The organism is Glutamicibacter nicotianae, from assembly GCF_006539525.1.
Classification (GTDB): domain Bacteria; phylum Actinomycetota; class Actinomycetes; order Actinomycetales; family Micrococcaceae; genus Glutamicibacter; species Glutamicibacter nicotianae.
The window spans coordinates 1-57671 of sequence record NZ_BJNE01000011.1; the positions used below are offsets into that span (position 1 = coordinate 1).

The 57671-nt window shown below is 62.0% G+C and carries 50 protein-coding genes and 1 tRNA gene (1 of these 51 running past the window's edge); 25 read left to right on the plus strand and 26 right to left on the minus strand.

The window, feature by feature from the left end; all coding sequences use genetic code 11:
* Positions 1–17: 17 nt before the first annotated feature.
* From ANI01nite_RS12235 to ANI01nite_RS12245, 3 genes are all read left to right on the plus strand, one after another.
* Positions 18–90 (plus strand) — tRNA-Gly (locus ANI01nite_RS12235).
* A gap of 241 nt (positions 91–331) precedes the next feature.
* On the plus strand, positions 332–541 hold the full coding sequence (locus ANI01nite_RS12240) for an antitoxin (RefSeq protein ID WP_038991825.1): 210 nt from the start codon (positions 332–334) through the stop codon (positions 539–541).
* A 157-nt stretch (positions 542–698) separates the two neighbouring features.
* On the plus strand, positions 699–1886 hold the full coding sequence (locus tag ANI01nite_RS12245; protein ID WP_038991826.1) for a benzoate/H(+) symporter BenE family transporter: 1188 nt from the start codon (positions 699–701) through the stop codon (positions 1884–1886).
* A gap of 24 nt (positions 1887–1910) precedes the next feature.
* Here the strand turns inward: ANI01nite_RS12245 and zapE are convergent, their stop codons facing one another.
* A complete protein-coding gene (zapE, locus tag ANI01nite_RS12250; RefSeq protein ID WP_141358309.1) occupies positions 1911–2951 on the minus strand; it encodes a cell division protein ZapE in 1041 nt (346 codons plus the stop codon).
* 215 nt (positions 2952–3166) lie between these two features.
* Here zapE and ANI01nite_RS12255 point away from each other — a divergent pair, with 215 nt between their 5' ends.
* From ANI01nite_RS12255 to ybaK, 3 genes are read left to right on the plus strand one after another with little or no spacing between them, the layout of a single operon-like run.
* Positions 3167–4081 (plus strand): sulfurtransferase, encoded by a 915-nt coding sequence (locus ANI01nite_RS12255; protein ID WP_141358311.1) that lies wholly within the window; start codon positions 3167–3169, stop codon positions 4079–4081.
* Entirely contained in the window at positions 4078–4518 is a 441-nt protein-coding gene (locus ANI01nite_RS12260) for a SufE family protein (RefSeq protein WP_121866983.1), read from the plus strand. Before ANI01nite_RS12255 ends, ANI01nite_RS12260 begins: the two co-directional genes overlap by 4 nt.
* Before the next feature lie 58 nt (positions 4519–4576).
* Positions 4577–5080, plus strand: a complete 504-nt coding sequence (gene ybaK / locus ANI01nite_RS12265; RefSeq protein WP_141358313.1) for a Cys-tRNA(Pro) deacylase — start codon at positions 4577–4579, stop codon at positions 5078–5080.
* A gap of 91 nt (positions 5081–5171) precedes the next feature.
* On the opposite strand, the gene ANI01nite_RS12270 is transcribed toward ybaK, so the two are convergent.
* A complete protein-coding gene (locus ANI01nite_RS12270) occupies positions 5172–6395 on the minus strand; it encodes an alpha/beta hydrolase (RefSeq protein WP_141358315.1) in 1224 nt (407 codons plus the stop codon).
* A 62-nt stretch (positions 6396–6457) separates the two neighbouring features.
* Between ANI01nite_RS12270 and msrB the strand changes: the two genes are divergently transcribed.
* The 8 genes from msrB to ANI01nite_RS12310 all read left to right on the plus strand — a co-directional run bounded on the left by msrB (position 6458) and on the right by ANI01nite_RS12310 (position 15848).
* Positions 6458–6901 carry a peptide-methionine (R)-S-oxide reductase MsrB gene (gene msrB / locus ANI01nite_RS12275; protein ID WP_038991834.1) on the plus strand — a complete coding sequence of 148 codons (444 nt, stop codon included), beginning with the start codon at positions 6458–6460 and terminating at the stop codon, positions 6899–6901.
* Positions 6902–7051: 150 nt separating this feature from the next.
* Positions 7052–8437 (plus strand): DUF6421 family protein, encoded by a 1386-nt coding sequence (locus ANI01nite_RS12280; protein ID WP_038991835.1) that lies wholly within the window; start codon positions 7052–7054, stop codon positions 8435–8437.
* A 22-nt stretch (positions 8438–8459) separates the two neighbouring features.
* Positions 8460–9164, plus strand: coding sequence for an SDR family NAD(P)-dependent oxidoreductase (locus ANI01nite_RS12285; protein ID WP_233125264.1), 705 nt, complete (start codon positions 8460–8462; stop codon positions 9162–9164).
* A gap of 81 nt (positions 9165–9245) precedes the next feature.
* Positions 9246–10307, plus strand: a complete 1062-nt coding sequence (locus tag ANI01nite_RS12290; RefSeq protein WP_141358317.1) for a threonine aldolase family protein — start codon at positions 9246–9248, stop codon at positions 10305–10307.
* A 61-nt stretch (positions 10308–10368) separates the two neighbouring features.
* Positions 10369–11007, plus strand: a complete 639-nt coding sequence (locus ANI01nite_RS12295) for a DUF3000 domain-containing protein (protein ID WP_038991840.1) — start codon at positions 10369–10371, stop codon at positions 11005–11007.
* Between the two features lie 46 nt (positions 11008–11053).
* Positions 11054–12304 (plus strand): ribonuclease D, encoded by a 1251-nt coding sequence (locus tag ANI01nite_RS12300; protein ID WP_038991842.1) that lies wholly within the window; start codon positions 11054–11056, stop codon positions 12302–12304.
* A 159-nt stretch (positions 12305–12463) separates the two neighbouring features.
* Positions 12464–13714 (plus strand): thiolase family protein, encoded by a 1251-nt coding sequence (locus ANI01nite_RS12305; protein WP_174787687.1) that lies wholly within the window; start codon positions 12464–12466, stop codon positions 13712–13714.
* A gap of 10 nt (positions 13715–13724) precedes the next feature.
* Positions 13725–15848 (plus strand): 3-hydroxyacyl-CoA dehydrogenase NAD-binding domain-containing protein, encoded by a 2124-nt coding sequence (locus tag ANI01nite_RS12310; RefSeq protein WP_141358319.1) that lies wholly within the window; start codon positions 13725–13727, stop codon positions 15846–15848.
* A 185-nt stretch (positions 15849–16033) separates the two neighbouring features.
* Here the strand turns inward: ANI01nite_RS12310 and ANI01nite_RS16900 are convergent, their stop codons facing one another.
* Positions 16034–16165, minus strand: a complete 132-nt coding sequence (locus ANI01nite_RS16900; protein WP_038991847.1) for a putative transporter small subunit — start codon at positions 16163–16165, stop codon at positions 16034–16036.
* Complete coding sequence (locus ANI01nite_RS12315) at positions 16165–17856, minus strand: sodium:solute symporter family protein (RefSeq protein ID WP_141358321.1); 1692 nt, start codon at positions 17854–17856, stop codon at positions 16165–16167. The genes ANI01nite_RS16900 and ANI01nite_RS12315 overlap by 1 nt, the downstream gene beginning before the upstream one ends.
* A gap of 997 nt (positions 17857–18853) precedes the next feature.
* Here ANI01nite_RS12315 and ANI01nite_RS12320 point away from each other — a divergent pair.
* Positions 18854–19327, plus strand: coding sequence for a Rieske (2Fe-2S) protein (locus tag ANI01nite_RS12320; RefSeq protein ID WP_141358323.1), 474 nt, complete (start codon positions 18854–18856; stop codon positions 19325–19327).
* Between the two features lie 73 nt (positions 19328–19400).
* Here ANI01nite_RS12320 and ANI01nite_RS12325 read toward each other — a convergent pair whose 3' ends face one another.
* Positions 19401–20375, minus strand: a complete 975-nt coding sequence (locus ANI01nite_RS12325; RefSeq protein WP_121866988.1) for an aldo/keto reductase — start codon at positions 20373–20375, stop codon at positions 19401–19403.
* Positions 20376–20510: 135 nt separating this feature from the next.
* Between ANI01nite_RS12325 and argG the strand changes: the two genes are divergently transcribed.
* Positions 20511–21938, plus strand: a complete 1428-nt coding sequence (gene argG, locus ANI01nite_RS12330; RefSeq protein WP_121866989.1) for an argininosuccinate synthase — start codon at positions 20511–20513, stop codon at positions 21936–21938.
* Positions 21939–22111: 173 nt separating this feature from the next.
* Positions 22112–22381 (plus strand): hypothetical protein, encoded by a 270-nt coding sequence (locus ANI01nite_RS16750; protein WP_170214643.1) that lies wholly within the window; start codon positions 22112–22114, stop codon positions 22379–22381.
* Here ANI01nite_RS16750 and ANI01nite_RS12340 read toward each other — a convergent pair.
* The 6 genes from ANI01nite_RS12340 to ANI01nite_RS12365 form a co-directional block, all read right to left on the minus strand.
* A complete protein-coding gene (locus ANI01nite_RS12340; RefSeq protein WP_141358327.1) occupies positions 22378–22713 on the minus strand; it encodes a hypothetical protein in 336 nt (111 codons plus the stop codon). The two genes, ANI01nite_RS16750 and ANI01nite_RS12340, sit on opposite strands and share 4 nt — an antisense overlap.
* Before the next feature lie 21 nt (positions 22714–22734).
* Complete coding sequence (locus ANI01nite_RS12345) at positions 22735–23226, minus strand: GNAT family N-acetyltransferase (protein WP_141358329.1); 492 nt, start codon at positions 23224–23226, stop codon at positions 22735–22737.
* Between the two features lie 6 nt (positions 23227–23232).
* Positions 23233–23802, minus strand: a complete 570-nt coding sequence (locus tag ANI01nite_RS12350; protein ID WP_038991854.1) for a hypothetical protein — start codon at positions 23800–23802, stop codon at positions 23233–23235.
* A 55-nt stretch (positions 23803–23857) separates the two neighbouring features.
* Positions 23858–24448, minus strand: coding sequence for a DUF402 domain-containing protein (locus ANI01nite_RS12355; RefSeq protein ID WP_141358331.1), 591 nt, complete (start codon positions 24446–24448; stop codon positions 23858–23860).
* Positions 24445–26412 (minus strand): 1-deoxy-D-xylulose-5-phosphate synthase, encoded by a 1968-nt coding sequence (gene dxs, locus ANI01nite_RS12360; RefSeq protein WP_066144520.1) that lies wholly within the window; start codon positions 26410–26412, stop codon positions 24445–24447. The genes ANI01nite_RS12355 and dxs overlap by 4 nt, the downstream gene beginning before the upstream one ends.
* A gap of 169 nt (positions 26413–26581) precedes the next feature.
* The gene (locus ANI01nite_RS12365) at positions 26582–27436 is read right to left on the minus strand and encodes a phosphotransferase family protein (RefSeq protein ID WP_141358333.1); all 855 of its coding nucleotides are present in this window, start codon (positions 27434–27436) and stop codon (positions 26582–26584) included.
* A gap of 153 nt (positions 27437–27589) precedes the next feature.
* On the opposite strand from ANI01nite_RS12365, the gene ANI01nite_RS12370 reads away from it, so the two are divergent.
* Positions 27590–28204: a class I SAM-dependent methyltransferase gene (locus ANI01nite_RS12370; protein ID WP_141358335.1), complete on the plus strand. Its 615-nt coding sequence runs from the start codon at positions 27590–27592 to the stop codon at positions 28202–28204.
* 97 nt (positions 28205–28301) lie between these two features.
* Here ANI01nite_RS12370 and acnA read toward each other — a convergent pair whose 3' ends face one another.
* From acnA to ANI01nite_RS12385, 3 genes are all read right to left on the minus strand, one after another.
* Positions 28302–31010: an aconitate hydratase AcnA gene (gene acnA / locus ANI01nite_RS12375; RefSeq protein WP_073706050.1), complete on the minus strand. Its 2709-nt coding sequence runs from the start codon at positions 31008–31010 to the stop codon at positions 28302–28304.
* Between the two features lie 191 nt (positions 31011–31201).
* Positions 31202–32524: a class I SAM-dependent RNA methyltransferase gene (locus ANI01nite_RS12380; protein ID WP_141358337.1), complete on the minus strand. Its 1323-nt coding sequence runs from the start codon at positions 32522–32524 to the stop codon at positions 31202–31204.
* Between the two features lie 30 nt (positions 32525–32554).
* Positions 32555–34549, minus strand: coding sequence for an APC family permease (locus ANI01nite_RS12385; protein ID WP_174787689.1), 1995 nt, complete (start codon positions 34547–34549; stop codon positions 32555–32557).
* A gap of 145 nt (positions 34550–34694) precedes the next feature.
* Here ANI01nite_RS12385 and ANI01nite_RS12390 point away from each other — a divergent pair, with 145 nt between their 5' ends.
* Positions 34695–35372, plus strand: coding sequence for a potassium channel family protein (locus tag ANI01nite_RS12390; protein ID WP_038991859.1), 678 nt, complete (start codon positions 34695–34697; stop codon positions 35370–35372).
* A 15-nt stretch (positions 35373–35387) separates the two neighbouring features.
* The gene (locus ANI01nite_RS12395) at positions 35388–36053 is read left to right on the plus strand and encodes a potassium channel family protein (RefSeq protein ID WP_066144433.1); all 666 of its coding nucleotides are present in this window, start codon (positions 35388–35390) and stop codon (positions 36051–36053) included.
* Here ANI01nite_RS12395 and ANI01nite_RS12400 read toward each other — a convergent pair.
* The 4 genes from ANI01nite_RS12400 to dut form a co-directional block, all read right to left on the minus strand.
* Positions 36050–36781 (minus strand): DUF3159 domain-containing protein, encoded by a 732-nt coding sequence (locus ANI01nite_RS12400; RefSeq protein WP_255314531.1) that lies wholly within the window; start codon positions 36779–36781, stop codon positions 36050–36052. The two genes, ANI01nite_RS12395 and ANI01nite_RS12400, sit on opposite strands and share 4 nt — an antisense overlap.
* A 62-nt stretch (positions 36782–36843) precedes the next feature.
* Positions 36844–37218: a hypothetical protein gene (locus ANI01nite_RS12405; protein WP_066144427.1), complete on the minus strand. Its 375-nt coding sequence runs from the start codon at positions 37216–37218 to the stop codon at positions 36844–36846.
* A 3-nt stretch (positions 37219–37221) separates the two neighbouring features.
* A complete protein-coding gene (locus tag ANI01nite_RS12410) occupies positions 37222–37911 on the minus strand; it encodes a DUF3710 domain-containing protein (protein WP_121867000.1) in 690 nt (229 codons plus the stop codon).
* 38 nt (positions 37912–37949) lie between these two features.
* On the minus strand, positions 37950–38408 hold the full coding sequence (dut, locus tag ANI01nite_RS12415) for a dUTP diphosphatase (RefSeq protein WP_141358339.1): 459 nt from the start codon (positions 38406–38408) through the stop codon (positions 37950–37952).
* A gap of 141 nt (positions 38409–38549) precedes the next feature.
* Between dut and ANI01nite_RS12420 the strand changes: the two genes are divergently transcribed.
* Complete coding sequence (locus ANI01nite_RS12420; RefSeq protein WP_141358341.1) at positions 38550–39083, plus strand: DUF3093 domain-containing protein; 534 nt, start codon at positions 38550–38552, stop codon at positions 39081–39083.
* 87 nt (positions 39084–39170) lie between these two features.
* Here ANI01nite_RS12420 and ANI01nite_RS12425 read toward each other — a convergent pair whose 3' ends face one another.
* Complete coding sequence (locus tag ANI01nite_RS12425; RefSeq protein ID WP_128470077.1) at positions 39171–39470, minus strand: DUF4193 family protein; 300 nt, start codon at positions 39468–39470, stop codon at positions 39171–39173.
* 259 nt (positions 39471–39729) lie between these two features.
* Between ANI01nite_RS12425 and sepH the strand changes: the two genes are divergently transcribed.
* On the plus strand, positions 39730–40794 hold the full coding sequence (gene sepH / locus ANI01nite_RS12430; protein ID WP_141358343.1) for a septation protein SepH: 1065 nt from the start codon (positions 39730–39732) through the stop codon (positions 40792–40794).
* A gap of 80 nt (positions 40795–40874) precedes the next feature.
* On the opposite strand, the gene ANI01nite_RS12435 is transcribed toward sepH, so the two are convergent.
* Genes ANI01nite_RS12435 through ANI01nite_RS12445 form a run of 3 tightly spaced genes read right to left on the minus strand, consistent with a single transcriptional unit; the run spans position 40875 to position 45361 of the window.
* A complete protein-coding gene (locus tag ANI01nite_RS12435) occupies positions 40875–42059 on the minus strand; it encodes an alkaline phosphatase family protein (RefSeq protein WP_141358345.1) in 1185 nt (394 codons plus the stop codon).
* 2 nt (positions 42060–42061) lie between these two features.
* Positions 42062–42649, minus strand: coding sequence for a DUF5998 family protein (locus ANI01nite_RS12440; RefSeq protein ID WP_038991869.1), 588 nt, complete (start codon positions 42647–42649; stop codon positions 42062–42064).
* Positions 42650–42700: 51 nt separating this feature from the next.
* On the minus strand, positions 42701–45361 hold the full coding sequence (locus tag ANI01nite_RS12445) for a bifunctional acetate--CoA ligase family protein/GNAT family N-acetyltransferase (protein ID WP_141358347.1): 2661 nt from the start codon (positions 45359–45361) through the stop codon (positions 42701–42703).
* A 98-nt stretch (positions 45362–45459) separates the two neighbouring features.
* On the opposite strand from ANI01nite_RS12445, the gene ANI01nite_RS12450 reads away from it, so the two are divergent.
* Positions 45460–48093 carry a DNA gyrase/topoisomerase IV subunit A gene (locus ANI01nite_RS12450; RefSeq protein ID WP_141358349.1) on the plus strand — a complete coding sequence of 878 codons (2634 nt, stop codon included), beginning with the start codon at positions 45460–45462 and terminating at the stop codon, positions 48091–48093.
* An 86-nt stretch (positions 48094–48179) separates the two neighbouring features.
* Here ANI01nite_RS12450 and cydC read toward each other — a convergent pair whose 3' ends face one another.
* Genes cydC through ANI01nite_RS12465 form a run of 3 tightly spaced genes read right to left on the minus strand, consistent with a single transcriptional unit; the run spans position 48180 to position 54184 of the window.
* Positions 48180–51509, minus strand: a complete 3330-nt coding sequence (gene cydC / locus ANI01nite_RS12455) for a thiol reductant ABC exporter subunit CydC (protein WP_141358351.1) — start codon at positions 51507–51509, stop codon at positions 48180–48182.
* 26 nt (positions 51510–51535) lie between these two features.
* Positions 51536–52561 (minus strand): cytochrome d ubiquinol oxidase subunit II, encoded by a 1026-nt coding sequence (gene cydB / locus ANI01nite_RS12460; RefSeq protein WP_038991874.1) that lies wholly within the window; start codon positions 52559–52561, stop codon positions 51536–51538.
* 24 nt (positions 52562–52585) lie between these two features.
* Entirely contained in the window at positions 52586–54184 is a 1599-nt protein-coding gene (locus tag ANI01nite_RS12465) for a cytochrome ubiquinol oxidase subunit I (RefSeq protein ID WP_141358353.1), read from the minus strand.
* Between the two features lie 399 nt (positions 54185–54583).
* Here ANI01nite_RS12465 and ANI01nite_RS12470 point away from each other — a divergent pair, with 399 nt between their 5' ends.
* Both ANI01nite_RS12470 and ANI01nite_RS12475 read left to right on the plus strand, forming a co-directional pair.
* Entirely contained in the window at positions 54584–54955 is a 372-nt protein-coding gene (locus tag ANI01nite_RS12470) for a BlaI/MecI/CopY family transcriptional regulator (protein WP_066144398.1), read from the plus strand.
* 23 nt (positions 54956–54978) lie between these two features.
* Entirely contained in the window at positions 54979–55941 is a 963-nt protein-coding gene (locus ANI01nite_RS12475; RefSeq protein ID WP_141358355.1) for a M56 family metallopeptidase, read from the plus strand.
* A gap of 72 nt (positions 55942–56013) precedes the next feature.
* On the opposite strand, the gene ANI01nite_RS12480 is transcribed toward ANI01nite_RS12475, so the two are convergent.
* A protein-coding gene (locus tag ANI01nite_RS12480) for a DNA gyrase/topoisomerase IV subunit B (protein ID WP_066144392.1) crosses the window boundary here: on the minus strand, positions 56014–57671 show its 3' portion. It continues 451 nt past the right edge of the window; 1658 of the gene's 2109 nt are visible here — the last part of the coding sequence; its start codon lies beyond the right edge, outside the window; its stop codon occupies positions 56014–56016.

Consider the following 57671-nt stretch of genomic DNA (forward strand, 5'->3'; position numbering starts at 1 on the left):
CCAATAATTGAATACATGCGGTCATAGCTCAGCTGGTAGAGCGCAACCTTGCCAAGGTTGAGGTCGCGAGTTCGAACCTCGTTGACCGCTCAAGATAAAGATGGGAATCACTTTTCGTGATTCCCATCTTTGCTTTACCCATCCTTTCCAGCCACCACCATCAGCATGCCGCGTGAGCGGCAAACCTGTGCACTGCCTGACAGACACCAGCAAAACATCTAGATAGCTGGGGGAAATTTTCGTTTTATGCTTCCACGCGTTGGCAGGAGCATCTAGGGTGGTTAGTAGTTGTGGAGCTGAAGGGGTTCCCACAGACGAATGGAGGTGCAGCATGGCAGGATTTGATGATCTGCGTGGCAAGGCAGAGGAATTCGCTAAAGAGAACCCAGAGCAGGTATCCCAGGGTATCGAGCAGGCTGGCGATTTTATCGATGATAAGACCGGCGGCAAGTTCGCAGAGCAGGTAGACGGCGTCCAGGACGGCGCTAACGACTACCTGAACGGCCTTGGTGGAGGCGAAGGCGAGAACAACGAAGGCTAATCCCCTCGCAGTACTCCCCTCGGCTTGCCCGAGCATCCATGGAAGGTACCGACTGAGGTCGGTACCTTCTTTGCTTTAACCTTCGCTTTAGTGTCATATCGTGGAATTAATGCACTCTGGTTTTCGACCGGCCGGTGCCACCCTGTAGAAAAAGAGTATGGCTCGTCAAACTCCCACGACTGGAAATGCCCTTTCCCAATCGGTCCTTGCAGGATTGATTACCACGATGGTGGGGTTCGTCGCATCCTTCGCAGTCGTTCTGGCCGGTTTGTTCCAGGTAGGCGCCTCGCGCGAACAAGCTGCCTCGGGCTTGCTCGTCCTATCCCTCACCGTAGGATTGAGCACCATTGCTCTGTCCTGGCGCCATCGCCTGCCGATCAGCATTGCCTGGTCCACTCCCGGGGCGGCCATGCTCGCCGCGCTGGCGCCCGGGGAGTTCGGGTTCAACCAGGCGGTGGGGGCATTCATCGTTGGCGGAATACTCATCATGTCGGCCGGGTTGGTGCCGTCTTTGCACCGGCTGCTCACCCGGATTCCGGTGCCGATTGCCCAAGGCATGCTTGCAGGAGTCCTGATCCCGCTATGCCTGAAGCCCTTTACTGCAGTGGCCAGCATCCCGTTTCCCGCGCTGGGAATTTTGCTGGTGTTCTTCATCGGGCTTCGGATTCTTCCAAAATTTGCCGTCGCGCTGAGCATGCTGGCCGCAGTGGGTTTCGGCCTTTGGCACATTGGCCGCACCGAGGCGTGGGATTCGATCGAGGTGTTGCCGCAGCTGCAGTGGGTCAGCCCCGAATTCTCCTGGCAGGCGATTGCCAGCATCAGCGTTCCGCTGTTCGTGGTGACCATGGCGTCGCAGAACATCCCGGGAGTGGCTGTGCTCAGCTCCTTCGGGTATACGGCCCCTTGGCGATCCACCATGCTGGTGACCGGCGTGGGCTCGGCAGGCGGGGCGCTCTTCGGCGGACATGCAATTAACCTGGCGGCCATCACCGCGGCTCTGGCTGCCGGGGAGCAAGCCGGGGCAGATCCCCGGCTGCGTTGGCGGGCCGCGGCGAGTTCAGGCGTGTTCTACCTGGTCTTCGGGGCCTTGAGCGCACTGATCGTCTCTGTGGCCAGCGCCTCGCCCGAGGGACTGTTCCAGGCGGCGGCCGGCTTGGCTTTGCTGGCCACGCTCGCCAATGCCCTGCTCGGGGCGATGGCCGATAGCGCGTGGCGGCTGAGTGCACTGGCCACGGTGCTGGTCGCCGCCGGAAATCTCACGCTCTTCGGGATCGGCGGAGCTTTCTGGGCCTTGGTCGCAGGGCTTTTAACGCACTTCATCGTCGAGCGCAACGCTCGACGATGAAGTGGCAAAAGCAGCTTTTCCAGCCTAGATGGCTGGTTCCCCGACCTGGCCCTCGCGGGCCAAGGCAGTCAGGCGGGAAACGGCACGGAAGTACTTCTTCTGGTAGCCGCCGGACATCATTTCCGGGGTGAACAGCTCGCTGAACGGCTTGCCCGAGGCCACGATCGGCACGTCCTTGTCGTACAGGCGGTCGGCAAGAACCACGAAGCGCAGGGCGATGGCCTGGTCGGTGATGGTGTCCACGTTGTGCAGGACCAGCACATCGGTTTCCGCCACCAGCTGGCGGTAGCGCGACGGGTGCACCTTCGAGAGGTGGGCCACCAGATCATCGAAGTTGTCAACGGCCAGGGTCTTGTCCGGGTAGCGGTCCTGGGCGAAGGCTTCGATCTGCGCATCCTCCAGCGGCTCGGGGGCATCGGGCAGGCCTCGGTGGCGGAAGTCCTCGCCTTCGACGCGGTGCACGTCGAACTGCTCGGACAGGGTCTTGATCTCGCGCTGGAAGTCCACTGCCGCGAAGCGGCCCTCGCCCAGTGCGCCGGGCAGGGTGTTGGAGGTGGCAGCCAGCTTCACGCCGGCGTCGGACAGCTCGCGCATGAGGCGGGACATCAGCACGGTGTCCCCGGGATCGTCCAGCTCGAACTCATCGATGCAGACCAGCGAGTATTGGCTCAGCACTTCAACGGTCTGGCGGAAGGACAGCGCACCGACCAGGTTGGTGTACTCGACGAAGGTGCCGAAGGCCTTGCGGCCGGGAGCCGCATGCCACAGCGAAGCGAGCAGGTGGGTCTTGCCCACGCCGAAGCCGCCATCGAGGTAGATGCCGTTCTTGGTTTCCTTCTTCTTCCCGAACAGCTTGGAGAGGAACGAACCGGAGTTGTTCTTGCCCACGGACTCGGCGAAGGCCTTCAGCTTGGTGACCGCTTCGGCCTGCGACGGCTGGTTGGGGTCCGGGCGATAGGTATTGAAGGATACTTCACCAAAGCGGTAGGACGGGTGGAAACCGGCCAGCAGTTCTTCGATTGAAAGATTCGGCTTGGTCTCGCTCAGGTGGGTGATCGTCGCCATTGGCTGTGGGAGTCCTTCAGTTGATTGCTCAGGAAATGGTCGGGAAGCCGTGGCTTGCCCATCGGCCAGTTTACCTTGAACGCGGCGATACATTGCCGAAAATGTCGTAGCCCACACTGTGTTCGCCATAGATGGGGACTAGGCTAGAAGCAACGCCCGTTGCCCGCTGTGTCCAGCGTGGCAAAAACTGACACCCGCAAGGATCGTGATTAGGAATGTCGTTGCCCGTCGAGTCCAACGAGAAGTATGCAGCGTACGCTCACCCTGAACGCCTGGTTTCCACCCAATGGGTGGCTGACAACCTCGGAGCCGAGAATCTCGTAGTACTGGAATCGGATGAAGACATCTTGCTGTATTCCACCGGCCACGTGCCAGGTGCGCTGAAGATCGACTGGCACACCGAGCTGAACGACGAGGTCACCCGCGACTACGTCGACGGCGAGGGATTCGCGAAGCTGATGGCCGCCAAGGGCATCACCCGCGATTCGACCGTTGTCATCTACGGCGACAAGTCGAACTGGTGGGCAGCCTACGCGCTGTGGGTCTTCACCCTGTTCGGCCACGAAGACGTGCGCCTGATGGATGGCGGCCGCGACAAGTGGATCGCTGAAGGCCGCGAGCTGAGCACCGAGAAGCCCGCCGTCACCGCCACCGAATACCCGGTGATCGAGCGTGTCGACTCGGAAATCCGTGCGTTCCTCACGGAGGTCCTGAACCACCTGGGCAACCCGCTGATCGACGTGCGTTCGCCCGAGGAATATACCGGCGAACGCACCCACATGCCGAATTACCCGGAAGAGGGCGCCCTGCGCGGCGGGCATATCCCCACCGCCGCATCGGTGCCCTGGGCCAAGGCGGCGGCCGAGGACGGCACCTTCCGCTCGCGCGAGGAATTGGAAGCCATCTACCTTGATGGCGCAGGCCTGAAGCCGGGCGATGACGTTGTGGCCTACTGCCGCATCGGCGAACGCTCCAGCCACACCTGGTTCGTGCTCAAGCACCTGCTCGGCTTCGAAACCGTGCGCAACTACGACGGCTCCTGGACGGAGTGGGGCAACGCGGTGGGTGTGCCAATCGTCCGCGGCGAAGCTGCCGGCGAAGTGCCTGCACAGCGTGGAGCCCGCGCATGAGCCAGCTGCCCGAGGCATTGAACGAGATCGTCGAGGAATTCTCCGAGGTTCCCGAGGCGGACCGCTTGGAGCTGCTGCTGGAGTATTCGCGCGAGCTGCCCGAGCTGCCGGCACGCCTTGCTGATCATCCCGAGCTTTTCGAGCAGGTCGTCGAGTGCCAGTCCCCGCTGTTCCTCGTCGTGGAGGTCTCGGCCGAAGCCGATAACCCGGTAGGCCTGTTCTTCTCCGCTCCACCGGAAGCTCCCACCACCCGCGGCTTCGCTTCGGTGCTGGCTGCGGGCCTGGATGGCGCCAAAGCAGCAGAGATTCTCGCAGTCCCGGATGACATGCCCCAGCAGCTGGGTCTGACCCGTGCGCTGTCGCCGTTGCGCATGCGCGGCATGACGGCCATGCTCGGCCGCATCAAGCGCCAGATTTCAGAGCAGCTGGCTGCCTAGGGGCGAATCCCAAGCGCCGCGCAGCACCAAATAGCAACAGAGAAGGATCCCCAGGCACGTGGGCAAGAAGAAGCAGGCCGCGTCCACCCCGGCGACCGCCGCGCTGGACGCCGCAGGTATCAGCTATGTGGCGCACAGCTACACGCATAGCGACTCGGCCGAAAGCTACGGCGCCGAAGCGGCCGAGCAATTGGGAGCCAGCGGCGACCGGGTCTTCAAGACCCTGATGGTTTCCACCGGAGCCAACGCCACCCAGGACCTGGCCGTGGCGGTGGTTCCCGTGGATTCGAAGCTGGATCTGAAGGCGATCGGCATCGCGTTGGGCACGAAGAAAGCCCAAATGGCCGACAAGGCTGCCGCGCAGCGGCGCAGCGGCTATGTCCTGGGCGGGATTTCCCCGTTCGGGCAGCGCCAGAAAACCGATACCGTCATTGATTCCAGCGCCCAGCAGTTCGAGACGATCTTCATTTCCGGAGGTCGTCGCGGTTTCAGCCTGGAGATCGCTCCGCAGGATGCAGCGAATGCGACCGGTGCCATTTGGGCGCCGATCGCCACCAGCTGATGTTTTGCTAGCCAAGCCAAGGGCCCTGCCTGCGCGCCGGCGATCCGTTGATCGTCCGCATCTCGCGGACAGGACCCTTGGCTATCTGCGGCTAAATGGTTTCGAGCAATGCCATGCGCTTGCCCAGGAAACCGGTAATCGCCTGCGCGAAACCCTGCGGATCCACATTCGGTTCCCGGGTGTGCCCGGCTTTGGAAAATGTCTTGAGCGTGACCAGGTCCGGTCGCAGCGCCGCCAGCTTCAGGCTCGGGCCGTTGGGCACGAATTCGTCATCACGGCTGTGCATGATCAGCGTTGGCAGCTTCAATTCATCCGCACGCTCCACCCAATTCAGCCGGCGCAAATTGACTGGCGCCGCTTGTCCGGTCACCCAGCGTCCCGCCTTGTTGGACAGCAGCCACTGGCCGAACAGGCCCACGGATTGCGGGATCTTGTTGGCCCGAGCCTGATGCGAAAGCACATCGACCCAATTGATGACCGGGCCAACCAGAATGAGTGAATCGATATGGCGGGCGAGCTCGCTTCGATCGGCGGTTTGCAGGCTGATGGCGCCGCCCATGGACCAGCCCATCAGGATGATCCGCTTCGCTCCGTTATCCAGTGCGAATTGGATGCCCGCTTCCACGTCATGCCATTCGGTATCACCCAGACCATAGCGTCCATCCGGCGCGCCGGGAGCCAAGCCGTCATTGCGGTAGCTCATCAGCAACGTGGTGACCCCGAGTTCGCCCAAGGCAGGCAGCGCACGGATGGTCTCATTGCGCCGGGCCCCACGGCCGTGCACGCCAATTACCCAGATGTCCACGTTGGCGGAGCCGCGCACCAGCCAGGCCGGCCCGTCTCCCCCTTCCAACGGCACCACGACATCTTCGGCATCGAAGCCCAGGTCGGAGGGATGCTCGTAGATGGCACCGGACAGGTTGCCGCGGCGCACCCCTTGGAGGGTGCCGTGGTAGACCTTCTCGATCTTGCGCGCCACCAGCCGGGGTTTGCCCGGGACCGGTTCCGGCGCGGAAAGCCGCAGGGCGCAGGAATCGAATTCGGTCAGGAAACTGCAGGGCCCGGGTTCGCTGGTATCGGAATCCTTGGTGAAATGCAGCCAGAGCTTGCCCTCGGCATCGGTGACAACTTCACGGATGATGCTGTTGCCGGTGCGGCGTTCTTCCGGGGTCACTACGCGTCGGGCGAAGTATCCGGCGAGCGCTGAGACGCTGGCGGCAACCAAGGAACCGGCGCCCAGTCCCAGTCCAACCCCAATCAGGGTTGCCGGCACTGCGCTGCGGGGTTGCAAGGTATCTACGATGTTCCGAGCCATGTTTTCATCTTTCCATGAGCAGGCCCGGGAATCATCCAGCCTGCTCAAGCGTTTTATATTGCATGAGCGATGAATCGGTAAACCAATCAGCAACATCACCAGATGAGGCGGCCGCGCGCAGCGATGTGCAGTGGCAGCAGATCCTCTCTCCCGAGGAATTCCATGTACTGCGCCAAGCCGGGACCGAACGCCCCTTCACCGGCGAGTACTGGGATACTACGACCGAGGGCGTGTATTCCTGCCGGGCCTGCGGTTCGGAACTGTTCGCGAGCACCACGAAATTCGATGCCGGCTGCGGCTGGCCCTCCTTCTTCGCGCCTTTGGCCGAGGACCGGGTGCGCTACATCAGCGATGAGTCCCTGGGCATGAAGCGAGTTGAGGTGCGCTGCGCCAATTGCGATTCGCACATGGGCCACGTTTTCGAGGGCGAAGGATTCAAGACCCCGACTGATTTGCGTTACTGCATGAACTCCTTGAGCCTGACCCTGCGCCCGGCCCAGGGCTAATGCCCTTGACGGTGGCAAGGCGTGGATCACATTTAGAGCAAGAGTTGCTTATTCACTAAGGTCTTAGCATCACCTTTTCTGTTGTTTGGGCGTAGCGTTCAAGGTAAGCACTTGAACGCTGCCCCAAACATGAAAAAGAAGGTGTATGAAATGACTCAGATTTCCTCCAAGCCAGTACCGGCCACCGACGCAGAAGTACTACAGATCGCAAACTCGCAAGCTTGGCTGAAGCTGAAGTCTGCCGCCACCGAGTTCCAGGGACTGCAGGCTCAGGACGGTTCCTTGGCCGATAGCGCTTTCGCACCGAAGGCCGTCCAACTCGTTGATTCCATCATCGAGTCGGTGCAGTCCCTGCGCCCGCACTTCGAGCACGATGCCGAATACCTCGAGCAGCTGGTCGCGGATCTGCGCCAGTGGGCCGATGCCGGCTTCGGCGTGCCCGACTTCCTCGATTCGCTGATGCAGTTCCAGCCGCAGACCCAGCGCATCGACGGCCTGCTGCACCTGGTGCTTTTCCCGATGTACACGCAGAACGGCTCGACCAACCGCCACCTCGAAGCTGTACTGGTGCAGGTGATGTGGCCCGAGTTCATCGCCGACCTGGAAGCCAAGGACTACACCAACGCGCTGTTCGTGCCGCTGCGCTTCATCGACTTCACCGAAGGCTACAACACCAATTCCGCCGTGCTCTTCCCGGAGTCCGTAGCGATCCGCGAGACCCCGTCATTCACCTGGGGCGCAATCTTCCAGGATCGTGAAGCAGTGCGCTTCCGCAAGGTCCTTCAGGAAGCCAGCCGCATCACCAACCTCGAGTTGCCTGCGGACGCAGCAGAGCTGCTCAAGGACCAGCACCTGACCGAAGAAACCTTCATCATGTGGGACCTGATCCACGACCGCACCCACATGCGTGGCGACCTGCCGTTCGATCCGTTCATGATCAAGCAGCGCATGCCCTTCTTCCTGTACTCGCTGGAAGAATTGCGTTGCGATTTGACCGCGTTCCGCGAATGCATGAAGATCGCCGCGAATCCGGATTCGGATGAGAAAAGCGCCAAGATGGCCAAGCTCGTGCAGTACGCGGTGATCTTCGACCGCATCTTCCGCTTCGCCATCACCGGCTCGCGCGTGCGCAACTACGACGGCCTCGGCGGCCAGCTGCTGTTCGCCTGGATGCACCAGCACCATGTGCTGCACTGGACCGACACCAAGCTGAGCATTGACTGGGATCAGGTGCCCGAAGTGGTTGCAGCCTTGGGGGATGCGATCGACGAACTGTACTGGAAGTCCATCGACCGCCCGAAGCTGGCTCACTGGCTTGCAGCCTACGAACTGGTTTCTGCCACCGTCACCCCGAACCCCGCTTCGGTCTGGGCCAAGGGCCCGGAGGCCCTGCCGTTGACCGCACCGCTGCGCGAAATCACGGACCAGGTCATGGACGACGAATTCCCGCTGTCGATGTTCTATGAAGCACTGAACAAGAAGATGGCCTCCGTCATCGAATCGACCAAGGGCATGACCGGGGCAACGAAAATCTAGCCTTTCCTCTAGGCTGGAAAATGTGAGCAGAGAAAGCATCTCCTTGAACGAGACATCCAAATTAGTGCTCCTTGCCGGCGCTACTTCCGCCTCCGGCATTGCCAGCGCCACCGCGCTGGTTGATGCCGGAGCGCGGGTGCTTGCGGTAGGAAGCAACCAAGACCGGCTCGATGAGCGCCTGCCATTCGTCCATGCACGCTATGAATGCGATCTGGGCGACTTCGCCGCGGTCAAGCAACTGGCGCTGCAGGTCCATGAAGAGCACGGCAGCATCGATGCGCTGATCCATCTGGTCGGCGGCTGGCGCGGCGGCAAATCCATCACCGGGCAAAGTGACGAGGACTGGGAGTTCCTGCACCACAGCGTGCTGACCACCCTGCGCAACACTTCCCGCGCGTTCGTCGATGATCTGGTCTCTTCCCCCGCAGGACGCTTGGCCATCGTGAGCGCCGAAGCGGTGCTGAACCCGACCCCGTCCAATGCCAACTACGGAGCCATCAAGGCCGCCGCGGAGCATTGGGTCAATGCGATCGCCCGCCTGTTCGCCAAGCAGGCCGAAAACGCCGCCGCAGTGAGTTGGGTCGTCAAGGCATTGAGCGACAAGTCACCTGAGGAAGCCCCTTCCGGGCATACCCCGGTGCAATTCCTCGCCCAGGCCGCCGTGGACCTGCTGGAGCAGGATGCCGGCGAGTTCAATGGCGCCCGCATCGCCTTGCCCAAGGCCTGATGATTGGCCAGGACACGCACCCAGGCGCGACCTGGCATCGCACACCACTTCACCCCTTGAACCACTAAGGACCACCTCAGCATGACTTTTACCCACGACGCTTCGGTTCGCGGATTCGCTTCGGATAACTACTCGGGCGTGCACCCGCGGATCCTGGATGCCATTGCCCGCGCCAATGGCGGCCACCAGATTTCCTACGGCGAAGACCAGTACACCGAGGAACTGGGCAACGTCGCCCGCAATACTTTTGGCCCCGAAGCCCAGATCTTCCCGGTGTTCAACGGCACCGGTGCCAACGTCATCGCGCTGCAGTCGTTGCTGCCGCGCTGGGGCGCGGTCATTTGCGCATCGTCGGCGCATATCAATGTGGACGAGAACGGTGCGCCCGAGCGCATCGGCGGCTTCAAGCTGCTGCAGGTGGATACCCCGGACGGCAAGCTCACCCCGGCGCTGATCGACCAAGAAGCATGGGGCTGGGGCGACGAGCACCGCGCGCAGCCGCTGGCCGTGTCGATCACCCAGGCCACCGAGCTGGGCACGCTGTACACGCCCGAGGAGATCAAGGCCATCACCGACCATGCGCACAAGCTGGGCATGAAGGTGCATCTGGATGGCTCGCGCCTGTCCAACGCCGCGGCGTCCCTGGGCGTTCCGCTGCGCGCGCTGACCACGGATGCCGGCGTGGATATCGTCTCGCTCGGAGGCACCAAGAACGGCATCCTGCTCGGCGAGGGCATCCTGACCCTGCGCAGCGAGCTGGCCAAGGATCTGAAGTACCTGCGCAAGATGAACATGCAGCTGGGTTCCAAAATGCGTTTCATCTCCGCCCAGCTGATCGAGCTCTACGGCACCGATCTGTGGCGCGAATTGGCGAGCCATTCCAATGCCATGGCCGCCAAGCTCTCGCAGGCAGTCGAGGAAATTGATGGCGTCCAGCTGGTCTACCCCACCCAGGCCAACGGCGTCTTCGCCCAGCTGCCTACCGAAGTCAGCGATCAGCTGCGCGAGCACTTCCGCTTCTACGACTGGGACCGCGCGGCCGGCCAGGTGCGCTGGATGTGCTCTTTCGACACCACCGAGGAAGATGTTGCCGCGTTCATCGCGAAGCTGCGCGAGCTGATGGGCGCCTACGCCGCCGCATAGCATGCAGTCCCGGTCGGCGTGCCGTACCCATGCGCGGGTACGGCACGCTTAGACTCAAATTGTGACCAATGATCGCCCTGCTTCCGCCATTCCGAAGGCCTTTGCCAAGGCCCTTGACGAGTTGTCGCATGCCAAGGTGCGCAAGGAACTGAAATTCACCGAAATCCCGGCCCCCGGCAGGCTGGCTCCTTTCGCACTGGCGCTCAGCGGCGATGTGATGGATGTGGTTGCCCCCGGACACGGACCCCAGGGCCAGGAAATCGGCCGCACCCCGTTCCTGCAACCAGCCGAGCAGCTTGCCACCGGTCGCTTCATTCTCCTTTTCGACCCGGCGGGCCAAGAACTATGGAATGGCCAGTTCCGCATCGTCACCTATATTCGCGCCCGGCTGGATCATGAAATGGGCCAGGATTCCATGCTGGCTTCGGTCGCGTGGTCGTGGCTCGAAGAAGCTCTGCGCGAGCGCGACGCCGCCTACCATTCAGCAGGCGGCACCGCGACCCGCGTGATTTCCGAGTCCTTCGGCAATCTAGCCGGGGAACAAGACCACATCGATATCGAGCTGCGCGCTTCATGGTCGCCGGACTCGGATCATCTCGGCGCGCACCTGAGCGCGTGGGCAGATATGGTCTGCACTTTTGCCGGACTGCCGCCCTTGCCCGAAGGTGTGCAGCAACTGCCCCACCGCCGCCTGAGCTAGCGATCATCGCTGCGGTGGCGCCGATTAGTCCTAGAATGGAAGCATCATGCCGAATTCTGACTCTTCCGCTCCCGCATCATCCACTCCCGCCGCAGAGGCTGCCGCGCCGGTTCTGACACCGCTGGCCGCACCGCGCGACGGGATCCCCGAAGTCATCGACACCGCACCAGCGTTGCGCCGTGCAGTACGTGCCTTGGAAGCGGGCACCGGCGACTTGGCCGTGGATACCGAAAGAGCCAGCGGGTTCCGCTATGGCCAGCGCGCCTTCCTGCTGCAGATCCGCCGAGACGGCTCAGGAACATGGCTGATCGATCCGGAGACCTTGGATGACTTGGCGCCGCTGCGCGAGTTCGTCAACCAGCAGCCCTGGATCCTGCATGCCGCCACCCAGGATTTGCCCTGCCTGCATGAATTGGGCATGTCACCGACCTCGCTGTTCGACACCGAGATGGCTGGCCGCCTCGCAGGATTCCCCAGAGTTTCCCTGGGCACGATGGTCGGCGAATTGCTCGGGCTGCAGTTGGCCAAGGAGCATTCGGCCGTCGACTGGTCCACCCGCCCGCTACCCGAATCGTGGCTTAATTACGCCGCGCTGGATGTGGAAGTCCTCGAAGAGCTGCGCCAGGCCATCGCCCAGGTGCTCGAAGAGCAGGGCAAGCTGGAGTTCGCCCGACAGGAATTCGAGCATGAGCGCACGTTGCCCGACCCTGTCCCGGCAGAAACGCCGTGGCGGAAATTATCCGGCATCCATAAGCTCAAGAGCCGCCGCAACCTCGCGGTAGCCCGCGAACTGTGGATCTCGCGCGAATCCCTGGCCCAGAGCCGCGACGTGGCCCCAGGCCGGCTGATCCCGGATCGCGCCATCATGGCAGCTGTGGAGCAGCGCGCCACCAGCGTTCCGGCGCTCTTGCAGATTCCGGGGTTCCACACACGCAATGCCAAGCGCGATGCCGCGCGCTGGGTCGATGCCATCCAGCGCGGCAACAGCACCCGCGACCTGCCCGATCTGCGGGCACCCAAAAACGGTCTGCCGCACCCCCGCTCCTGGGCCGAGAAGAACCCTGATGCCGCGAACCGCTTGGAAGCTGCCAAGCAAGTGGTCAATGACGTGAGCGAGCAGTGGAACATTCCCGGCGAGAATCTGCTGACTCCCAAGTACCTGCGCGAGGTGTGCTGGAATGCACCGGCGCGGATCAGCGAAGCCAGTGTGGCGGACATGCTGGAAAACCTCGGTGCCCGCCAATGGCAGCGTGAACTGCTTTCGGACAAGCTGGCCGCGGCATTGAAGCAGGCCTGAGCGGATCCGCAGAGTAATTCGCCGAAGGTTCACCGATTCGCGGGGATCGGCAACTTGCACTTCAAGTTACTCCTGAGTAACGTATGGTTCAGGTCACAGTGATGCTGGCCACTGCCCTGTACTCCACGGGCAGCATGAACCAACCCAAGGAGCCCGACGGTGACTGCCAACGCTTCGACCGTGCGCAACAGCGCGCACCCATCGCTCGACGACCGCGATGTCGTCTTCATCGACGGGGTACGCACCCCGTTCGGCAAAGCCGGCGACAAGGGAATCTACCACGGTACCCGCGCCGATGACCTTGCCGTCAAGGCGGTACGCGGCCTGCTGGAACGCAACCCTGAAGTACCCGCCGAGAAAATCGACGAAATCTCCATCGCCGCAACCACGCAGACCGGCGACCAGGGCCTGACCTTGGGCCGCACCGTCGGCCTGCTCTCCGGCATTCCCCAGTCCGTGCCCGGCTTCGCCATCGACCGCATGTGTGCCGGGGCCATGACAGCGGTGACCGCGACCGCAGGCGGCATCGCCTTCGGCGCCTACGACGTTGTCGTCGCCGGCGGCGTGGAGCACATGGGCAACCACCCCATGGGCGCCGGAGCCGACCCGAACCCGCGTTTTCTCTCCGAGCGCATCGTCGACCCTCAGGCATTGAACATGGGCAATACCGCAGAGAACCTGCACGACCGCTTCCCGGCGATCACCAAGGAACGCGCCGACCGGTACGCCGTCGCATCCCAGGCAAAGCTGGCCAAGGCCTACGAGAACCAGCAGATCCAGGCGGACCTGATCCCCGTGGCCGCCAAGCGCCCGGGCGAAGGCTGGGCCGTGAACACGGTTGACGAGCCTCCGCGGCCGGGAACCACCATGGAATCGCTGGCCGAATTGCGCACCCCATTCCGCGCCCATGGACGCGTGACCGCAGGCAACGCGGCCGGCCTGAACGACGGCGCCACCGCCGCCCTGCTGGCCAGTGGCGCCGCAGTGCGCGAACTGGGCTTGGAACCGAAGATGCGCATGGTCTCCTTCGCCTTCTCCGGCGTGGAACCGGATGTGATGGGCTACGGACCGGTTCCGTCCACCGAAAAAGCCCTGGCCAAGGCCGGCCTGGGCATCAACGACATCGGCCTGTTCGAAATCAACGAGGCCTTCGCCGTCCAGGTGCTCTCCTTCCTCGACTACTACGGAATCGACCAAGACGATGAGCGGGTGAACCGCTACGGCGGGGCCATCGCGGTGGGCCACCCGCTGGCCTCCTCCGGCGTGCGCCTGATGTCCCAGCTGGCCCGCCAGTTCTCCGAGGACCACTCGGTGCGCTACGGCATCACCACGATGTGCATCGGCCTGGGCATGGGCGGCACAGTGATCTGGGAAAATCCAAACCACGCGGACTTCGGCAGCAAGGCATAAGGAAGAGACAATGACTGCATTGAGCAAAGATTTCCAGACTGTCGCGCAGCTGATGCACGACGAGACCGTCACCCACTCCTACGTGAAGGATGTGGCACTGCCCAGCGGCAAGACCATGGCGCTGCTGACCCTGGACAACGGGCTGGACCACAAGAAGCCGACTACGCTCGGGCCCAACGGCCTGCTGGAATTGCGCGCTGCGCTTGAAGTCCAGGCAGAACGCGCGAAGAACGGCGAGATCCACGCACTGGCGATCACCGGCAAGCCATTCTTCCTGGTCGCCGGTGCCGACCTGTCGGCCGTCACCCGCCTGAGCGAACCGAGCCAGGCCACGGCCATGGCTTCGCTGGGCCATTACACCTATGAGCTGCTTGCCGATTTGGGCGTCCCCACCTTCGCCTTCATCAACGGCCTGGCGCTCGGCGGCGGCCTGGAAATCGCACTGGCCTGCAACTACCGCACGGTCAGCACCACCGCCGGCGCGCTGGGCTTGCCGGAAGGCTTCCTCGGCCTGATCCCGGGTTGGGCCGGCGTCTACCGCCTGCCACGCCTGGTCGGCCCGGAGAACGCGCTGAAGGTCATGATCGAGAACCCGCTGAACAACAACCGTACGCTCTCCGGTCCGGCCGCCGCGAAGATGGGCGTTGCCGATGCCCTATTCGAATCGGCCGACTTCATCGAGCATTCAATTGCCTTCGCTGACGGCGTCATCTCCGGAACCACCGAGGTCAAGCGCCCCAACGCCGTTGACCCCAGCGATCCCGAAGTTGCCCGCCGCTGGCTTGAGGCGGCCGATGCCGCCGAGAAGTTCGTCGACGCAAAGCTTTCCGGTGCGGCCCCCGCGCCGTACAAGGTGCTTGAGGTCTTCCGCCGGGGCCTGGCCATCTCGCAGCAGGAGTCGGCCGCCCTTGAGGTCGAAGCATTGACCGGGCTGATGCGCACCCCGCAGTTCCAGAACACCGTGTACGCCTTTCTGGACCTGGTCCAGAAGCGCGGAAAGCGTCCGGCCGGCGCACCGGATCCCAAGCTCGCCCGCCCGGTCACCAAGGTGGGCGTCGTCGGCGCCGGCCTGATGGCCAGCCAGCTGGCCCTGCTGTTCGTCCGCCGGCTGAACGTGCCGGTGGTGATCACCGATCTGGATCAATCGCGGGTGGACAAGGGACTGGCCTACATCCACGGCGAGATCGACAAGCTGCACGCCAAGGGCCGGATGAGCCAGGATGCGGTGAACCGCACCAAGGCCCTGGTTACCGGCTCGGTCACCAAGGAGGCATTCGCCGATGCCGATTTCGTCATCGAGGCAGTCTTCGAAGAACTGAGCGTGAAGAAGCAGGTTTTCGCAGAGGTAGAGGCAGTGGTCTCCCCCGAGTGCATCCTGGCGACCAACACCTCCTCGCTCTCGGTCACCGAGATGGGGCGCGACCTTGAGCACCCAGAACGCCTGGTCGGCTTCCACTTCTTCAACCCGGTCGCAGTGATGCCGCTGCTGGAAATCGCCGCCACCGAATGGACCAGCGATTCCGCGCTGTCCACCGCGTTCGTGCTGGGCAAGAAGCTGAAGAAGACCGCGGTGAAAACCAAGGATTCCGCCGCGTTCGTGGTCAACCGCGTCCTGCTTCGCCTGATGAGCGAAGTTCAGGCAGCTTTCGATGAGGGCACCGACGCGAAGACAGCTGACTCGGCACTGGCCCCAATGGGCCTGCCGATGACCCCGCTGACCCTGTTGGCCATGGTGGGCCTGCCGGTCGCGCAGCACGTCAACGAGTCGCTGAACGCCGCTTTCGGCGATCGCTTCACCATCTCGGGGAATCTGCAGAAGCTGATCGATGCAAAGATCACGACCCTCTGGGTCAAGGACGAGGCAGGCAACCAGGTGCTCAACCCTGAAGCTGAAAAGCTGATGTCCTTCGGCGATCAGCCCTCGACCGGAGAACAAATCCTGGCCCGTGTCCAGGACGCGCTGGCCGAAGAAATCGGACTGCTGCTGGATGAAGGCGTCGTTGCCGAAGCCGCCGACGTTGACCTGTGCATGATCACCGGTGCCGGCTGGCCGATGCACCTGGGCGGCATTACCCCGTATCTTGACCAGGTTGGCGCCTCCGAACGCGTCAACGGCAAGAAGTTCAACGGCTAGTACCCAACCGGCCGTTTTTGGTTGCATCGCTTTTCCCTGGGCGCTGGAACCAGGCAAGGAGCCGAGACTCTTCCCCATCGGGAAGCTGGTCTCGGCTCCTTGCTGTCTTGAAGATGCGCGAACCCCGTACAGCTGGATCCGCTGTACGGGGCTCGCGCGTTCTGAGGAGCTGCGCCTGCTAGCAGCTAGATGATGTCCTCGCCGTTGCGACGGGCTTCCAGCCATTCCTGGATGAAACCCCTGCTGATGAAGAACAGCACTCCTGCTACGATCGCTGGCCATACCAGCACATACAGGCTCAAGAAAAACGCCGTCATTATTTGCCTCCCAGGCTCTGTGCGTCGCGTCCGGCTTCTGCGGTTTCGGCTTGCGCCTCAACTACGTCGAAGTCGCCGGTGCGTATCGCGATCACATCGAAGTCGAATTCCATCTTGGATCTGAAGGACATGAGGTAGCAGACGATGGTACTGACCGAGTAGGCCACCAGCGACGCGCTCAAGGTGGTGTAATCGCGGAGGAAACCGAAGGCGAACGGAGCGCTGCCCAGGATTGCCACGACTCCGACAATCTTGGCGACGCGCAGGCCGAAGAAGCCGAAGCTCATCAATGCCAGGACCACGCCGATGCCAATCACCGCGAGCAACTCGATCAGGAATCCGGTGATGCCGTTGATTGGGATCAGTTCGAAGCGAACCGGGATGAAGATCGCCAGGGCAACCAGTACCGAGACGGTGAAGGCCTTGTTCGTGACCTTCTTCCAGTAGAAGCTGGCCAAAACCGGGAATACCAGTGCGCCCCAAAGGGCACCAACGAAGACCAGCAGGTCCAGGATATTCAGCTGCATGCTCGCGAAAGCGACTGCCAGGGCCGTGGCAACGACCATGGTCGCACGTCCAATGAGCAGCATCTTCTTCGGATCAGCCTTGTCCTTGCCGGCGACGTTCTGCCCGTATACGTCAGCCATCATGATCGAAGACAGTGCCGCCAAGTCAGAGTCGGCTGTGGAGGACAGCGCACCAATAATCATGATGAAGAACAGCGCCAGCAGAACACCGGGCAGGTAGCTGGCTGCCATCTCAGGAATGAGGTTGTTCATGTCGCCACCGGATGGCTCGAATCCGAGGTACAGGGCCAGCACACCGAGCATGCCCACGCCGATGACCATCGCGCCGTATCCGACGGTTGCGGTGATGAACGTCGGCTTGATCAGGTCCTCGCGCACTGCGAACAGACGCTGGGCAATGGTCTGGTTGCCGATTGCGTAGGCCAGTACCGCGGCAATATACGGTGCGCCCTGGCCCAGGAATGCTTCGGAAGAGAAGAAGTTGGACTGCTGCGGGGTCAGGTTGCTTGCGCCGGTTTCGAACGCGGCCGGGAAGCCTGCGGCAAAGAAGATGACTGGCACGATAATCGCCACGGCGCCGAGCATCGCAACGACCTGGAGAAAGTCGGTCAGCACCGAAGCACGGAACCCGGACCACAGGGTGTAGAGCAGAACGCCACTGGCGACGGCCAGCACGCCCTGGATGAAGTTGAAGGGCGAGAGCATCGAGATCAATACGCCGCCGGCAATGAAGTTGGACATCAGGGAGATGACCGAACCGACAATATTGGATCCGGCCAGCATCAGCTGGCTGGAGCGGCCGTGGCGTGCGTGCATGACCTCGGCGAGGGTGTGCGCGCGTGGCGCGACCTTGCGGATCCGCTTGCCGAATGGGTAGATGAACAGAATCATCAACGCACCCCAGAGACCGTAGTGGATGGGGCCGGAGATTCCGTAGGTGTAGCCGGACGTGGCCGAGGCATACATCGACGAAGCCCAAATCCACGTCGCGGTCATACTCGCAGCAGAAATGCCGAATCCGATTTTATTTCCCGCCGTCATGTAATCGTCGGCGTTTTCCTTCTTTTTCCCGATCCGGGTGGAAATTAAAAAGGTTCCTCCGTAGAAGATCACCAAAAGCAAGACAACAGTTAGGGCGCTGAATTGCACGATTTCGTTATCCACGCGCCACCTCCCTCTTTTAGACAGTGATGAGATCCGCGCCGGGAGCTATTTGCTCAACCGGCGACTTGTCCTGCACGTCTTCCCGCGAGATGTCATCGCAAGGGGTAAATTTCAGCTGACGCGCACAAGCCCCTGGGCCCATGAATCACTTCCCTACACTCAAGTTTCGTTCGTTTCTCATTCGTATCGTTCATCCCTGGTAACGGGGAGCACCACCTTCTGGATTCACTCCAGAACCTGGTGTTTTGGCTTCACAACGTGAATCCAGACCCCTGGCTCGCCTGCATCTCGCTTGCGACTATCCAGCCTTGCGCGTAACGGCGCTTCGGGTCAGTACAGGCATGGCATTCGCATTGGCGAATACAGCCTGTTTTCCATCGGAGGACTGCTACCTGGAACTCAACACGCGATCACCGCGCGGAGTATCTCGGTCGGCATCAATATGCCTGACAGGTGAACAGTTAAAGCACTCTCCGAAAATGTTAGCTTCAACTAGCTATCCAAATATTAGCATGAATGTAAAGATATCCGAACTATCAGCCGCCAGGCAGTGAGCCAGCCGACCAGCCCGCCAAGCGTGAACCAAGCCATTCAAATCAATCCATCTCCTGCATCAATTACCGGACGGCGTTCATTCGCGCGTAACGTCGCGCACGAAAACAGGAAAACCTCAGCAGGAAAATATCTAGATTTGGCCACTTCCAGCCCAACTGCAAGGCGGCATTGCGACGAAGCTCCACGCGCAGGTAAAACCCCACCTAGATTACTAACCATGGGCAGAACACAGGGCTCAAGCCGCATCCAACGAGACCGGCCCCCAACGGCCCACACTGTGAATTCGACGCTGATGCATAAATATGCATAAGGTTCGATAGCCGGATAGGTGAACGGCAAATGAACAGCGCCTTTGCCGGTTGCATTCCACGAACGCGGCGATCGCCAAGCACGGGCGTTCGGCACTTAGCGCCAGCACAGAGATCTCTGCCAGAATGGGATCATGACTGACATTGCCCGACCAGCCCGCCGCACATTCATGTGCGCTTCGGCAGCACTTGGTTCCGCCGCTCTTCTGACCGCCTGCGGTGATGGACATTCTGAAGCAGACACCCCCGAGGCATTGCCGATCCCGGAACCAACCGGCAAAGGACAGGCGCTCATGAAGACGAAGGATCTGCCCGTTGGATCACGCGCCTTGGCACCGGCCAAGGATCCGTCCGGAAAGGATGTCGGCATTCTGCTTTTCCGCAAGGATGAGAAGACCGTATTGGCGTACTCGAACGTTTGCACCCATCAGGGTTGCGCGGTAACCCCTAAATCCAGCAAAGAAGATTTCTACTGCGCCTGCCACGGCTCACGATTTGCACCCGCTGACGGAACCGTAACCGATGGTCCAGCTATCGCTGCCTTGCCACGATACGCTGCGGCAATTCAAGGCGACGACATCATCGCCTACGTCACCGCCGCAGAGTAGTTTCCCAGCTCTAATCAAGCGCGAAGGGCTGAACCCCACAGGGTTCAGCCCTTCGCGCTTGGCCCAGATGCCGCTAGAACAAGGCAACCTTTTCCGGACCCGGGAAGAGCTCGTCCATCTGGGCCCGCTCGGTCTCCGTCGGAACCCAGCGAACGGCAGCGGCGTTGGCGCGTATCTGCTCGGGACGAGTAGCGCCCGCAATCACCGAGGCCACAGGCGACTGCCCGGCCAGCCACGAGAACGCCAATTCGACCGGCGTCAGATCCCGTTCGGCAGCGAAGGCATTGAACCGGTCCAGCTGCTCGAAATCGCTGGTTTCCACCAGGTGCTGGCGAGCATGCGTCAGGCGGGTGCCCTCCGGGGCATGCCCCTTGGAGTACTTGCCGGTCAGCAGCCCGTTCGCGAGCGGGAAATAGGGCAAAACACCCAGGTCGAATTCACGAGCAGCCGGCAGCACTTCGAGTTCCGCGCGGCGGTCAATCAGGTTGTAGTGGTTCTGCGCCGAAATGAAGCGTTCGGTTCCCAACTCACGGGCGACGTACTCCGCCTGGGCAATTTGCCAGCCGGAGCGGTTCGAATGGCCGATATAGCGAACCTTGCCGCTAGACACCAGATCATCCAGGGCCCGCAAGGTTTCCTCAATAGGGGTCTTCGCATCCGGCGTATGGAACTGGTACAGGTCGATGTAGTCAGTTCCCAGTCGCTTGAGCGACGCTTCGACCGCTCTGACAATATAGCGGCGCGAGCCTCGTGCGTTGAAGTCCGGTCCGTTCACGCCCTGCATATCCATGCCGAACTTGGTGGCCAGCACGATGTCCTTGCGTGCAGGACCCAGCGCCTTGCCGAGGCGGATTTCGGAAAGCCCCGGTTCCTTGCCATAGATGTCCGCGACGTCGAAGAGCGTGATGCCCGCATCGAGGGCCGCCTTGATCACTGCGTCGGTTCCTTCCTGGGATTCCGTTGCAGTACCTGCGCGGCCAAGGTTGTTGCAGCCTAGCCCGACGACGGAAACGCTCAGGCCGCTGCGGCCTAGCTGACGGAATTCCATGGACACCTCATCTGTTGGTTTGCTCATCCGCTTCACTGAGCGACGTTATACCCCTAGGCTATCTGGTAGGTACATGTGCTCAACATTTCACGGCACAATTCACTGCATTGCATATTTATCCATTAGGATGGAAACATGTCTAAAGTTCTTACCAATCTCCCTGTAGGCGAGCGCGTCGGTATCGCGTTCTCCGGTGGCCTCGACACCTCGGTCGCAGTAGCCTGGATGCGCGACAAGGGCGCCATTCCTTACACCTACACTGGCGACCTCGGCCAGTACGACGAGCCAGATATCGATGCAGTACCTGGCCGTGCGCTGGAGTACGGTGCAGAGAACTCCCGCCTGGTTGATTGCAAGCCTGCCTTGGTTGAAGAAGGCTTCGCAGCACTCGCCTGCGGCGCTTTCCACATCCGCACCGGCGGCAAGACCTACTTCAACACCACCCCGCTGGGCCGCGCCGTCACCGGCACCCTGCTGGTTCGCGCCATGCGCGAAGATGGCGTGGACGTCTGGGGCGACGGTTCGACCTACAAGGGCAACGACATCGAGCGCTTCTACCGCTACGGCTTGATGGCCAACCCGAAGCTGCGCATCTACAAGCCATGGCTGGATCCGAACTTCGTTGCAGAACTCGGCGGCCGCCAGGAAATGTCCGAATGGCTGCAGGAACACGGTTTCCCATACCGCGACTCGGCTGAAAAGGCCTACTCGACCGACGCCAATATCTGGGGCGCGACGCATGAGGCGAAGACCCTGGAACTGCTCGACAGCTCCATCGAATCCGTTGAGCCGATCATGGGCGTGAAGTACTGGGACGAAAGCGTCGAGATCAAGACCGAAGACGTTTCGATTTCCTTCGTCGCCGGCCGCCCGGTGGCCATCAATGGCAAGGAATTCACCGATCCGGTGGCCCTGGTCAACGAAGCAAACATCATCGGTGGCCGCCATGGCTTGGGCATGAGCGACCAGATCGAGAACCGCATCATCGAGGCCAAGTCCCGCGGCATCTACGAAGCACCTGCAATGGCGCTGCTGTACATCGCCTACGAACGCCTGGTCAACGCGATCCACAACGAAGACACCGTGGCCAGCTACCACAACGAAGGCCGCCGCCTGGGCCGCCTGATGTACGAAGGCCGCTGGCTGGACCCGCAGGCCCTGATGCTGCGCGAATCGCTGCAGCGCTGGGTCGGCTCGGCCATCACCGGTACCGTGACCATCCGCTTGCGCCGCGGCGACGACTACACCATCCTCAACACCGAGGGCGAGAACCTGAGCTACCACCCGGACAAGCTGTCCATGGAGCGCGTAGGAGATGCAGCCTTCGGCCCGGTTGACCGCATCGGACAGCTGACCATGCGCAACCTGGACATCGCCGACTCCCGAGGCCGCTTGGAACAGTACGCCAACATGGGACTGGTCGGCGGCACCACCGCCAAGCTGGTCGGCTCGCTGGAAGCCGGCGGAGCCGACGCGATCGTGAACGCTACCCAGGTCGACAGCGACGATCTGGCTACCGACCGCGCTATCGAGTCTGCTGCCTTCGACGCAGGCACCGACTAAGCTCGCGGGCTCACGCCCCAAGCGCTGAAAAGCTCGGGCGGGTCCTTCCTTGACCGGAAGGATCCGCCCGAGCTTTTTCTTGTGCAGGAGGCCAGGGCACTGTCCGGTTTGCAGCCGGGCGGCAGGGGCTTAGAGGGGCCAGGCCGTTGAGCGCGGCCAGGGAGTGCAGGGCCATGATGAACCCGACCAGCGGGAGGAACCTGAGGATTCCGTGCACCACAGTTCCCACACGGGTGTCCTTGGCCCTCAGCTTCACCGCTTCATCCGTCCACCAAGTGGCCAGCGTGATGACGGTGGCGATCAACGCGATTTGCTCCTCGGGCAGCGTCATCGTCTTGGCCATCACGATCCCGGCAGCGAACCCGATCAGCACCTGGGCAGCAGGCCACAGCATCGGACGCAACGTGCGCTGGAGCTTGGAGCGCCCGACGCCCCAAGGCTAGGCCTCGATCAGCTGCAGCAGCGGGCTGACCGCGATGGTGAAGCCGACCAGGGAGACCAGACGCAGCACCAGCCGGATGCGGGCGCCGGAAGTGGTGTTCGGTGCTGGCAGGCGGAAACCCTGCTCGACGATCCAGGCTGCGATCACCACGATAACGCCAGCCAGAGCCAGCTGCGCGTGGCCGGTCCCGGAGAACAGCGAGGTGATGCCGATGCCGATAATGACGCCAACGCAGGCCTGGAACACCAGGTGCAGCGGTGTGCGGGTTGCGCCCATCCGCGGCGCCTTACGCTGAGCGCCAGGGGTTTCGTCCCGGTCTTCTTGTGGAATCATTTCTCCTTGTATCCTGCTCGTTCAAACCTGCGCCTTCGCTGCACTGCGCGAAGGCGCCAAATCCTTGGACAGCAGCACGCCGCTGCCGCCGCTGAAAACCACGGTACCCAGCTGCGCAGCCCGGGCCCCTTCCTCGAAGCCCAGGGAGCGGTGGAGCGCCAATGACGCGGCGTTCTGCGCATTGACCACGCACCATGCGCTCGAAGCGCGCTGGGCAATCCAGTCCAGCCGTGCTTCCGTCAGGCTCCGACCCACTCCCCGGTGCCGGCATCCGCGGGCAACCTCGATCCCAGCCAGGTAATAACCAGCTGGAGCTGTTGCATCAGCTGGTTCCCACCAATGGGCACGGGACCAGCCAAGCAGTTGGCCATCCAGGTTCTTGATGACCAGCTGGCACTCTCCGCTCCCCCACAGTTCAGGTTCTGCGTGGCGCCCCAAGCTTTGGGACAGTCTGCGTATGGCCGGGTGGTCCACTGCCCGCATCGGTTGCGGCGCGGGAATGCCCAGTCCCATCTGCGCCTAGTCGATGGACATGGGCTTTGACGGCATTGGGTGGGCCATCTTCAGCTTGTTCACTTCAGCGTAGGGTGCGACGCCGATGCTCATCTTGGTGAAGTCCAGCTTCGCTTCGCGGATGCACGTCTTGATCGCCGCAACTGCCAGTTTTGGCGCTGGAGAGAGTACCCTGATGTTCAGCTTGCGGTTGCCGAAATCGCTGGATTCCACGGTGCCCAGTCCGCGCCAGGCCAGGTGGCCGGTCAATGCTTCCTTGGCTTTCTTTTCAAGGTAGTGGTCACGCTCGGTGCCGTTGGCCGACTTCAGCGCATACTGGACGATCACCCACGACTGGTCTTCCGCTTCGATTTCCTTGTAGCCAGCTTCTGCGCAGGCTTCCATGAAGCCGGCGAACAACTCGTCCGCGCGATCGTTGTCGACGTCCTGCACATCGCTGGTTTGCGACATATGGCCAACGGAGCCGTGGTTGATCACGAACTGGCCCAGTTCTTCGTTCTCGAACTGCTGGAACCACGCCTCGCGGAAATGCAGTACGTTCTTCTCATCCAAACGGTAGGTGCGAACAATCGCCATAGGTTTTCCCTTTTCAGGTCAGTGAATCATTCAAGTATGAAATTCTTGGACAGCTTCAGGCTGTCGCGAGGTCCGCGACTTTAGCTAACCATGATTCCCGATGTGCATGGTTGAACGGAGGCGAATTCTTCGCCACGGATTCCAAGAGCTTCTCGCTGGTATCGCGAACTGAATCCTGGAGCTTTTGCGGATATCCCATCGACAGCGCGTGATCTGCGAACTCGTCCTCGTCATCAAGGAATGTGCCTTTGCTCCGGGAACGGATAACATCCAGATCCAGGTCAATGGAGTTGATTTCCCACGCATCGCGTTTCATCTGCAGCCAACCGACATTGCTGGACAGGTCAATGTAGACATCGAAATCCTCTGAGGCATCCGAATACATCGTGGCGACCCAGTCTCCACGATGCGGGATCAGGCACAACGCGTTGGTGGCAGCCAGGTGGGCGGTGCCAGGACGAGCGACCAGGGAACCGGCCGGCTGATGCAGCCAATGGCCGAATTCGTCCTGCCCGAGGTAGAAGCCCGGGACAACCCAGTGCGGACTCCCGTCGAACTTCCACGCGCGCGCGACAACGAGCGCGCCGAAGCCGATGTTCTCAGGGCTGCGGGGCAGATCTGCCGGGCAACCTCTCAAGGTGCTCACAGCTTCGGGATCTGCCCGGTGGGCAGGTCCTGGCCAGGCAGCGGGCGGGCGAAAGGCACCTTGGTACCGAGCACCTGTGCGAGCGTATCGCGGGCTACCTGCTTGGCGGTCAATCCGACGCGTTCAAGCACCTCTCCACGGGTGCCGTGAGCCAGGAATTCCGTAGGCAGGCCCACTTCGTTCAACGCGGTGTCCACCCCTGCGGCACGCATCTCGGTGCGCAGGCGCGAACCGACGCCTCCGGCACGCACGCCGTCCTCAATGCACACCACGATGCGGTGGCGGGCAGCCAGGGAAATCACCGACTTCGGCATCGGCAGAACCCAGCGCGGGTCGACGACGGTGACCGACACACCCTGGCTGTTCAGGCGCTGGGCAACATCCAGCGACAGCTCGCTCATGGCACCGACCGAAACGATCAGGACATCCGGCGCCGACCGGTCCCCCAGCCGGGCCAGCACGTCCACGCCATCAGGCAGGCGATCCACGGCTTCCACCGGCTCTCCCACCGAGCCCTTGGAGAACCGCACGACGCTCGGCGCATCGTCGATATCCAGGGCTTCGCGCAGTTCTTCGCGCAAGCGGTCCGCATCGCGCGGTGCGGCCAGGTGCAGGTTGGGCACGATCTGGGTCAGCGCCATATCCCACATGCCATGGTGGCTGGCACCGTCCGGGCCGGTGACTCCTGCACGATCCAGCACGATGGTGACTCCGGCCTTGTGCAGGGCCACGTCCATCAGCAACTGGTCGAAGGCGCGGTTCAAGAAGGTCGCGTAGACGCAGACGACAGGATGCAGGCCGCCGAAGGCAAGGCCTGCCGCGGTGGTCATGGCGTGCTGTTCGGCGATGCCAACGTCGATCACGCGGTCGGGGTGCTCCTGGGACATCTGCTTCAGGCCCACCGGCTGCAGCATAGCACCGGTGATCGCCACGATGTCCTCGCGCTCATTGGCCACGGCGGCGATTTCCTCGCCGAAGACGCTCGTCCAGCTTTGCGCACTGGGCTTGGACACTGGCAGTCCGGTGACCGGATCGATTACGCCAACCGCGTGGAACTGGTCAGCCTCATCGGCGCGGGCCGGGGCGTACCCATGGCCCTTCTCGGTCAGGGCGTGGACCAGCACCGGGCCGGCGTACTGCTTCGCCTGCTGCAGCGCCTCTTCTACGGCACGCTGGTTGTGCCCATCGATCGGGCCGATGTACTTCAGGCCAAGGTCTTCGAACAATCCCTGCGGAGCCCACCAGTCCTTGATGCCCTTCTTGGTGGCATGCAGAGACTTGTAGGTGAAGTCGCCGATGGGACCCGAGCCCTTGAGCTTGACTTTGAGCTTGTCCATGGCGTTCTCGTACGCGGGGTGGGTGCGGAACTTGTCCAGCTGCTGGCGCAGGCCGGAAAGCTGGTTGGCCAGGCCGCCGATGGTCGGGGCGTAGGAGCGGCCGTTGTCGTTGACCACGATGACCGCTTTGCGGTCCTTGTCGGCAGCGATGTTGTTGACCGCTTCCCAGGCCATGCCGCCGGTCAGGGCGCCATCGCCGACCAGCGCCACGGCGTAGCGGTCATTGTGATTCATCAGCTTGTTCGCGCGGGAAATGCCGTCAATCCATGACAACGAAGAGGAGGCATGGGAGGACTCGACAACGTCGTGTTCCGATTCACCGCGGTCGGGGTAGCCGGACAGCCCGCCTTGCTGGCGCAGGGTCTCGAAGTTCTGGCGTCCGGTCACCAGCTTGTGCACGTACGACTGGTGCCCCGTGTCGAAGACGATGGAATCGGTGGGGGAATCGAAGACGCGGTGGATGCCCAGGGTCAGTTCGATCACGCCGAGGTTCGGGCCCAGATGCCCGCCGGTCCGTGCGACATTGTCGATGAGGAAACTGCGGATTTCCTCTGCCAAGTCGCCGAGCTGTTCAAGGGTAAGCGCCCGCAGGTCGCTTGGTTTCTTGATGGTCTTCAGTAAAGACACGTTCATCCCCTTCACAAATTCGCCGACGATAGGCTGGAAAGCCCATGCGAAATACCCAGTTTACCGCGTCCAAGGCTTCTTTCATTATCCGCCAACGTTCCTGCTGGTGCTAATTTCCCGGCAATGACGTTCGCTACCCTGCCGGGTCAAGGCATGCGCTTTAGCTGGTTCATGCCTGCGCCAGCGTTTCGGCCAGCATCTGGAGCCCCTGGGCTTCGAAGTCCCTGTCGCCAACTTGGTGAGCCCAGACTGCCGTTCCAAGTCCCTCGCGCAATTGCATGATCCGCCAGGCTTCGCCTTCCCGTGGATCGTGGCCATATCCCTGGAGAAAAGCGGCTTCCAAATCTGGACGCACCCTCCACTGCTGGACAGCCAGCCGGGCCAGGTCGCTGGCAGCTGGGCGGAATTCGAAGCGGCCGAAGTCGATAACTCGCAGTTCGCCTTGATCGGCCAGCCAATTGCGCGGTTGCCAATCCCCGTGGGTCGGCACCAAGACGGCTGGTTGCGGTTCATAGCTTCTGAGCATCTGCTCGATCTGCCGGCAAGCCGCTGGCTCGATCCGATGTTCGCGTTCCAGGAGCACGAGAAACTTCTGCGTCAGCCGAGCTTCATAGCCGGGATCCAGGCATTGCGCTTGCGAATGCAGCAGCTTCAGCGCCGCGCCGGCCTGACGATGGAACTCCGGGTCGAATTCATATTCCCTGCCCGCACTGAGCTCGCCTGGCTGGAAGTCCAGAATCATCAAGCGCAAGGAATCGCTGGCGTGCAGCAGCTTGGCTGCTTTCCCGGCTTCTATCAGCGGCCCCGTGTAGCGGCGGTGCGCCAGCAGCTCACGCACTATGTGGTGGTTCTCTTCTCCCCCGGTCTTGGCCACGACGTGCTTCATCCCCGCCTGCAGGTGCAGCACTTTGGAGTCGCCAAGATTCCACGACATGTCGGCTACAACCTCGACGTCACCCAGCCACTGCCGTATCCGTTGCGCGTGTGGTGCTGGCACCAAGGCATCAAGGCTCAGCGCATTCATCGCTGGCGTCCGTGCCGGAACGTGCTGGCCCCAGATTGACGAGGAGACGGGCGATTCGCCGCCAGATCTTCCATGCAACCTCCATGACTGGTATTTTTCCTGAGCCTAGCAAGGATTGTTCTCCAGGCCCCTGCGGCTCGCTAGGCTTGTCGCATGGAAGCATCGCAACGCTCGGGCCAAACCGCCGCTCGTTACTCGCAGGTGGCCGAGGCGTATATCGATCTGTTCGGTTCACCGGAGCAGGCGGTGGCTGAGGACCGGGAACTGATTGCGGCGTGGGCCGCACAGCTGCACGGACCAGTCCTGGACGCTGGCTGCGGTCCCGGGCATTGGACGCAGTTCATTGCCGATGGCAATCGGCCGGCCACCGGCGTCGACTTGGTGCCGGAGTTCTTGGACTTCGCACGGCGCACCTTCCAGCAGCCCGATTTCCTGCATGCTGATCTGGCGCACCTGCCATTCGACGACGAGCAGTTTTCCGGGGTGCTCGCTTGGTACTCGGTGATCCATGCTGCCCCGGCAGATCTTCCACCCATCTTGGACGAGTTGGCCCGCGTGCTCCAGCCTGGCGGGAAGCTGCTGCTCGGCTTCTTTGCCGGGGACCAGCTGGAAGTCTTTGGCCATCAGGTCGCCCCCGCCTGGTATTGGCCGCCCGTGGAACTGGGCGAGATCCTCGAACAGTCGGGCTTTGGCGTGCTGGAAGGTGCCACTCGCACCCGGCCTGCTGCCCGCACCCATGGCCATCTGAGCGCACACAAGCGTGCTTAAATGACCTGAGACCCAAGGCAATTGCCTTGGGTCTCAGGTCTTCGCGCGATGCGGAGCTACTTAGAGATTCGCTTCGACCGTAGTCGAGGTGGATCTGCTAGTTGGCAGCGGCGATCTGGCGCAGCACGTACTGCAGGATGCCACCATTGCGGTAGTAGTCGGCTTCACCTGGGGTGTCGATGCGCAGAACGGCGTCGAACTCGGTTACCTTGCCGTCTTCAGCGGTGGCGGTAACCTTCAGGGTCTTCGGGGTGGTGCCGTTGTTCAGCTCGGTCACGCCGGAGACTGCGAAGGTCTCGGTACCGGTCAGACCCAGCGAATCAGCGGATTCGCCCTCTGGGAACTGCAGTGGCAGAACGCCCATGCCGATCAGGTTCGAGCGGTGGATGCGCTCGAAGGACTCGGTGATGACTGCCTTGACGCCCAGCAGTGCGGTGCCCTTGGCAGCCCAGTCACGCGAGGAGCCCGAACCGTATTCCTTGCCGCCCAGAACGACCAGCGGGGTGCCGGCAGCCTTGTAGTTCTCTGCAGCGTCGTAGACGTACGCCTGCGGAGCACCTTCCTGGGTGAAGTCGCGGGTGAAGCCGCCCTCGACGCCGTCCAGCAGCTGGTTCTTGATGCGGATGTTGGCGAAGGTGCCGCGGATCATGACTTCGTGGTTGCCACGGCGCGAGCCGTAGGAGTTGAAGTCCTTGCGATCCACGCCGTTCTCGATCAGGTAGCGGCCAGCCGGGGTTTCCGACTTGAACGAACCGGCAGGCGAGATGTGGTCGGTGGTGACCGAGTCGCCCAGCTTCAGCAGCACGCGGGCGCCGCTGATGTCCTGGACTGGCTGAGGCTCAGCGGTCATGCCCTCGAAGTACGGTGCCTTGCGTGCGTAGGTCGACTTCTCGTCCCATGCGAAGGTCGAACCCTCTGGGGTGTCCAGTGCCTTCCAGCGTGCGTCGCCCTCGAAGACTCCGTCGTAGCCCTTGGCGAACATTTCCTTGTCGATCGACGAGTCGATGATCTCCTGGACCTCGACTGGCGATGGCCAGATGTCCTTCAGGAAGACATCGTTGCCCTCGGCGTCCTGGCCCAGTGCGTCGGTCTCGAAGTCGAAGTCCATGGTGCCAGCCAGGGCGTAGGCGATGACCAGTGGCGGGGAAGCCAGGTAGTTCATCTTCACGTCCGGGTTGATGCGGCCTTCGAAGTTGCGGTTGCCCGAGAGCACTGCGGTTGCTGCGAGGTCGTTGGCCTGGATGGCCTCGGAGATCTCGGTGTCCAGCGGGCCGGAGTTGCCGATGCAGGTGGCGCAGCCGTAGCCGACCACGTAGAAGCCGAGCTTCTCCAGGTATGGCAGCAGGCCGGACTTCTCGTAGTACTCGGTGACAACCTTCGAGCCTGGGGCGACCGAGGTCTTGACCCATGGCTTGGAGGTCAGGCCCTTGTCAGCGGCGTTGCGAGCCAGGACGGCTGCGGCCAGCATGACCGAAGGGTTCGAGGTGTTGGTGCACGAGGTGATCGAAGCGATCGAAACCAGGCCGTGGTCCAGGGTGAACTGGGTGCCATCTTCCTTGGTGACCTCGACGGCTACCGATGGGCGGCCAGCACCCTGGGTGTCGTCGGCGTTCGATACGTAGTTGTGCAGGTCCTTGCGGAACTGCTCCTTCGAGGACGACAGCTCGATGCGGTCCTGCGGGCGCTTCGGGCCGGCGATCGATGGAACCACGGTCGACAGATCCAGCTCGAGGTATTCCGAGAAGCGGATCTCGCGGCTTGGATCGTGCCACATGCCCTGTTCCTTGGCGTAAGCCTCAACCAGTGCAACGTTCTCCTCGCTGCGGCCGGTCAGGCGCAGGTAGTCGAGGGTGACATCGTCGATAGGGAACATGGCAGCGGTCGAACCGAATTCCGGGGACATGTTGCCGATGGTGGCGCGGTTTGCCAGCGGCACCTCGGCGACGCCGTCGCCGTAGAACTCGACGAACTTGCCAACAACACCGTGCTTGCGCAGCATTTCGGTGATGGTCAGCACCACGTCGGTTGCGGTGGCGCCAGCTGGAATCGAGCCAGACAGCTTGAAGCCGACAACGCGTGGGATCAGCATGGAGACAGGCTGGCCGAGCATTGCTGCTTCGGCCTCGATGCCGCCGACGCCCCAGCCCAGCACGCCAAGGCCGTTGACCATGGTGGTGTGCGAGTCGGTGCCCACGCAGGTGTCCGGGTAGGCGCGCAGCACGCCGTTGACCTCGCGGGTCATGACGGTGCGGGCCAGGTACTCGATGTTGACCTGGTGCACGATGCCGGTGCCTGGAGGAACGACCTTGAAGTCGTCAAACGCGGTCTGGCCCCAGCGCAGGAACTGGTAGCGTTCGCCGTTGCGCTGGTATTCGATCTCCATGTTGCGCTCGACGGCGCCTTCGAAGCCGAAGGTGTCGATCTGCACGGAGTGGTCGATGACCATTTCGGCCGGTGCCAGCGGGTTCACGCGGGTCGGGTCGCCGCCCAGGTCCTTGACGGCCTCGCGCATGGTGGCAAGGTCGACGACACAAGGCACACCGGTGAAGTCCTGCATGATGACACGAGCTGGGGTGAACTGGATTTCGGTATTCGGCTGAGCCGAAGCATCCCACTGACCCAGTGCATTGATGTGCTCGTTGGTTACGTTCGCGCCGTCTTCGGTGCGAAGCAGGTTCTCAAGAAGAACCTTAAGGCTGTAAGGAAGGCTGTCCGAGCCTTCAACCGTATTTAGTCGGTAAATTTCGTATTCGGTTCCATTGACGTCAAGTACGCCCTTGGCACCGAAGCTGTCCACATTGCTCACGTGGGACTCCTCTCGCCAGACACTCATTCTGTTGCACACGCACACTTCAATTCCAGTTAGGAGTTCCTAACTGAGATAGTCAGGCTCCTAGCGCGGCAGAGCTAAAAACAGTCTATCGCCAAAGCCCGCAAAAAGACTCCTCGGAATAAATTTTGGTCCAAATTCGTGTCTAAACGGACACTTTCAGGTGCTTAACGGCGCACAAACAGCCCGATGGACTCCATATGGTGGGTGTGCGGGTACAAATCGTGAATCTCCATGTGCTCTAATTCGTAGCCTCGGGCCATCAAGCGCGCGGTATCGCGGGCGAAAGCCGCAGGGTCGCAGGACACGTAACAAATCCGCGAAACAGCGCTGGCGGCCAGCTCCGCGGCGACTTGCTTGTCGATTCCGGTACGGGGCGGATCAAGCACCACCGCATCCAGCGAAGCGTCCCGGGCGACCTGCCGTAACACTCGCTCAACACGGCCGCGGATCACCGTGGCCTGCGAGTAGGAGCGCAGGTTCTTCTTCGCATCCGCATGGGTGCCCGGAGCACCCTCAATCGAGAAGACGCGGCCCTCGCGGCCAACCGCCTTGGCCAGCGGAACGGAGAACAGGCCGGCACCGGCATAGAGGTCGGCGATTCGCTCGCCGGCGGCCGGCTCGGTCAGCTCGATCACGCGCCGGGTCAGCAGGCTGGCCGCCTCGCGGTGCACCTGCCAGAAGCCTTCCCCGGTAATCCGGAACTTCTCCCCCAGCACCTTTTCGGTCAGGTGCGCCGAACCGGCCAGAACCTGCAGCCGCCCCTTGCCGTCGGCCGCCGAGCCGCCCTGCTGGCTGAACGAGGCGACGTTGACGCCTTCGGCGAATTGCTTGGCAACCTTTGCCGCGGCGCCGGGCTTGGCCTCGGCCAGCAAGATCAGCACGGTTCGGTCATCCTGGCTGGATACCGCGGCTTCGACACGGTCAATGCCGGTGTAGTCCACGGAGTACAGCCCGGTGGCTTCAATGGCCGGATGGGCCAGGGGCATCTGCGCAATGCCGGTCAACTGGTTGCTGCGGAATGCGCTCATTGCCAGTCTGCCCTGGGCGTCCACAGAATACGACATCCGGGTGCGCCAGCCCAGGCCATCGACCGAGCCCTTGACCGCTTGCACCGCAGGGAAGTTGTAGTCTTCCGCGTTCAGGCCGCCCAGCCGGGTCATCTGCTCGGCAGCCACCTGCGACTTCAGCTCACGCTGGTGCTCCAGGGTGATGTGGCCGAACTCTGCGCCGCCCACCGGGTCGCGGTGCTTCAAGGCATCAGCTGCATCCCAGAAGTGCGGCACCCGGTGCTCGCTGGCTTCGAGCACTTCGGCCACGTCGGCACGCCAGAACTTGGCCTCCGGCGCGCTGTCCGTCAGGCGCACCTTGACCAGTTCGCCGGGAATGCCATGGCGCACGAAGATCACCCGGCCTTCGTGGCGGGCGACGGTGTGCCCGCCATGGGCAATCTTGCCCAAGCGGACGGTGAGCATTGGATTATCAGTCATCGTTCCAGTCTTTCTTCAGAAGCAGTCAATCTAGCGGTGCGCCGAGGATTCTTCGGTCGGGCCCCCGCCAAGGGCATGCGAGGCGCTGAGCAGGCGCCACGGGACCGAGGCAATCACTACTCCCGGTTCATGGTGCAAGCGGTTCTTCACGCGCAGCGCGGTTTGGTTGTGCACCAGCTGTTCCCACCAATGGCCCACGACATATTCGGGAATGTACACAACGATCAGTTCCCGCGGCGATTCACGCTTGATGGAACGGATATGCTCAATCAGCGCCCCGGGAATATCGCGATACGGCGAGGCCAGCGCAGTGATCGGCACCGGGATCTGCAGCCGTTCCCAATCCTGCAGGGTCTTTTCGGTCTTGCCGCGTTCCACGTCCACGATGATCGCTTCAAGCTTCGAGGGACGCGAAGCGCGGGCGAAGGCCAGAGCACGCAGCACCGGCTTGCGCACGGTGGATACCAGCACGAGCGCATGCACGCGCGAAGGCAAGGCGGTGACGGCGGAGTCCTCGTCGACCGCCAGCTCGTCGTCGACCTTCTGGTAGTGCCGCTGCAGCGAATCCATGATCACCATCAGGACGGCAATGCCCAGCACGGCCAGCCACGCACCATGGACCAGGCGGGTGGCCAAGACGACCACGAGCACCAGCGCCGAGAGCACCAGGCCTAGCAGGTTCAGCAGCCGCTTGCGCTGCTTGGCCGCACGGATCTTGCGGTCTGCAATGGGCACCAGAACACGTTGCCAGTGCTTGAGCATGGCCAGCTGGCTCAGGGTGAAGGAAACGAATACGCCCACCACGTACAGCTGGACCAGCAAGGTGACATCGCCTTGGAACAGCAGCACCAGCGCGATCGCGGCAATGCCCAGGCACAGGATGCCGTTGGAGAAGCCCAGGCGATCGCCACGGGTGCGCAGCTGGCGCGGGAGGAAGCCGTCGGTCGCCAGATGGCTGGCCAGCAGCGGGAAGGAATTGAAGGCCTGATTGCCGGCCAGCAGCAGCACGGCAATGGTCAGCACCGAGACGATCACCAGGCCGAAGGTGAAGTCGCCGAACACCGCCTGGGCCAGCTGGCCCAGCACCGGGATCTGCACGAAGCCTTCGGGGATCGGCTCGCCGTGAAGCAGGAACGAGGCCTGCGGATCGGCGACGACCTTGATGCCGGTGGCCCGGGCAAGCATCAGCGTGCCCAGTGTCAGCACGCCGGAGAGCAGGCCCAGCACCAGCAGGATCCGCGCCGCGTTCTTCGCCCGCGGCTTGGCCAGCGTCTGCACGTTGGAGATCGGGACCTCGATGCCGGTCAACGCGGCCGACCCCGTGCTGAAGGCACGCAGGATCAGCAGCGCGCCGACAACGCCATGCAGGCCATTGGCGAACTCGGCCTCCGGCACAATCGTGAAGCCCGCACTCGGGGCGAGCCCGAGGGAACCGGTCAGCGCCATCACGCCGCCAATGGCCACGAGCAGCAGCATGCCGATGACGAAAAGGTAGACCGGGATGGCCAGCGTCCAGCGGCCTTGCCCTTTGCCGCGCAAATTGCCGACCACGAGGAAGGCGACCAGGGCGGCGGCCACCCACGCCTTGTATTCGGCCACTGCCGGGAAAATGGCGGCAAGATACAGGGCCGCCGACGAGCTGGAAACAGCAACGGTGAGCACGAAGTCGACCAGCAGCGCCGCGGCCACCGCAGTGCCCGGACGTGCGCCGAGGTTCTTCTTCACGATTTCATAGTCGCCGCCACCGGAAGGGTACTCCATTACCGATTGGCGGTAGGACAGCACCAGCACCACCAGCACCGCGAGGACCGCCAGTCCAACCATTGGCGAGAGCGCGGTCGCGGCGATGCCCGCAATGGCCAGGGTCAGCAGGATCTCGTCCGGCGCGTACGCCAAGGACGACAGGGCGCTGGAGGAGAAAATCGGCAACGCGACCTTGGGTGGCAACGGCTTCTTTTTCAGCTGTTCAGTGCTGAAAGGCCGGCCCACCAGGATCCGCTTCAAACCGTCAAATAATGCAGGCACGACACAACGTTATCGCAGGGTGCACGGCGCGGGCGTGCTTCACCATCGATAAACTGGGCGCGATCAGCGCTATTGTTGCATTCGTAGCACACAGCCCGTGGGCGCCAAGCGGCACGCGGCAAGCAGCAAAACCAAGGAGTTCTCGGTGGCACATTTCGTGATCATGGGGTGCGGACGCGTCGGTGTCGCGCTGGCCCACACGCTGGATTCGGCGGGGCATTCCGTGGCAGTCATTGACCAGGACCCGCATGCCTTCCGCCGGCTGAGCAAGGATTTCTCCGGCACCACGGTGACCGGCATGGGATTCGACAAGGACACGCTGGACGCTGCCAAAATTGGCGAGGCCTACGCGTTCGCAGCTGTTTCCAGCGGTGATAATTCCAACATTCTCGCCACTCGCGTATCGCGCGAAACCTATAACGTGCCCCACGTCGTGGCCCGCATCTATGACCCAGGACGAGCGGAGATCTATCAGCGACTGGGCATCCCCACCGTGGCAGCGGTCCGCTGGAGCACCGATCAGGTGCTTCGCCGGATCCTGCCGGACTATTCGATGCGCGGGGACTTCCGGGAGCCCTCGGGACGCCTGGTGCTGTCCGAAGTGGCCTTGCACCGCGACTGGTATGGCCACCTGGTCAAGGAGCTGGAAGCCGCCGCCGGGGTGCGCGTGGCCTATTTGACCCGCTTCGGCGAAGGCACCATCCCGGAGAACCGCACCCGGCTGCAGGGCGGCGACCTGGTGCATGTGATGATGCGGCTGGACGAGTCCAAAGACGTGGAAAAGATCCTTGCCAGCCCGCCAGCGGCGCAGACCAACGAATAACCTGAGAGGCATCCCATGAAGGTCATGATTGCCGGGGCCGGCTCGGTCGGTTCCTCCATTGCCCGTGAACTAGTCATCAACCACCACGAAGTCCTGCTGATCGATCTGCAACCGGAAATGGCCGAACGCGCAGATCTTGAAGCGGTGAAGTGGCTGATTGGCGACGCTTGCGAATTAGCTGTCTTGCAGCAGGCGCAGCTTGAAGAGTACGACGTGGTCGTTTCGGCGACCGGCGACGACAAGGTCAACCTTGTGGTCTCGTTGCTGGCCAAGAGCGAATTTGGCATCCGCCGCACTGTGGGCCGCGTGAACAATCCGAAGAATGAATGGATGTTCGACGATGCCTGGGGCGTCGATGTTGCGGTCAGCACGCCGCGGCTGATGACCGCGCTGGTCGAGGAAGCCGTGGAGGTCGGGGACCTGGTGCGGCTGCTGACGTTGAAGACCGGCGAGGTCTACATGGTCGAGTTCACCGTCCCGCACGATTCGGCGTTGATTGGCCGAAGCATCGGGCGCATCTCGTGGCCCGAAGACACCACCATGATGGCAGTGGTCCGCGACAAGACGCCGTTCCCGCCCAGTGCCGATGATGTAATTGAGGGTGGCGATGAAATCTTCTTCATCACCACCCCGCACGCAGAACCCTTGCTGCGCCGCACGTTGCGCGACGCCACCCGCTAGGCCGCTGGCTTGGGCGTGCTGGTCTCGTCGCCGGCTACGGCCGCCGGCTTCGAGACCAGCCACGCGAACCACAGCCCCGCCGCATACAGCGGCACTCCCATCAGGGCACGGGCCAAGCCCAGGGCCACGACATCATCTGCGATGTACATCGGGATCTGCACCGCCAGGCGCAGCGCGAAAACAGCAATGATGATCCAGGTAGCCACCTGGTAGCGGCGCAGGCGTTCGGGCTTCTTGCGCCATTCAGTGCCTTCATTGCGGATGAATCCGAAGAGCAGGCCGATCAGCGGCCAGCGGGCCATCACCGAAATCAGCAGTCCCGCCAGATAGGCGGCAGACACGTAGAACCCCGGAATGTAGTAGTCCTTGGCGTTGCCCGAAGTCCGTGCGGCGAAGGCGCAGATCAGGATGCCGATCAGCCCAGAGCCTGCCTGGATCAGCGTCGAGCGCTTGGCCAGGCGGATGATCATGAACACGACGCCGAGGCTGATCGAAGCGATCAGCCCCCAGCCCAGATTGCTGGTAAGCGCGAAGACCATGATGAACACGAAACCGGGAAGCACGGTTTCCAGGATGCCGCGCACGCCGCCAACGGTGGAGAGCAAGTCAATTCCGCCGTCAGCGTTTTGCGTGATGTTGGAGTTCGAGCCGATCATCTCGGCGAAACTCGGATGCTTCGTTTCCGGTGCGGAATCATCGTCCGGACGGGATGCGTCGTTGTTCACCATGCCTACTTCCAATTAGACGCCAGCTGGCTGGCGTTCTCGAATCCTTGAGTGGCCGTCGCCGGTCATCGACGGGCTTCCGGCACGATGACGTAGCGCGGATTGAAGATCGTCGGGATCTGATCCACAGGAGCAACCATTCCCGAGTACTCCACCTTCACGCCCGGCTTGATGCCCGGAACGGTTTTCTGTCCCATGAACGCCAAGCGAACATGCGGCACAGTTCCGCGACGGGCCGACACGGTACCGAGCCGATCCACCACTACAGCGGTCAGCCGCGGGGCGACATTCGGCGCGGAGTAGCTCACCGATTGGACGTACCCGGTGTGCTCGACCCGCCCCTTGGATGGCAGCTGTTCCAGGCTGTCCAGCCGCTGGTAGGTGGGCTTCTGGCCCGAGGGGCCGAGCTGCGGAGTGACGGGCTTGTCCTTCAGCGACATTCTCTAGCCGATCTGGGTGATCTCTGGTCCGCGTTCTGGACGCTTCAGCTCAGGGTTCTGCTCGGGGGCTGCCGGACGGGCCTGGGCATTGGACGGGACGCTCAATGGCAGAAGTTCAGCCGGAGGCAGCGGCTTGTCGCCGCGATTGACCACGACGTCACGCAGAATCCCGTCGACAATGTTGGCGGCCTCCTCGTTGCCGATGGCCGCGCCGCCAATGACTGCACGCAGGAACCAGCGGCGGCCATCGATGCCGACAAAGCGCAGCGCAACATGCCCGGCGCGGCCGTCTGGCAGCTGCTGCGGCACCTTGGCGAGCAGCTCCTGGCCGTACTCGCCATCACGGGTGAAGATTTCACCGTTCTGGGCGCTGATGTCGCTCTTGATCTTGTCGCTGATGCCTGGCCACAGCGACTCGGACTTCGAAGACGAGAAAGCCATCAACTGGATCCGCGACTCGGCGATCTCCAGCGACACCGCGATGACACGCTTGTTGGACTCTTCAACGTCCATGCGGACCTTCAAGCCGGCTACCGGCTTGATCAGGATTGAGCCGAAGTCCAGGTACTCCTGCGTATTCTCGATGTCGTCGTAATCGAACGGGCCGGTCTTCGGCTCCTGCTCGTTCTGGGCTGCATCCTCAGCTGGTTCGGCGACTGGCTGCTCTTTGGCCTTCTTGCGCTTGAAAATCATGGTGTCCTTAGAAAATCTTGTTTTGCTCTCAAGGGTACTTACTTGGAGTTGAATCCGCCGGTCGAACCGAATCCGCCTGCGCCGCGGGCGCTGTCTTCCAGCGAATCCACTGCGATGAAGGCCGCCTGCTCGACTTTCTGGATCACCAGCTGGGCAATTCGGTCGCCCCGGCTGATTTCGAAGGGCTCGGACTTGTCCGTATTCAACAAGGTGACCATGATCTCACCCCGGTACCCAGCGTCAACAGTACCCGGTGCATTTACCACGGTAATGCCGTGCTTGGTTGCCAAGCCGCTGCGTGGGTGCACCAGACCGACATAGCCATGCGGGATGGCTAGCGCGATGCCGGTCGGAACGAGCGCGCGGGCACCTGGCTCCAGCACCAGGGATTCGCGAGCATGCAAGTCAGCACCGGCGTCCGAAGGATGCGCGTAGCTGGGGACCGGCAAATCGGTGTCAAGCATCTTGATGGCAATGGAAATTGATGGCTCACTCATCGATGTAGGTCTTCCCCCGGAGTCTTGTGAAATGGTCACTCGATAGTTTCTCGTGCCTAACTCTATCGCGCACGCCGTCCAATGGCCTGCCAACCGGCTTCGAGGTCTTGAATCGGAGAATTATTGCCTAGACTTGGAACCATGAGTAATTCCAGCCCCGCGGGTTCGAACGTCCAGTACAGCGAAAAGCTTTGGCCATCGGCCAGCACCTGGATTTGGCCAATCATCATTTCCATCACCGCAGGTATTGCGCTAGCTCCGATCAGCAGCATCCTGGGATGGATTGCCGGTGCCGTCGTCTTGCTTTCGCTGATCGTGGTGTTCCTGCTGCGCACGCCGACCATCGAGGTCACCGATGACTTGGTGACCGTTGGACGGGCCAGCATTGAACGCAAGTACATCGGGGAGGTTGTCGGCTACCGCGGCGATGAGGCGTTCAAGCAGCGTGGCCAGAAGCTGCACGGCCTGGCTTACATGCTGCTGCGCGGCTGGATCGACGGAGTCGTTCGCATGGAGGTCACCGACGAGCGTGACACCACGCCGTATTGGCTGACGTCTACCCGGCGTCCCGAAGAGCTGGCGGCCGCCCTCTCGGGCGTGATGTACGAATTCACCGACGAAGGCAAGGCAGAAGCAGCCAAGCTGGAACAGTCCGAAGACGCTGCCGGCGAATAGCGTTGACTGCCTTGGAGCCCGAAAAGCGCATGGCGCCCAACCTTCTGGTTGGGCGCCATGCGCTTTTCGGAACTGCTGCGCGGGTTTTCATCCTTCGCACTCGCTGCAGAATTTTTGCCCGTTGTCCTCACGGACCAGCTGCGTGCGGTGGCGCACCATGAAGCATGACGCGCACGTGAATTCATCGGCCTGTTCCGGCAGGATTTCGACGCTCGCTTCCTCCTGCGGCGCCTCGCCGCCGGGCAGAACGTACTCTTCAGCCAAGGGGGTTTCCGCTTCGTCAACCATGTTGGCCATGGCTGCGGTCTTGCCTGCTTTGAGCTGAGCGATTTCCTTGGCTCGTTCCGCTTCTGACATTGCCACGGGTGCAGCAGATTCACTTGCCATAATCGTTTTTGCTCTTTCCTGCAGGTCTTCGTCCTAGCCGGCTGCTCCACGAGGTGGAAACTTGTACCGGCATAGAAGTATAACGTTCTTCTGGGTAATCCATTCCCGTTCCTGCCACGCTATGCCATGGGCGCAAGGTTCGAGGAATTACTGCGTGAAGTTGAGGACTAATCTTGCGCCACACCCAGCGTGGTGGTAGGAATTCGCGCCTCAAGGTGGCAGAGTTTTACACAGGAAATAGAGCGTGTGGAGGGTAGGAATGCGTCAGCTGAGACTGGTAGGAATTCATGAAAATGGTTCCAGCCTGCAGGTCAGCAGTGACGATGGGATGAGCTTCGAGCTGCCTGTTGACGATGCACTGCGCAGTGCAATGGCTGAAATCGCCCGTTCGAGGGCTCCGAGGAACCGCGAGGAGTCCTCGGTCCATTCGCCGCGCGAAATCCAGGCACGAGTGCGCGCTGGCGCCTCCGCCTACGACCTGTCGCTTGAATGGGATGTCCCCGTCGAGGATATCGTCAAGTACGAAGGCCCGGTACTGGCTGAACGCGAGCACATCGCCGAGCTGGCACGCCGCGTCGAGGTTTCCGGACCGCAGACCGACGCAGAATACCGCGAGGTGTTCGGCGAAGAGCCGGCCGATCTCGGTTCCATGGTGGTCCACCGCCTGCACCAGCTGCACATCGATGCCGAGTCGGCGCGCTGGAATGCCTGGAAAGACCCAGAGGGCCAGTGGATCGTCACCGTGGAGTTCGATTCCCCGCTGCCGACCGAGAATGTCGAGTCACTGGATTCGGATTCGACTGCCGCTGCCGAGAACATTGCGCGGTGGGCTTTCACTCCCGCGCGCAAGACGTTGAAGAACCTGAACCGCTGGGCCCAGACCCTGAGCGAGCAGGTAGCTCCTGAATACTTTCGCCCGGTCTCTGCACTGAACCAGCCAGAGGTGGAACCGGCCACCGCAGCCAGCACTCCGGAACCCGATGAGACCGAAGAACTGGTCACCTTGCTCAACGCTCGCCGCGGGCAGCGCACTAAGGACCAGGACCCGGAACGCGAGGCTCGCTACAACGAGATCATCGAACGCAGCATGAGCAAGTACGACACCGATGACGAGGACGCGCTGCCGCATCTTCCGCAAGGGATTTCCGCGCGCACCTCGCAGCTGGTGGTCGTCACCAATGAGGACGACGATTCGGGCCGTGCCGAGGACAAGCCAGCTGAACAGCCTGCCGAGGAGTCAGCTCCGCGCAAGGCCAAGCGTTCGTCCGTTCCCAGCTGGGATGACATCATGTTCGGCAAGCGCAAGAAGGACACCGACTCCTAGTGCCCAGGTGACACTGGAAACCACAAGGGTGCGGGAACAGCATTGGACCAATGCTGTTCCCGCACCCTTTGCGTTGCCGGCTATTTGGTGCGGTGCACCAGCAGCGGGACGAACCGCTCCCCCGCGGTGAGCGACCCGTGCTGCCCCACCATGTCGAAGGCCATCGGTGCGACGCGTCGGCCGTCATAGAATGCGATGGCTTCGGCCGCCAAGATCATCAGATCGCCCAGCCGTGCCGCATGTTCTTCGGTGATGGCGCCGAAGTAGCCGCGTTCTATGGCTTCCTCGCGCGTCATCACCCAGGCTTTGGTGCCATAGGCCCGCTGCCAGGCCTCGCGGACCCGTAGCCGGCAGGCGTCATCGGCCTGCGGGTCGAAGGTCAGTTGGACGCCACGAGGTTCACCGCTGGTCAGCTCGACGCCCTCGACCAGCTCAGGCTGCTGGCTGTAGTCGATGCGCTGCGACGCTGGAATATCCACCATTCCATGGTCGCCGGTGATCAGCACCGTGGTTTCTTCCGGCAGCTTGGACACCAGGGTCTTGATGACGTAGTCCAGTTCTTCGAGGGTGTCCCGCCACTGGCTGGAGTCGACGCCGTATTTGTGGCCTGCCTTGTCCAATTCATTGAAGTACGTGTAGACCAGCGCGTTGCGGTTCGAGTCGAAGATCGTGCGGGTGGCACGTGCGCGCGCCGCCGGCTGGTTGGCCGGCACGAATTTGGGCCCGCGCAAGGACGCACGGGTCAGGGCCGACTTGGCGAACATGGGGATCGACACGGTCGCCACGTGGATGCCGTGATCGGCGATCTTCTGGAAAACGGTCGGGCGAGTCTGCCAGGTTTCGGGGTCCAAGTCCCCAGGCCACCCGCCCAACTGGTTGACCACACGACGCTTGGCCGGGTCGATGACGTCATAGCCGACCATTCCATGCTCGCCGGGAGCCAGGCCCGTGGCCAGGCTGCTCAGGGATGTCGCGGTGGTCGAAGGGAAGCCAGTGCCCAGCTTCTGCCCCTTCTCGAACAGGCCGCGCAGGAAGGGCGCATGCCCGAGATGGCTTTTAAGCTGGTTCCAGCCCAGTCCATCAACCATGATCAGGGCTACTCGCTTGGTTGGGGCGAAGCCCAAGGCATTCTGATAGCCGTCAACCCCCATTGCCGCTGCCGCTGAGGGAAGAATCTCCGACAGCGTAGCCTGGCCGTATTTGGGTGCTTCCGGGATTTTCTGCGGCGGTTCAGGCAGGCTGCTGAGCTTTTGTTCCTCGATCATGCTCAGGCGATCGTGGCCAGGCGCAGGCGCACAGCGAACTCGCGGGCCTTGTTCACGGCCTGCTGGCCATCGGCTTCGGCACTGACGCGGATGACCAAGTCCTCAGGCTGCGAGGTGCCATTCAGCCCGTGGTCGGCATCGCACTGCGGATCTCCGCAGGAAGCAGGGGCCAGGTCGATCCGCTTGGTTCCGTCCCAGGACAGCCCGAAGGTCAGTTCCTTGACTGGGTCAGCGGACGAGTAATGCTGCGGCTGGTGATAGACGAAGCTCGTGGCAACCGAAGCGATGCGCGCCAACGAAATCATCTCGACTGATACCTGCGCCATGACATCTTTGCCATGGTCATCAAGCTGCTGGTCATCTACGTGCAAGATGAAAAGCACCTTTTCGCTCATCACCATGACGGTGATGTGGCGGTGGACCTCGGTATGGTCGAAGTGAGTTTCCAGATGCACATAGTGGTCAAGCACCGGTTGGCCCATCATGGCCTCAGCCAGGACATCCTGGACCATCTGCGGATAAAAACCCGCACGGACCAAGTCATGCTGAAGCTCAGCGCCAGGAGTGGTCGAATACGTTGGAGAACTCATGCCCCAATTCTACTCAGTCGCCACCGGCAATTCACGTTTCGGCGTTTGCACTCAGCTGCGCAGCGCACGGCGGACGCTATCCGTGCGCTGCTCTGCGTTGCTGATCTGGATGCTCACTGCCAGCACACTCAGCGAATCTGTGGCAACAGTGATCGGCGCGAATTTGGCAACTGTCACTTCAGGATGGTTGTCCTTGAAGAGCGAGACACGGGTGATGAAGTCTTTCAAGGCCTCCAGATCCACTGCCGGCAATCCCTGGTAGCCGAATAGACGCACGCTGCTGCGCGGACGGCGGATGAGCTGTTCCAGGTCATGGGTGGAGAACGGCGCCACGCCGTGGGCCCAGTCATCGAGCAGGTTGACCGGATCGCCGCTGAGCCCGAAGGAAATAACCGGACCCAGCAACGGGTCCTCCATGGCCTTGACAACGCAAGCCTGCCCGGCTGGCGCCATGCTCTGCACATCCAGGGAGTCCACGCCGTATGCGGCCATCAGCGACTTCATGTGGGCGAAGTTCGCTTCCAGGCTCTGCTTGTCCGGGATGCTCAAGCGCACGCCGCCCAGGTCCAGGCGTTGCCGCAGATCGGGGTCGTTGGCTTTCAACGCGACCGGCCAGCCGAGCTCGTCGGCCGCTGCGACAGCTTCCTCTGCGCTGTGCACCACCCGGTGGGACAGGAACTTGATCCCGTAGAAGTCCAGCAGCTTCTGCACCTGCTCGTCGTTCAATTCCAGCAGGTTGGTCCCCGAAATGGTCTTCACCAACTCGTCAAGGTACTCTGCCGCGCCTTCGACATCGATTCCTTCCGGGTCTCTCATCGGCTCGTAGGGAACGTCCACCCACTGCTGGTATCCATAGGCCTTGGCCAAGGCGCCGATGACCGTGGTGGGCGACGTATACACCGGAATTCCCTGCTTGAGGCCTCCGGTAATCTTCGTATCCGCCAGCCCCGGAACCAGGGCCACCACCGGTTTCGGCTGGCCTATGAACTCCTTGGCGACCTTGAGCACCGCACGGGTATCCAGCTCCGAGTAGGGCAGGTGCGCCAACAGGATTGCGTGGACTTCCGGGTCATCCACCAGTTCCTGGATCCGGGCGCGCAGCACGGGTATGGCCTTTGACTGGCCGATGCTGTAGTCCAGCTCTTCGCCTTCCACCACGGTGTTCAGGTTCCGGTCTTCAGCGACATCGCACACCACCTCGGCGATGGTCAAGGAATTGGACAGGATCGCGACGTTCGGGCCCTTGGGCGGAGGGAAGACTGAAAGCAGGGAGGTGACATCCAGGAGCTCTTCGGCGGAGCGGACGCGGATCACGCCGGACTGGCGAAGAATTGCGTTCATTGCCCCCGGTGCTGCCTGCCCTACGCGCACAGAATGGCCGGGTGGAAGGCGACGGCCCATCACGTCGGACTTGGCCACGATTACCGGCTTGCTGCGGGCCAGGCGCCGAGCGATGCGCGCGAATTTGCGCGGGTTGCCGAAGGATTCCAGGTACAGCGCCACCACATGGGTCCGCGGGTCGTCCTCGAAGAACTGCATGGCGTCGTTGCCGGAAACATCAGCGCGCAGGCCGGCGGAAATGGCGCTGCTGGGGCCTACCCCCTGCTGCAGGGCGACGCCCTGGATGATCGTGCCCATGGCCGCCGATTGGGTGAAGAATCCTACGTTTCCTGCGGCCGGGACATGCTGGCTCCCAGTGGCATACAGCTTCACCTGCGGGTCGGTATTCATCAACCCGGCCGATCCCGGCCCGACTACGCGCATGCCGTTGGCACGAGCCAGCGCCACAAGTTCGCGCTGTGCGCCCAGCCCTTCAAGGGTTTCGTATCCTGTGGTCATGATGACCAGGGACTTCACCCCGTGGGCGGCGCAGTCGGCAATGGCGTCCTTGACCCCCTCACGCGGAATGCACAGTACGGCGACATCCACCGGTCCTGGAATTTCGGTGACCTTTCCGTAGGCCACCATGCCGCCGACTTCCAAGGCCGCATCGTTCACCGCATAGACCGCACCGGTGTACCCGGATTCGATAATTTGCTCCAGCACGTCGTGCCCGAGCTTGCCCCAGGTGCGGCTGGCACCGATCACTGCCACCGACTTGGGCGCCAGCAGCGCTGCCACGCTGCTCGCTTCGGCGCGGTGCTCTCTCGCCTCGGTCACTTCGCGGGACTTCTCGGTGGGGCTGATGGAAAATTCGAGCATCACCACGCCATCTTCGAAATGGCGGGCGACGGCGTAGCCCGCATCGGAGAAGACAGTGAGCATCTTGCGGTTCTCCGGAAGCACCTCGGCTGAGAATTTCTCAATGTCGTTTTCACGGGCCGCCGCGGCCAGGTGCTCCAACAGGATCGAGCCGATCCCAGTTCCCTGGTACTCGTCCGAGACGTTGAAAGCTACTTCGGCTTCCCGCGGATCATCCAAGCGATCGTAGCGGCCGACACCGATGATCCTTGCGCCACGAACCACTGTAAAGGCGACGCGATTCACATGGTCCACATTCGTGAATCGCTCCAGCTCTTTGGGGGTCAGCGACGACTTGTACGTAAAATAGCGTAGGTAGACTGACGTCTCGGACTGCTGCTTGTGCATGTCCTGGAGCGCTTGGGAATCCTGCGGGGTGATTGGCCGCAGGTGCGCTGTTGTCCCGTCGCGAAGCACAACATCTGCTTCCCAATGCGCCGGATATGCCGCCGAAAGTTTACGATCCACCATAGGCTTAGGATAGTCGGCAGTTCGGCGTTGCGCCCAGATGCAACACGAAGATTCGGCACTTCCGGCCCTAAGACAGTAGATGAAGGACGAACAGAGTAATGGCTCCTAAGAAGTCTGAAGAGATTCCAGCGGATTTCGTTGAAAATATCGTCGATATAGACGTCACCAATGAAATGGAATCATCCTTCTTGGAGTACGCCTACTCTGTCATCTACTCCCGTGCGCTTCCCGACGCCCGAGACGGCCTGAAGCCGGTTCAGCGGCGCATCCTGTTCCAAATGGCCCAGATGGGCTTGCGCCCCGAGAAGGGCCACGTCAAGTCGGCCCGCGTGGTCGGCGAGGTCATGGGCAAGCTGCATCCGCATGGCGACACCGCAATCTACGACGCCATGGTCCGTTTGGCCCAGGATTTCTCGCTGCGGCTTCCGCTGATCGACGGCCATGGCAACTTCGGTTCGCTCGATGACGGACCAGCAGCCCCGCGCTACACGGAGGCCCGCCTGGCAGCTTCTGCAGTCGCGATGACCGCAAATCTGGATGAAGACGTCGTCAACTTCGTGCCGAACTACGACAACCAGTTCATGCAGCCAGAAGTGCTGCCCTCTGCGTTCCCGAACCTACTGGTCAATGGCACCACCGGCATTGCCGTGGGCATGGCCACCAATATGGCTCCGCACAATCTGGGCGAAGTTGTCGCCGCTGCGCAGCACCTGCTCAAGGAACCTGAAGCCACCGTCGAAGAGCTCATGAAGTTCATTCCGGGCCCGGATCTGCCGTCAGGTGGCAGCATCATCGGCTTGGACGGCATCAAGGATGCCTACCGCACCGGTCGCGGATTGTTCCGCACCCGGGCCACGGTGATCATGGAGAAGATTTCAGCACGCAAGTCGGGCCTCGTGGTCACCGAACTGCCATATGGCGTGGGTCCTGAAAAGGTCATCGAGAAAATCAAGGATGGTGTCAACAGCAAGAAGATCTCCGGCATTTCCGATGTCGTGGACCTGACCGACCGGCATCACGGCCTGAAGCTGGTCATCGAGCTGAAGAACGGTTTCAACCCGAACGCCGTGCTTGCCAGCCTGTACAAGTACACCCCGATGGAAGATTCCTTCGGCATCAACAACGTTGCCCTGGTCGATGGCCAGCCGCGCACCATGGGGCTGCGTGAGCTGCTGACCGTGTATGTGGACCATCGGATAGATGTAGTACGCCGCCGCACCGTGCACCGCCTGGCCAAGCGCGAGAACCGCCTGCACCTGGTTGAGGGCCTGCTCATTGCCATCGTTGATATTGACGATGTCATTGCCATCATCCGTTCTTCCGAGCAGACCGCTGAAGCACGCGAACGCCTGATGACGGTCTTCGACCTGAGCGAACCGCAGGCCAGCCACATCCTGGAACTGAGGCTGCGCCAGCTGACCAAGTTCTCCAAGCTGGAGCTTGAAACCGAGGCCGAGCAGCTGCGCAACGAAATCGAGGAATTGCGCGCCATCCTGGAGTCCGACGAGCTGCTGCGCACCGTGGTTTCCAACGAACTCGGTGAAATGGCCGAGACCTTCGGCACACCGCGCCGGACCAAGCTGCTGAAGTCTGCCCAGCTGGCACCGCTGAAGGGCACCGCGCTGCCCGAAGAAGTCGGAACCGGCAAGAAGGCCAAGCTGGCGATGGAAGTATCCGATACCCCATGCTGGGTTCTGCTCTCTGCCACCGGGCAGATCGCCCGGACCCCCGATCGGCAGGCCGTGGATTACGCCGCGGCGCGCATCAAGCATGATGTGCTCACCTCGCAGGTCGCCTCCAGCGCCCGCGGAGAAATCGGCGCCCTGACATCTGCCGGCCGCATTATCCGCATCTCGCTGATCGATGTTCCGGTGCTCCCCGAGTCCCACGGCTTCCCGCAGCTGGCCCATGGCGTGCCGATCTCCGAATTCCTTAAGCTGGGCAAGGGCGAAAGCGCGGTGGCGCTGGTTCCGCTGAACCGGGTCCTTGCCATTGGCACGCAGAACGGCGTGGTCAAGCGCGTGAGCCCTGACTACCCGCTGAACCGTGACGAGTTCGAGGCGATTACGCTCAAGGACAAGGACGTGGTGATTGCCGCGGCACCGGCCGAAGACGCCGACGAGCTGGTGTTCATGACCAAGAACGCGCAGTTGCTGCGTTTCAGCGCTTCGGCCGTGCGCGCCCAGGGCCGCACCGGCCAAGGCATGGCGGGCATCAAGCTCGCTGCCGACGACCAGGTGATTTTCTTCGGAGTGGTCCCTGCCGGTGCCAGCGACGCCGTGGTAGCCACCATCGCTGCCGGTTCGCAAACCCTTCCTGGGACGTCGGGCCAGTCGGTGAAGCTCACCGATTTCTCCGAGTTCCCGGCCAAGGGCCGCGCCACCGCGGGCGTGCGGGCGCACCGTTTCGTCAAGGGCGAGGACCACCTGCAGCTGGCTTATGCCGGCCAGGGCCCGGCACGCGCCAGTTCCACGGCGGGTGTGGTGCGTGCATTGCCTACCGAATACGGCAAACGCGATGGTTCGGGAGCCCCGTTGGCCCAATCAGTGAACATCATTGGCGGAGCCATCAGCGGAGGAGACGAAGCTCCGGCGGCACCCGCTGCCCAGGAACCCATCCCAGCCGCAGCACAGGAAGCGTTGATTCCCGAACCGGCCAAGGCCAAGCCAGCTCCCGCCATCACGCCGGGAGAAGATGCGCTGCCTTTTGATGACGGCGGCGTAATCCTCTGAACCGAAATGCGCTAAGCCGTCAGCGCCAGAATTGAACGCGGCGCCGTATCCCCCTTGCATTCCACTGCGGGCACGGCGCCGCCGGTCTATACGCAGACGGCCGGCTTCCGGCTGCCGAGTTCAATGCGGTGGGTGCACTGCTCGGCGAGCTGCTGGTCATGGGTGATCATGACGACGGTTCGCCCGGCAAGGGCCTGACGCAAAGTCGAAAGCAGCCCTCGGGCCTCATCGACGCCGAGGTGGGCCGTGGGTTCATCGAGCAGGATGACCTGGTGGCCGCCTGCCAAGGCACGGGCTACGGCAAGCTTGCAGCGCTGTCCGCCAGAAAGCTGGTGCCCGCCGGATCCGATGCGTGTTTCGAGGCCTTCGGGCTGGGCCGCCAGCCAGTCCGCGAGCCCGACCTGCGCCAAGGACTCTTCCAGCTGGGCATCGCTGCGCTGATGGTCGTCATCGACTCCCAGCATCAGGTTCCGGCGAATCGACGAGTCGAACAGGTGCGCTTCTTGCGGGCACCACGCCACCGACGACAATTCTGCCCGCTGCAGATCCAGCAGGTTGCCCTGGGCATCGATTCCCTTCAGCCATCCCGAGTGCGCGGGCAACGCACCGAGCAATGCGGTAAGCAATGTGGATTTGCCTGAGCCCGAAGGGCCGGTAATGGCCGTCCACTGACCCGCGGGAATGCGGGCGCTCAGATTCTCCACTACCAATGGGCCATCGTCGTAACCGAGGCTGAGTGCTTGCGCTTCGTAGCCGGCAATCTTGCTCGGTCCCGCTGGGCGATTGTCCTGCGTTGCTGGTGCCGGGCCGCTGTGCATGCCGCGTTCGGCCAGCTTCGATGACAGTTCTCTCAGTGCCCGCCCCTGCTGCACCGCGAGCAAGGCATTTCCAGCGCTCTCCCCCAACGCCAGGCTCAAGAGCACGGCGAGCGCTGTATGGGATGCGCTGCTGTGCGACAACGCGGTGATGGCGATGGCAAGCAGCACGCTGGTCAGCGTGGCCAAGGCAGTGGCGCTACCTTGTCCTAACGCATGCCGGCGAGATTGTTGCGTATTGCGGGTTTCGTCCTCTTGGAATCGGCCCAGGATTCGTTCCAGCGCCTGGTTGCTGCGCAGCGCGGTCTTGTGCCGCAAGATTCCCAGCACGCTCTGGTTCATCTGCATCCGGTGGCGCAGCTGGAGCACGAAGTGCTCGCCTTCGATGCGCTGGACAAGCCAACGAACCGGGAAGACCAGCACCCCGAACGCACCAAAGGCAAGATAGCCGAACTCCGGCTGGATAATGCCCAGGGCCGCAGCAGCCGCCATCCACAGTGCGATGGCCTGCAGTGGCGGGAACAGCACGCGGGCCAACAGGTCGCGCAGTTCATCCACCTCAGCCAGCAGGAATCGCAGGATGACCGAGGAACGGCTGAGCAGGCCCCATCGTGCCGGGTTGGCCACCATGGCGTTCCACATCTTCTCGCGCAGATCAGCAGCGTAGGCCAGGACCGCGTCGTGGATTGCCAGTTGTTCCAGGTAGCGGAAGACCGCTCGCCCGATGCCGAGGGTGCGGACCATGACGAAAGCTACGGTCAGGTGGAGAATGGCTGGCTGATAGCTGGATTCAACGATCAGCCATCCGCTCAGCGCCGCGAGCGCCACGGCGCACAGCACGCTGGCGGTCCCCCAAAGCACCGCTTTCGGGGCGGCCTTGTAGCCCATGAGCAAATCGCGCGTCGGATTGAACCGGGAGTTCCCCGGCCCTGGGGCAGTTGCCTCCGGCTGGGTCTGCGCGGCATCTGGCTGCTGGTGGCCCATGGTCTGCCCGTGCGCCGCGGCATCGGCAGCTTCGGCGGCTTGTCCCGGATTCTGGCTCTGGCCAAAGGCTGGGTCGTGGCTGGCGAGCAGCATGGCGCAGCGGGCAGGCAATTCGCCCAGCAGTTCGCGCACTGCCCGGGCGTTGGCCTCGTCAAGGTGCGCGGTGGGCTCGTCGGCCAGCAGCACGGTGCAGTCATCGTCGCTATGGATCCGCAGCAGTGCACGCAGGACTTCCAGTCGGCGCAGCTCTCCGGGCGAGTATTCTCCAATTGGGCGGTCGAGCATGGTGTGCAGCGACAGCCGGGTGCTGAGCTCTTCGCGCAATTCTGCAGGTGCTGCCGGGGCATCCTGGTCAAGTTGTTCGCTGCCTGTCATTGCGTTGAATGCAGGATGCTGGCTGATCATGGCCAGCTGGCCGGCAACGAAGATCCGTCCGCTAGCGAGAGCCGGGTCGAAGGTGTTGTCGCTGCTGTGCGCCTCGGCGATCAGCTTGAGCAGCGTGCTCTTGCCCGTGCCGCTTGCCGTGGACAGCACGAGCCGTTCGCCGGCACGCAATTGGATATCCACGGCGTGGTGGATTGGATGCTCGCCATCGTAGCTGAACTGCAGATCCGAGACTTCCAGGAGGTTCTGCGGATTATTTGCGGTGCCAGCCCGCAGCTGATGGGCCGGGATGGGTGCGGTGAGGGCCGTGTACTTCTGGTAGGCGGCCAGCCCGTCATCGGCCGCATGATAGGCGGAGCCCACTTCGCGCAGTGCGGAGAACAGCTCTGGTGCCAGGATCAGGATGATCAGCCCGGAGGCGAGATCCATATTTCCGCCGACCAGCCTCACGCCGATCATTACCGCGAGGACCGCCACCGAGAGGGTCGAGATCAGTTCCAGCCAGAAGCTGGACATGAAGACGGTCTTCAGGTTGGCCATGGTGGCCGCCCGGTACTTGTTGCTCACTGCCGCGATGGCGTTGCCATGGGCGCGAGCCCGGCCAAGTCCCAGCAGCGCCGGCAGGCCCTGGGCCAGTTCGTAGAGCTGATGGGCAAGCCGGTCGAGGGTGGCTTGGGATTCATTGAGGGTGTCCTGGGTGTGCAGGCCGATCAGCGCCATGAACACCGGGACCAGCGGGATGGTCAGGACCAGCACCACCGCGCTGATCCAGTCCAGCTGGAGGATGAAGATGCCAAGCAGCAGCGGTACGGCCACCGCGCCAATGAACGCAGGGATGAATTTGGTGAAGTAGTCATCTAGCTTCTCCAGGCCATGGCTGGCCAGGGTCGCGGTGACCGGTATGGACTGCTGTTCCGCTGCGGGGGCGATAGCCGGCTGCGCCGCTTGCCTGCGGACCAGGTTCAACCGCAAGCGTTCCTTTGCACCCAGGCCCATGCGCCGGGCTCCTGCATTCAAGCCCCACGCGCTGAGTGCTCGAAGCGCGGCCCCGGCTAATGCCAGGACCAGCAACTGCGGTTCATTGGCGCCCCCCGCGGCCATGGTGGCGATCCATTGGCCCAGGGCGTAGGCGACGAGGACCAGCCCCGCGACCTTGAGCGCTGAGTACAGCGCCAAGACCAGGAATTGTCGTGGCGTGATCAGTTCACGCGGCAGGAATCGCGGGGTTGGCATTGCTACTCTTTCCGTCGAAAACGCAGTTACTTGATGATCGAGACGACACGATGGGTGTCGGGAATATGCTCTTCGCGCAAGCGCTTGCGGAATACCCAGTAGCTCCACGCCTGGTAGGCCAGGACCATCGGCACGCCAAAGGCAGCGACGATGCTCATGAGCTTCAAGGTGTAGGCCGTGCTTGACGCGTTGGCCACGGTGAGATCGAAGGCCGGGTCAATGGTCGACGGCAGCACCACCGGGTAAGCGGCGGTGAAGATCGCGGCAACTCCGGCCAACAGGGTGACTCCCAGCGCGATGAAGGAAACTCCTTCGCGTCCAGCGCGTCCGCTGATCATCGATGCAGCCAGGGCGATGACCGCCAGGCCCATCACTGCCCATGCGATGCCGGAGTCGTTATCCAGCAGCACCAGCAGTGCCCACGCAACCAGGGGCAGGATTGCTACCGGCAGCCAGCGGCCTACGAGCTTGCCTGCTTCGTGGCGGACCGCACCGTCGGTTTTCAACCGCAGGAAAGCCAATGCATGGATCCAGCAGAACGCCACCACCGCTACGCCACCGAGAATGGCATGCCAATTCAGCCAGGCGAAGGCTCCGCCGATCCGGTCCCCGTTCTCATTCAAGGGCAACCCCAAGGTGGTCAACGCCAGCATGGCTCCGACGCCGAAGGCAGCGACCAACGATCCGAGGCCCAAGGCCAGATCCCATGCTTTCCGGGTTGCGGCGGTGATCGCCTTGCCCCGGTATTCGATGGCCACAGCACGGAAGATCAATGCCACCAGGACAATGGTCAACGGAATGTAGAGTGCCGAGAACAGCGAGGCGTACCAGTGCGGGAAGGCGGCGAAGGTCGCGCCACCGGCGGTCAGCAGCCACACTTCGTTGCCGTCCCAGACCGGGCCAATGGTATTCAGCAAGAGGCGCTTGCGTTTCTCAGTGGAACGTCCAAGCCCGATGAGCATGCCGACCCCGAGGTCGAAGCCTTCAAGGAAGAGATAGCCGCACCAGAGCAGCGCTATCACAACGAACCAAAGTGTTGGAAGCCAATCCATTGAAATTCTCCTTCGTCCGTTCCGCTAGTAGGCGAATGCCAGTACGTCGTCATCATCGTTGTCAGGCCCCTTAGGGCCTCCGGATGACGAATGATCTGCCGCTTCGAGCTCCGGCATTGCCGATGCCACGCCGCCTCGGATGTAGCGAGTGAGCAGGACCAGTTCCACAACCAGCAGCACGCCATAGATTGCAGTGAGCGAGATCAGCGAGAACAGCATTTCTCCTGCAGTGACGGTCGGAGAGACCGAGGCCGCGGTATACATGAACACCTGGTCCACCCCGCCCATCTGCGGGTTAGGCGCAACGGTGAACGGCTGCCTGCCCATTTCGGTGAAAATCCAGCCAGTGGCGTTGGCGCCGAAGGGTGCGGCGATGCCCAATACCGCCAGTCTCGAAAGCCATTTGCTTTCCGGGACGGTGCCCTTGCGGGTGATCCACAGCGCGACACCGGCTGCCAGTGCCGAGAGTCCGCCCAGAGTGATCATCAAGCGGAAGCCCCAGTAGGTCACTTCCATCACGGGCAGGTAGTTGATTTCCTGGCCCGCGTACTGGCCGAAGGACTCATCGCTTGGATAGTACTTGCCGTATTTTTCCTGGTATTCCGGAATCAGGGTATTCACGCCCTTGATTTCGGTGGTGAAATCTCCGTTGGCCAGGTACGAGAGAATGCCCGGAATTTCGAAGACAGCTACGACGTTGTCGCAGTTGGTTGCGCCTTGGGCGGTGATATCGCCCAACGACAGCACGGAGAAGCCGGTACCATCATGGCAAGCTGCCTCTGCCGCTGCCATTTTCATCGGCTGCTGTTCGAACATCAGCTTTGCTTGCTCGTGCCCGCTCAGAGCAACACCGAGAAAGGCGACCATGGCTACCGAAGCACCGATGCGCAGTGACTTAATCCAGACCTGGTAGTCGGTCTTGTCGCGGTTCTTGCCGCGGTTTGGGTCTTCACCCACGACTACATATCCGTTGGCATCCACGGTGTCGATGCCTTCCTTGCGGCGGCGGTAGAGGTGGAACCAGGAGATGCCCAGCAAGAAGCCGCCGGCAACGGCGAAGGCGCCGAAGATGGTGTGCGGGAAGGTCACGAGCGCAGTGTTGTTGGTGAACACCGCCCATGCGTCGGTCATCACGGCACGGCCGTCAACTAATTTCGTTCCGACCGGGTGCTGCATCCACGAGTTCGCAACGAGGATGAAGTAGGCCGAAAGGATCGTCGCCAAGGAAGCGCACCAGATCGTTGCCAGGTGGACACGCTTGGGTAGCTTCTTCCAGCCGAAGATCCAGAGCCCCAGGAAGGTGGATTCCACGAAGAAAGCCAGCAGGGCTTCCATGGCCAACGGCGCACCGAAAACGTCGCCAACATAGCGGCTGTATTCGCTCCAGGCCATGCCGAATTGGAACTCTTGGACGATGCCCGTGGCAACGCCCATGATGAAGTTGATGAGGAAAAGCTTTCCCCAGAATTTTGTCATTCGCAGCCAGTGTTCGTTGCCGGTGCGATGCCACATGGTTTGCAATGTGGCCACGGTCAAGCCCAGTCCAATGGTCAGGGGCACCATCAAGAAGTGGTAGACCGTCGTAATGCCGAATTGCCAGCGGGCAATCTCTAGAGCATCCATGGATTCCTCAACTATCGTGGGATGGAATGTAAACCGCTTTTCTACGTTTCGTAGAAAAGACCTCCAAGGACAGAATAGATGATTTCGACAGCTTGTAGAAATCGACGGGATTAGCAGGTTTCGCCGGCTGCAAATTTCAACACCGCGGGCGCGAGCGCAAATACTAAGCCTATTGACAGGGTTGTGTCTACGGCTCTTAAAAAACCCAAGTCAACAAGTTTCACCCGGGACATTCGCATAACGCGCAGCGAAACTGCTAAAGCCTGTACTCACCCATCTCTTTTACGCTCCGTAGAAATATTTTGGAAAGATGGCTACAATTAAGAGCCCAAGCAGTCTGCATGCTCTCGCTGAGTGCAAGCAACCGCGTTAGAACTAATGCAAGTGAGGTACGACCTAGTGGCCAGCCTTGGCGATCTGGAACGCTCCGTCATGGATCTTCTGTGGGATTCCGCAGAACCACTCACCGCGAATGACCTTCGTGATGATTTGGCGGCGCTTGGCACCGACGCGAAAGAACTCGCAGTAACGACGGTGCTGACCGTGCTAGCACGTCTCGAGAAGAAGGGTCTGGTGGAGCGCGAGCGCACTACCCGCCCTCACCGATACGCAGCTTCATCCTCCCGTGAGGATCACACCGTTGGACTGCTCAACGACGCACTGGGCACCGCCCAGGACCGTGAAGCAGTCTTGGCACGATTCATTGGAGGCATCTCCCCCGACGAAGCAGCTTCCCTGCGTGCTATCTTGGACTCAGTAAAGTCCGCATAATTTAGATGAACTTCGGGGACTGAGTGCTTCTCACCTCATATTTCCTAGCGGCGTTGGCTATCGCATTGGCGTGGCCGACGCCGTTGGCTTTATCCAAGGCGAATTGGACCGCGCGCTCACCAGTGCAAGCGGTACTCCTGTGGCAAGCCATTGCTTTAGGCGGTGGCCTTTCCATGATCGGCTCAATGCTTGTCTGGGGCTTGGACCCACTGGGCGATGATCTGATCTCCGCGCTGCATGGTGGATGGCTCCTACTGACAGGAGACACGAGTGTGCCCTACCCCGGCATCGTGCACCTCTTCGCCTTGAGCACAGCTCTGCTCTTCGGTTTCCACCTGGTATTGACCCTCATGCGCGCTGCTTGGCGCACCTCCCGCCAACGAGCCAAGCACCGACAGCTACTTCGCCTGTTGAGCAACCCCTCGCAGACGAGCGCGAACACCTTGGTGATCGATCATGATATGCCCGTGGCATACTGCGTGCCCGGCATCTCGCAGTCGGTGACCGTGCTGTCACGGGGATTGCTCACCCAGCTTTCGGCTCAAGAGCAGCAGGCGGTCATCGCCCATGAACGCTCCCATTTGGATCAACGGCATGATTTGCTAATCCTGGCCTTCACGGCCTGGCACGAAGCGTTGCCCTGGCTGCCGACCTCACGGCTTGGACTCGATGCAGTGCGCCAACTGATCGAAATGCTGGCCGACGACAAAGCGCTGGAAAAGGCCAATCGGCAGACGCTGCTCAAAGCCATCGTCACTGTGGCCACCGCAGCGACCATGGATGACCGCTCGTCAACGCCTCATGCCTCTAGCGCCGGTCTGGTTGGCATGCCCGATGGCGAAGTATCATCCCGCAGGCTCAAGCGCTTGCTCTCCCCGCAAGATCCGCTGAGCCGCCCGCAACGGGCACTGGTGCTGCTGAGCACCATCATGCTGATGGTCTGCCCGACAGTTCTGCTCATAGCGCCACGGCTGCTGGACTGGTAGCACCCGCTCGATCCCATGCAACGACGTCCTTGAACCCCAGTGGAGCTCAAGGACGTCGTTGCATCTGCGGTTCTAAACGTCGATGCGTTCCCGTTCAAGATCGTCGGCGCCGTCGATGATGAACTTCTTGCGCGGTGCCACATCCGAGCCCATCAGCAGGTCGAAGACTTCTTCGGCTGCCTGCGCATGCTCGATGCCAACACGGCGCAGCATGCGATGGCGTGGATCCATGGTGGTTTCAGCCAGCTGGTCTGCATCCATCTCGCCCAGGCCCTTATAGCGCTGGATCGGCTCCTTGTAGCGTCGGCCTTCCTTCTCCAAGCTGGCCAGCAGCTTGGTCATTTCCGTCTCAGAGTAGGTGTAGATGACTTCGTTCTGCTTGGCGCCCGGATTAATTACCTCGATGCGGTGCAACGGCGGGACCGCCGCATAGACGCGACCGTGCTCAATCATCGGACGCATATAGCGATAGAACAGCGTCAGCAGCAGGGTGCGAATGTGCGCACCGTCAACGTCAGCATCGGTCATCAGGATAATCTTGCCGTATCGCGCTTGCTCGATGTCGAAGCTGCGGCCCGAACCAGCACCTATCACCTGGATCATCGCTGCGCACTCAGCATTGGAGAGCATGTCCGAGATCGACGCCTTTTGCACATTGAGGATCTTGCCACGAATCGGCAACAACGCCTGGTACTCGCTGGAGCGTGCAAGTCGGGCAGTGCCCAATGCGCTGTCGCCCTCGACGATGAACAGTTCGGATTTGCCGACTTCCTTGCTCCGGCAATCAAGCAGTTTGGTTGGCAGCGACGAGGATTCCAAAGCCGTCTTGCGACGCTGGGTTTCCTTATGCATGCGTGCCGACACACGAGACTTCATCTCGTTGACGACCTTCTCCATCAGCGTGGAGGCTTCAGCCTTTTCGTTGCGTTTGCTGGAGCCCAGACGATCATTGAGCGCCTTTTCCAGCACCTTGGAAACAATCTGGCGCACTTGTGGGGTGCCCAAAATTTCCTTGGTCTGGCCCTCGAACTGGGGCTCGGCCAATCGGACGGTCAGCACGGCAGTCAGGCCGGCCAGAACGTCGTCCTTTTCCAGCTTGTCCTTCTGGCCGAACTTGAGCTTGCGCGCGTTGGCCTCGATATTCTTGCGGAAGGACTTGAGCAGGGCCTGCTCGAAGCCTGCGGTATGCGTACCGCCCTTGGGTGTCGCAATAATATTGACGAAGCTGCGCAGCGTGGTTTCGTAGCCGATCCCCCAGCGGACCGCCACGTCCACTTCGCAGACACGCTGCACATCTTCAATATGGCTGCGGCCGTTGCTGTCGATGACCGGAACCTTTTCATGGAAGGAACCGCTGCCGTGGAAGCGCCAGATGTCGGTAACCGGTGAATCGCTGCTCAGGTAGTCAACGAATTCGCTAATGCCGCCGTCGTGCTGGAACACTTCCTCATGAGGTCCGTCTGCGCCCGGAGTGTCCGGCAGTCCGCGTTCATCACGCAGGGTGATGCGCAGCCCCGGGACCAGGAAGGAGGTTTGGCGGGCGCGATCCTGCAATTCCTTATAGGAGAATTTCGCATCCGGGGTGAAGATATGGCTGTCGGCCCAGTATCGAATGCGCGTTCCGGTTACGCCGCGTTTGGCTTTGCCGATAATTCCCGGAGGCGTTGCGGTCTCATGGGCCTTGAACGCCGCATCGGCTTTCTTGCGTCCCTTATCGGTAAATTTGCCTG

Bases quoted from the DNA above. Each gene is read 5' to 3' on its own strand.
- ANI01nite_RS12240 (WP_038991825.1), top strand. From the start codon at position 332: ATGGCAGGATTTGATGATCTGCGTGGCAAGGCAGAGGAATTCGCTAAA.
- ANI01nite_RS12245 (WP_038991826.1), top strand. From the start codon at position 699: ATGGCTCGTCAAACTCCCACGACTGGAAATGCCCTTTCCCAATCGGTC.
- zapE (WP_141358309.1), bottom strand. From the start codon at position 2,951: ATGGCGACGATCACCCACCTGAGCGAGACCAAGCCGAATCTTTCAATC.
- ANI01nite_RS12255 (WP_141358311.1), top strand. From the start codon at position 3,167: ATGTCGTTGCCCGTCGAGTCCAACGAGAAGTATGCAGCGTACGCTCAC.
- ANI01nite_RS12260 (WP_121866983.1), top strand. From the start codon at position 4,078: ATGAGCCAGCTGCCCGAGGCATTGAACGAGATCGTCGAGGAATTCTCC.
- ANI01nite_RS12270 (WP_141358315.1), bottom strand. From the start codon at position 6,395: ATGGCTCGGAACATCGTAGATACCTTGCAACCCCGCAGCGCAGTGCCG.
- msrB (WP_038991834.1), top strand. From the start codon at position 6,458: ATGAGCGATGAATCGGTAAACCAATCAGCAACATCACCAGATGAGGCG.
- ANI01nite_RS12280 (WP_038991835.1), top strand. From the start codon at position 7,052: ATGACTCAGATTTCCTCCAAGCCAGTACCGGCCACCGACGCAGAAGTA.
- ANI01nite_RS12290 (WP_141358317.1), top strand. From the start codon at position 9,246: ATGACTTTTACCCACGACGCTTCGGTTCGCGGATTCGCTTCGGATAAC.
- ANI01nite_RS12300 (WP_038991842.1), top strand. From the start codon at position 11,054: ATGCCGAATTCTGACTCTTCCGCTCCCGCATCATCCACTCCCGCCGCA.
- ANI01nite_RS12310 (WP_141358319.1), top strand. From the start codon at position 13,725: ATGACTGCATTGAGCAAAGATTTCCAGACTGTCGCGCAGCTGATGCAC.
- ANI01nite_RS16900 (WP_038991847.1), bottom strand. From the start codon at position 16,165: ATGACGGCGTTTTTCTTGAGCCTGTATGTGCTGGTATGGCCAGCGATC.
- ANI01nite_RS12320 (WP_141358323.1), top strand. From the start codon at position 18,854: ATGACTGACATTGCCCGACCAGCCCGCCGCACATTCATGTGCGCTTCG.
- ANI01nite_RS12325 (WP_121866988.1), bottom strand. From the start codon at position 20,375: ATGGAATTCCGTCAGCTAGGCCGCAGCGGCCTGAGCGTTTCCGTCGTC.
- argG (WP_121866989.1), top strand. From the start codon at position 20,511: ATGTCTAAAGTTCTTACCAATCTCCCTGTAGGCGAGCGCGTCGGTATC.
- ANI01nite_RS16750 (WP_170214643.1), top strand. From the start codon at position 22,112: ATGATGAACCCGACCAGCGGGAGGAACCTGAGGATTCCGTGCACCACA.
- ANI01nite_RS12340 (WP_141358327.1), bottom strand. From the start codon at position 22,713: ATGATTCCACAAGAAGACCGGGACGAAACCCCTGGCGCTCAGCGTAAG.
- ANI01nite_RS12345 (WP_141358329.1), bottom strand. From the start codon at position 23,226: ATGGGACTGGGCATTCCCGCGCCGCAACCGATGCGGGCAGTGGACCAC.
- ANI01nite_RS12350 (WP_038991854.1), bottom strand. From the start codon at position 23,802: ATGGCGATTGTTCGCACCTACCGTTTGGATGAGAAGAACGTACTGCAT.
- ANI01nite_RS12365 (WP_141358333.1), bottom strand. From the start codon at position 27,436: ATGAATGCGCTGAGCCTTGATGCCTTGGTGCCAGCACCACACGCGCAA.
- ANI01nite_RS12370 (WP_141358335.1), top strand. From the start codon at position 27,590: ATGGAAGCATCGCAACGCTCGGGCCAAACCGCCGCTCGTTACTCGCAG.
- ANI01nite_RS12380 (WP_141358337.1), bottom strand. From the start codon at position 32,524: ATGACTGATAATCCAATGCTCACCGTCCGCTTGGGCAAGATTGCCCAT.
- ANI01nite_RS12395 (WP_066144433.1), top strand. From the start codon at position 35,388: ATGAAGGTCATGATTGCCGGGGCCGGCTCGGTCGGTTCCTCCATTGCC.
- ANI01nite_RS12400 (WP_255314531.1), bottom strand. From the start codon at position 36,781: ATGGTGAACAACGACGCATCCCGTCCGGACGATGATTCCGCACCGGAA.
- ANI01nite_RS12405 (WP_066144427.1), bottom strand. From the start codon at position 37,218: ATGTCGCTGAAGGACAAGCCCGTCACTCCGCAGCTCGGCCCCTCGGGC.
- ANI01nite_RS12410 (WP_121867000.1), bottom strand. From the start codon at position 37,911: ATGATTTTCAAGCGCAAGAAGGCCAAAGAGCAGCCAGTCGCCGAACCA.
- dut (WP_141358339.1), bottom strand. From the start codon at position 38,408: ATGAGTGAGCCATCAATTTCCATTGCCATCAAGATGCTTGACACCGAT.
- ANI01nite_RS12420 (WP_141358341.1), top strand. From the start codon at position 38,550: ATGAGTAATTCCAGCCCCGCGGGTTCGAACGTCCAGTACAGCGAAAAG.
- ANI01nite_RS12425 (WP_128470077.1), bottom strand. From the start codon at position 39,470: ATGGCAAGTGAATCTGCTGCACCCGTGGCAATGTCAGAAGCGGAACGA.
- sepH (WP_141358343.1), top strand. From the start codon at position 39,730: ATGCGTCAGCTGAGACTGGTAGGAATTCATGAAAATGGTTCCAGCCTG.
- ANI01nite_RS12435 (WP_141358345.1), bottom strand. From the start codon at position 42,059: ATGATCGAGGAACAAAAGCTCAGCAGCCTGCCTGAACCGCCGCAGAAA.
- ANI01nite_RS12440 (WP_038991869.1), bottom strand. From the start codon at position 42,649: ATGAGTTCTCCAACGTATTCGACCACTCCTGGCGCTGAGCTTCAGCAT.
- ANI01nite_RS12445 (WP_141358347.1), bottom strand. From the start codon at position 45,361: ATGGTGGATCGTAAACTTTCGGCGGCATATCCGGCGCATTGGGAAGCA.
- ANI01nite_RS12450 (WP_141358349.1), top strand. From the start codon at position 45,460: ATGGCTCCTAAGAAGTCTGAAGAGATTCCAGCGGATTTCGTTGAAAAT.
- cydC (WP_141358351.1), bottom strand. From the start codon at position 51,509: ATGCCAACCCCGCGATTCCTGCCGCGTGAACTGATCACGCCACGACAA.
- cydB (WP_038991874.1), bottom strand. From the start codon at position 52,561: ATGGATTGGCTTCCAACACTTTGGTTCGTTGTGATAGCGCTGCTCTGG.
- ANI01nite_RS12465 (WP_141358353.1), bottom strand. From the start codon at position 54,184: ATGGATGCTCTAGAGATTGCCCGCTGGCAATTCGGCATTACGACGGTC.